Origin of the sequence: Pantoea sp. R13S299 (genome assembly GCF_048515925.1) — a bacterium.
In the GTDB taxonomy this organism is placed as follows: Bacteria; Pseudomonadota; Gammaproteobacteria; order Enterobacterales; family Enterobacteriaceae; genus Pantoea.
Genome location: NZ_JBLYEF010000001.1, coordinates 1,890,727 through 1,948,397 on the forward strand (window position 1 = coordinate 1,890,727; position 57,671 = coordinate 1,948,397).

At 57.1% G+C, this 57,671-nt stretch carries 28 protein-coding genes and 2 pseudogenes (1 of these 30 running past the window's edge); 8 read left to right on the plus strand and 22 right to left on the minus strand.

The window, feature by feature from the left end:
- Positions 1-258: 258 nt before the first annotated feature.
- The 5 genes and pseudogenes from ACN1CO_RS09110 to ACN1CO_RS09130 all read right to left on the minus strand — a co-directional run.
- Complete coding sequence (locus tag ACN1CO_RS09110; RefSeq protein ID WP_419138690.1) at positions 259-1,428, minus strand: HlyD family efflux transporter periplasmic adaptor subunit; 1,170 nt, start codon at positions 1,426-1,428, stop codon at positions 259-261.
- On the minus strand, positions 1,425-3,569 hold the full coding sequence (locus ACN1CO_RS09115) for a type I secretion system permease/ATPase (protein WP_419138691.1): 2,145 nt from the start codon (positions 3,567-3,569) through the stop codon (positions 1,425-1,427). Before ACN1CO_RS09115 ends, ACN1CO_RS09110 begins: the two co-directional genes overlap by 4 nt.
- 16 nt (positions 3,570-3,585) lie before the next feature.
- The gene (locus ACN1CO_RS09120) at positions 3,586-4,941 is read right to left on the minus strand and encodes a TolC family outer membrane protein (RefSeq protein ID WP_419138692.1); all 1,356 of its coding nucleotides are present in this window, start codon (positions 4,939-4,941) and stop codon (positions 3,586-3,588) included.
- 303 nt (positions 4,942-5,244) lie between these two features.
- Entirely contained in the window at positions 5,245-7,182 is a 1,938-nt protein-coding gene (locus tag ACN1CO_RS09125; protein WP_419138693.1) for an Ig-like domain-containing protein, read from the minus strand.
- Between the two features lie 345 nt (positions 7,183-7,527).
- Positions 7,528-23,589 (minus strand): annotated as a pseudogene (locus tag ACN1CO_RS09130) (beta strand repeat-containing protein); the annotation flags it as partial.
- On the opposite strand from ACN1CO_RS09130, the pseudogene ACN1CO_RS09135 reads away from it, so the two are divergent.
- Both ACN1CO_RS09135 and rcsB read left to right on the plus strand, forming a co-directional pair.
- A pseudogene (locus tag ACN1CO_RS09135) lies at positions 23,582-24,541 on the plus strand (Hpt domain-containing protein); the annotation flags it as partial. The pseudogenes ACN1CO_RS09130 and ACN1CO_RS09135 overlap by 8 nt on opposite strands.
- Position 24,542: 1 nt before the next feature.
- Positions 24,543-25,193: a response regulator transcription factor RcsB gene (gene rcsB, locus ACN1CO_RS09140; RefSeq protein ID WP_003854204.1), complete on the plus strand. Its 651-nt coding sequence runs from the start codon at positions 24,543-24,545 to the stop codon at positions 25,191-25,193.
- 52 nt (positions 25,194-25,245) lie between these two features.
- On the opposite strand, the gene rcsC is transcribed toward rcsB, so the two are convergent.
- Together rcsC and gyrA are read right to left on the minus strand one after the other, a co-directional pair.
- Positions 25,246-28,098: a two-component system sensor histidine kinase RcsC gene (rcsC, locus tag ACN1CO_RS09145; RefSeq protein ID WP_419138694.1), complete on the minus strand. Its 2,853-nt coding sequence runs from the start codon at positions 28,096-28,098 to the stop codon at positions 25,246-25,248.
- Between the two features lie 477 nt (positions 28,099-28,575).
- Positions 28,576-31,248 (minus strand): DNA topoisomerase (ATP-hydrolyzing) subunit A, encoded by a 2,673-nt coding sequence (gene gyrA / locus ACN1CO_RS09150; RefSeq protein WP_419138695.1) that lies wholly within the window; start codon positions 31,246-31,248, stop codon positions 28,576-28,578.
- 177 nt (positions 31,249-31,425) lie between these two features.
- Here gyrA and ubiG point away from each other — a divergent pair, with 177 nt between their 5' ends.
- The 5 genes from ubiG (at position 31,426) to yfaE (ending at position 38,302) form a co-directional block, all read left to right on the plus strand.
- On the plus strand, positions 31,426-32,151 hold the full coding sequence (gene ubiG, locus ACN1CO_RS09155) for a bifunctional 2-polyprenyl-6-hydroxyphenol methylase/3-demethylubiquinol 3-O-methyltransferase UbiG (protein WP_090959232.1): 726 nt from the start codon (positions 31,426-31,428) through the stop codon (positions 32,149-32,151).
- A gap of 530 nt (positions 32,152-32,681) precedes the next feature.
- Positions 32,682-34,013: a gluconate:H+ symporter gene (locus tag ACN1CO_RS09160; protein ID WP_419138696.1), complete on the plus strand. Its 1,332-nt coding sequence runs from the start codon at positions 32,682-32,684 to the stop codon at positions 34,011-34,013.
- Positions 34,014-34,550: 537 nt separating this feature from the next.
- Positions 34,551-36,836, plus strand: coding sequence for a class 1a ribonucleoside-diphosphate reductase subunit alpha (nrdA, locus tag ACN1CO_RS09165; protein ID WP_419138697.1), 2,286 nt, complete (start codon positions 34,551-34,553; stop codon positions 36,834-36,836).
- 72 nt (positions 36,837-36,908) lie between these two features.
- Positions 36,909-38,039: a class Ia ribonucleoside-diphosphate reductase subunit beta gene (gene nrdB, locus ACN1CO_RS09170; RefSeq protein WP_283547488.1), complete on the plus strand. Its 1,131-nt coding sequence runs from the start codon at positions 36,909-36,911 to the stop codon at positions 38,037-38,039.
- Positions 38,040-38,041: 2 nt separating this feature from the next.
- A complete protein-coding gene (yfaE, locus tag ACN1CO_RS09175) occupies positions 38,042-38,302 on the plus strand; it encodes a class I ribonucleotide reductase maintenance protein YfaE (RefSeq protein WP_090959225.1) in 261 nt (86 codons plus the stop codon).
- Between the two features lie 329 nt (positions 38,303-38,631).
- On the opposite strand, the gene ACN1CO_RS09180 is transcribed toward yfaE, so the two are convergent.
- Positions 38,632-39,828: a nicotinamide mononucleotide deamidase-related protein YfaY gene (locus ACN1CO_RS09180; protein ID WP_419138698.1), complete on the minus strand. Its 1,197-nt coding sequence runs from the start codon at positions 39,826-39,828 to the stop codon at positions 38,632-38,634.
- Positions 39,829-40,072: 244 nt separating this feature from the next.
- A complete protein-coding gene (elaB, locus tag ACN1CO_RS09185; RefSeq protein ID WP_003854223.1) occupies positions 40,073-40,384 on the minus strand; it encodes a stress response protein ElaB in 312 nt (103 codons plus the stop codon).
- Positions 40,385-40,719: 335 nt separating this feature from the next.
- Between elaB and ACN1CO_RS09190 the strand changes: the two genes are divergently transcribed.
- Positions 40,720-42,378 carry a glucan biosynthesis protein D gene (locus ACN1CO_RS09190; protein WP_283547486.1) on the plus strand — a complete coding sequence of 553 codons (1,659 nt, stop codon included), beginning with the start codon at positions 40,720-40,722 and terminating at the stop codon, positions 42,376-42,378.
- Positions 42,379-42,410: 32 nt separating this feature from the next.
- Here ACN1CO_RS09190 and ACN1CO_RS09195 read toward each other — a convergent pair whose 3' ends face one another.
- The 13 genes from ACN1CO_RS09195 to ACN1CO_RS09255 form a co-directional block, all read right to left on the minus strand.
- Positions 42,411-42,869 (minus strand): GNAT family N-acetyltransferase, encoded by a 459-nt coding sequence (locus tag ACN1CO_RS09195; RefSeq protein WP_419138699.1) that lies wholly within the window; start codon positions 42,867-42,869, stop codon positions 42,411-42,413.
- Positions 42,870-42,994: 125 nt separating this feature from the next.
- On the minus strand, positions 42,995-44,452 hold the full coding sequence (nuoN, locus tag ACN1CO_RS09200; protein ID WP_003854230.1) for an NADH-quinone oxidoreductase subunit NuoN: 1,458 nt from the start codon (positions 44,450-44,452) through the stop codon (positions 42,995-42,997).
- A gap of 6 nt (positions 44,453-44,458) precedes the next feature.
- Positions 44,459-45,979 (minus strand): NADH-quinone oxidoreductase subunit M, encoded by a 1,521-nt coding sequence (gene nuoM, locus ACN1CO_RS09205; protein ID WP_010258081.1) that lies wholly within the window; start codon positions 45,977-45,979, stop codon positions 44,459-44,461.
- Between the two features lie 210 nt (positions 45,980-46,189).
- The gene (nuoL, locus tag ACN1CO_RS09210) at positions 46,190-48,025 is read right to left on the minus strand and encodes an NADH-quinone oxidoreductase subunit L (protein WP_419138700.1); all 1,836 of its coding nucleotides are present in this window, start codon (positions 48,023-48,025) and stop codon (positions 46,190-46,192) included.
- Entirely contained in the window at positions 48,022-48,324 is a 303-nt protein-coding gene (nuoK, locus tag ACN1CO_RS09215; RefSeq protein WP_003854236.1) for an NADH-quinone oxidoreductase subunit NuoK, read from the minus strand. The genes nuoL and nuoK overlap by 4 nt, the downstream gene beginning before the upstream one ends.
- Complete coding sequence (nuoJ, locus tag ACN1CO_RS09220) at positions 48,321-48,872, minus strand: NADH-quinone oxidoreductase subunit J (protein WP_003854237.1); 552 nt, start codon at positions 48,870-48,872, stop codon at positions 48,321-48,323. Before nuoJ ends, nuoK begins: the two co-directional genes overlap by 4 nt.
- 10 nt (positions 48,873-48,882) lie before the next feature.
- The gene (gene nuoI / locus ACN1CO_RS09225) at positions 48,883-49,425 is read right to left on the minus strand and encodes an NADH-quinone oxidoreductase subunit NuoI (protein ID WP_003854239.1); all 543 of its coding nucleotides are present in this window, start codon (positions 49,423-49,425) and stop codon (positions 48,883-48,885) included.
- An 11-nt stretch (positions 49,426-49,436) separates the two neighbouring features.
- Entirely contained in the window at positions 49,437-50,414 is a 978-nt protein-coding gene (nuoH, locus tag ACN1CO_RS09230; RefSeq protein WP_003854240.1) for an NADH-quinone oxidoreductase subunit NuoH, read from the minus strand.
- Entirely contained in the window at positions 50,411-53,134 is a 2,724-nt protein-coding gene (gene nuoG, locus ACN1CO_RS09235) for an NADH-quinone oxidoreductase subunit NuoG (protein ID WP_022625073.1), read from the minus strand. Before nuoG ends, nuoH begins: the two co-directional genes overlap by 4 nt.
- Before the next feature lie 112 nt (positions 53,135-53,246).
- On the minus strand, positions 53,247-54,587 hold the full coding sequence (nuoF, locus tag ACN1CO_RS09240; protein WP_029519446.1) for an NADH-quinone oxidoreductase subunit NuoF: 1,341 nt from the start codon (positions 54,585-54,587) through the stop codon (positions 53,247-53,249).
- Positions 54,588-54,589: 2 nt separating this feature from the next.
- Positions 54,590-55,105: an NADH-quinone oxidoreductase subunit NuoE gene (gene nuoE, locus ACN1CO_RS09245; RefSeq protein WP_010258066.1), complete on the minus strand. Its 516-nt coding sequence runs from the start codon at positions 55,103-55,105 to the stop codon at positions 54,590-54,592.
- 2 nt (positions 55,106-55,107) lie between these two features.
- The gene (nuoC, locus tag ACN1CO_RS09250) at positions 55,108-56,907 is read right to left on the minus strand and encodes an NADH-quinone oxidoreductase subunit C/D (RefSeq protein WP_419138701.1); all 1,800 of its coding nucleotides are present in this window, start codon (positions 56,905-56,907) and stop codon (positions 55,108-55,110) included.
- A gap of 113 nt (positions 56,908-57,020) precedes the next feature.
- Positions 57,021-57,671, minus strand: partial view of a NuoB/complex I 20 kDa subunit family protein gene (locus ACN1CO_RS09255; RefSeq protein WP_003854245.1) — the 3' portion only. The gene runs 27 nt beyond the window's last position; only the last 651 of its 678 coding nucleotides appear in the window; its start codon lies off the right edge, out of view; the stop codon is at positions 57,021-57,023.

Consider the following 57,671-nt stretch of genomic DNA (forward strand, 5'->3'; position numbering starts at 1 on the left):
CATTATTACCTTCATTCTCCCCGAATGAGATGTACAACTTATTATTTCCCGCCGGACAAATTGTCCGGCATTTTTTTGCCTGCCGTTTGCCGCTCCGTTATATCTCTGTAAACTTTCTTAATCGGGTTAAATTATCTTCACCCTGCTTCCGCACAGATTGTTAAATTGCGCACGCTTTGCGCCATCATTGCCCAAATATCCGCCATGTTAATTTATCACCGTAATTAAGCAGACGGATAGTTGAGCTGGCACGGATAATCAGCGCTCGCGCAGCGATTCTTTGACTTTATTCAGCGGCTTAATCAGATAATCCATGACGGATTTCTGACCGGTTTTAATCTCCACGTTGGCCACCATACCAGGCACAATCGGGAATTTTCGGCCAGCGCGGTTGGTCAGCTCGGCTTTCTGGGTGCGAACGTAGACACGATAGTAATATTGATCGCGTTTTACCTCATCCTGCAGGGTATCTGGCGAGACCGTTTCCACTTCGCCGTGCAGATCGCCATAGATTGAAGAGTCATAGGCGGTGACTTTCACGGTGGCAGCCAGACCGGGCCGGATATAGGCGATATCGCGTGGATTGATACGCGTCTCAATCAGCAGCTGATCCTCCAGTGGCACGATTTCCATCAGTTTGCCGCCCGGCTCCAGTACGCCACCGACCGTAGTGACCTGAATATCTTTAACGATGCCGCGCACCGGCGAGTAGAGCGTGGCCCGCGTCAGCTGATCCTCTTTGCCTGCGGCAACCTGCAGCTGCGCATCCAGTTCAGCATTGTTTTTCACCTGCTCTTCATGAGCGCGCACCAGATAGTCATTGCGTGCCTCGTCGATTTTGCCGCGCAGATCGCTGACCTGACGACGCAGACGAATCACCTCAACCTGCCCTGCCGCGCCTTTCGCTACCAGCGGTTCGGTCAGCCGCAGCTCATCCTGCACCAGTTTCAGCGACTGCTGCAGGTTACTGATGGTTTCGGTGAGATTACGACGTCGCGACTCATAGAGCTGCCGTTCGCGTGTGACCAGGTTTGGCTCCTTCAGCGTTTCAGCACTGAACTTCAGCGGCGTGCCGGACAATTCCGCCTCCAGCCTTTCGGATGAGGCACGCAGCGTGCGCACTTTGGCCTGCGCTTCACCAAAGTTCGACTGGAAGCGCGTCGGATCGAGGGTCGCCAGTACCTGCCCTTTCTCGACGATATCGCCCTCATGCACGTTAAGCTGTTTGACGATGCCGCCATCCAGGCTGTCGATCACCTGTGCGCGGCTGGAAGGGGTGACTTTGCCGGTGCCGACTGTGACCTCATCCAGAATGGCGAAGTGCGCCCAGATCAGAAATATCGCCAGCGCGGCGGTGCAGAGCCAGATAATCGCCGATGTCCGGCGCTCATGACGGGCAAGATCTTTATCAATAATAACCAGACTCATGCGGCATCTCCTTTACCTGGCGTCGCGGGCGGGGTCGCGCGGCGCAGGATCTCGTCGCGCGGGCCATCGGCCACGATGCGGCCGTTATCCATTACCACGATACGATCGACCATCTTCAGCAGCGCAGGACGGTGCGTCACCAGCACCAGCGTCCGGCCGCTGATCCAGCCCTGCAGCTGACGGATGACATGCTCCTCCAGCTGTTCATCCATTGCCGCCGTGGGCTCATCGAGCAGCACCACCTGCGGCTGGCGCAGGATCAACCGGCTCAGCATCACCATCTGACGCTGCCCGCCCGAAAGCCCGCGCCCGCCTTCATTGATAATGCGGTCCAGGCTGGCGGCATCCTGCTGCACCAGCGACAGTGCGCCGCTGATGCGCAGCGCCTGCAGCATCTCCTGTTCGCTGGCATGGGGATTGCCCAGCATCAGGTTCTGCCGCAGCGTGCCAAAGAAGAGGCGGGAGTCATGCGACAGCCAGCCGAGCTGACGGCGTAAATCGGTGGGATCAATTCGCTCAATATCGACGCCATCGACAATCACCTTGCCCTGACTGGCCTGCGCCTGACCGGCGAGGATTTTCAGCAGCGTAGACTTCCCTGCCCCGACCTTGCCCAGAATGGCAATCTTCTCGCCGGGCTTAATCTGCAGCTGCTGGACGTTGAGCACATTCTTTTCATTCTCTTCGTCGTAGCTGTAATGCACATTGCGCAGATCATACTGGCCGGTGAGCGTCGGACAGTGTGCCAGCGTGGCGGCTTCGGGCTGATCGAGCGGTTTTTTCAGCAACTCATCCAGCCCTTTCATCGCCATTTTGGCGTGCTGCCAGCGCGAGAAAACCATAGTCAGCTGCATCAGTGGGGCGATGGTGCGTGACGAGAGCAGGCTACAGGCGACCAGCGTACCGGTAGTGATCTGCGAATCGAGCACCAGATAGACCCCAAACACCAGCATCCCGGCATAGGTGAGCTGCTGCACCGTCGATGCCCAGCCGGTAAGACGTGCGCCCCATAACCGCTGCTGATTACTGATGGCGGCGCTGACTTCGTGCGTCTGCTCCCACTGACGCTGGAAATAGGGTTCCGCCTGTAACGCCTTGATATCCTCAATGCCTTCGATGGTCTCCACCAGCACCGCATTGCGGAGCGCCCCCTCGCGCAGCCCCTCTTTCGCCAGCCGCGCCATCGGGATCTGTACCAGCATACCGGGAATGACAATCAGCGGAATCGCCGCCAGCGGAATCAGCACCAGCCAGCCGCCGACAAACGACATGATAAACAGGAACAGGATGACGAACGGCAGATCGGCCGCTGCGCCGACCGTGGTCGAGGTCAGCAACTCACGCACCTGGTCGATCTCACGCAGTTGCGAGATAAACGAGCCGGTCGATTTCGGCCGCGCCTCATTACGGATGCTCATCGCCCGGGCAAACAGCATGGCGGAAACTTTCAGGTCGATGCGTTTGCCCATTAAATCTGACACCTGGGTTCGCATCAGCCGGATCAGATACTCAATGGCCGCGGCGATCAGCACCCCGACAAATAAAACCCACAGTGTGGACTGTGACTGAGCAGGAATAACCCGATCGTAGACCTGCATTGAAAAGAGAATACCGGCCAGCGCCAGCACATTGCCGATCACTGAGGCCAGCGAGATCTCGGTGATACGGCGACCCATGCCGCGAAAGTTTTTCCAGAACCAGTGCGGCTCATAGGGTTGAATGAATTCGTCGATACGCGCATCACGGCCACGCGCCGCCACGCCAATCACCCCGACATCGCCCTGAGCGCGCGTCAGTAATTCCGATAAGGCGCTTTCACGCACCACATCGCCGCCTTCACTGAGCCAGTAGCGTGCGCTGCCGTCAGAATCGATGTTCTCCAGCACCGCCACGCTGGCATTCTCCAGCACCAGCACCACCGGCGTGATCTCCTGACGCCAGCGCAGTTTATTCTGCGGCACCATGGTCAGATGCAGTCCCAGCAGGCCGGAGAGCCGCTCCAGCTGCTGTGACACCGGCAGATGTTCAAACCAGCGCATCTGCTGACGCAGGGTTTTGCCATCGGCAGGTTTACCGAATCGCGCGGCGACGCGCAGCATGGCGGCAATCCAGTTATCGGTATTCAGGGTTGAAGTACTCATTATTTATGCCTTATCGCTATTGCAGCGAAGGAAGGAGATCGCCGCTGCTTTGCTGGCGATCGATACCCATGATATCGAGCAGATTGTCTACCGCGGCGGCATAACGCACGGTGGCGTCCCAGCCGTCATAGAGCGCGGTGATACGTGAGCTGTCAGCCTGAAACACATCCTGTTCCACGCTCAGCAGATCGTTCAGGCTGCGCTTGCTCAGGCGATATTCATCGGCGTAGACATTACGGGTATGGTCTGCGCTGGCCAGTTGCACTTCCCCGGCAGCCTGCCGTTGCTGCGCGCCAATCATGTCGGCATAGGCGGTTGAGGCGTTCTGATTGATGGCGAGTTTGGCCTGCTGCACCGCGGCCTGCGCTGCTTCACGATCGCCCTCCGCGGACTCGGTTTTGGCATTGACCATGCCGCCCTGGTAGAGCGGCGCTTCCACCTGCAGCTGTACTTCATCATCCCAGTAAGACGAACGATCGTTCTCATAGCGGGTCCGGCCCGCCTGCACTTTGATGGTTGGCCAGTGGCCGGACTGTGCCTGGCGCACCCGTTCACGGGCGGCCTCCTGTTTAGACTGCGCGCTTCGCACCGCCGCGCTGCTTTCATAGGCGATTTTGTCGAGAGTGATCTGCTGTTTCAGCAGCGCCTGAGGCAGTTCGGGCAGCGTCGCGGGCACCACGCCAGTCAGGACGGTCAGCTGCGCAGTGGCGGAACGCAGCTGGGCGCGATATTGCTCCAGCGTGGCCTGCATGGCGGCGATGCGGGTTTCCGCCTGCAGCACGTCTGACTGGGAGTTAAGTCCGGCATCAGCGCGCAATTTCGCGATATCCCGCACCCGCTGCAGCGAGGCGATATTGGTGTGCGCGATCTCTGCCAGCGCCTGATAGCGTTTGACTTCGAGGTAGGCCTGCAGCGTATCTTCCGCCACGGTGGTCATGGATTCGAACAGGCCGAAGCGATAGGCATCCGACAGGGCATGCTGTTCATCGATGGCGCTGCCCGTACGGCCAAAGTCGTAGAGCAACTGGCTGAGCGTGATGCCGCCGGAGCCATTGTTGTTCAGGCTGCCCGCAGAGTCGGTCTGATGAGATCGGCCCGCCGCACCCTGCAGCGAGATCTGCGGATACCAGGCGCTGCGGGCGGCATCAAGATCGCCCTGACCGACATGGATCTGTGCCGCGGCTTCCGAGATTTTCGGATTGCGGGCGAAGGCCCGGAGAATAGCGTCACGCAGCGTTAAGCTGGCAATCTGTTCTTCGGTGGGCGCGGCGCGCCAGTTAAACTCTGCTTTAGGTAAGGGTGCCGCAAAGACCGCATGCACTGCCACGCCACTCAGGGCGCACAACAAAAAAGTTAATCGCGCTTTGTTCATTATCCATACCAACAGGGGTTTTTATCATCATGGTGTTTTTCCTGGTGAACAAAGCGAGCAAAGGGAGTGCGACTCAGAGCCTGACAGAGTTATTGCGTTATTTTATTTATGGTTCGTAAGCGAGACGCTAAACGACCTCTAACATTATTAGATCATAACCCGTGCTTATTCCTGCTAAAAACAGATGAAATCGTTAATATTTCTCCTGACAGGATGAAAAACAACCAGCCAGCGATCTCACACCAATCCAGACAGGCTTAACAGACCTGTCCGGAAGGGTGTGAGTTCACTAATGTGTTGGCGTCAGACTATGGGCTGTGCCGCAGGATGCAGCAGCAGGTGATCGGCAAGGGTGTATGAAACATCAGAGTAGAGATGGCTCTCCTGCGGGACGGCAGCTGCAGTGGAGGCCTGCGCCACGTGCGCGGTTTCTGCCGGCTGGGTCAGACTGACCGTTTCCAGCAGTTGATCCACCGTCTGACCCTCCATCAGGCTGGCCGTTTCGGTATGCGATACCACCTGCACAGTCTGGCTGGCTGTGGCCACATTACCGGCGCTGTCTTTGGCGCTGACCGTCATCGGGTATTCACCATCATCCAGCGGAGCCAGTTGCCCGGCCAGAATGGTCAGCGCCCAGCCACCATCCGCTTTGACACTGGCGCTGTAGTGCTGATCGCCCAGGGTTAATTCCACCTGGCTGCCCGGTTGCAGATGGCTGGAGCTGCCCTGAATCAGATGCCAGCTGTTCACATCGGCAGCATCAATTTTGTTGTCACCAAAGGCGGTGTCGAGCGTCAGCGTTGGCCGCTGATGCACGGCGACGGTAAAGAGTGTGTCCCAGCTCTGGGTATCGCTGTTGCCAAAGTCATCCTGGCGATGGAAGGTGGCGGCGACCGGTCCATCCGGCAGCGCCATAAGCTCGCTGGAGGTCAGCGTGACCATGCCTTTCGCGTCGGGCTGGTAGGTTATCCCGTTGATCTCCAGGGTTCTGCAGCCCTCAATATAGAAGCTCAGATCGTGCTGCGCTTCCTGGTAGTTGAGGATCATGTCGCCGCCGATATCCATTTCGGTGTAGACCTGCTGTAATTCCGTATGGATATTCAGGTCATGCGTGACGTCGGTATAATTTTTTGCACCATCAATGGACCAGGCGTGGATCTCTCCGGCGCTGATAAATGCGTTCACATCCGCTGCCGGGATGACCACCTGCCAGTGTCCTTCCTGGCTTATCGTGGCGTTATAATCTTTTCCGTTGGCGCCACTGATCACCAGCTGATGACCCGGCATGACGGTGCTGAGCGTACCGCTAATCAGGAGATCCTGCTGGCTTTCGGCCTCGTTGATCACATCATCCGCAGTAATATTATCGAAGGTAATTTTTGGCAGGCTGCTTTGGTGAGTGATTAGCGTCAGATCGTGATATTCGGTTGCGGTTTTTCCGTTGGGATCGGTCGCCGTGACTTTGAGGCTGTAGACGCCATCCGACAGCGCCTGCATATCACTTTCATTAAATGTGCCATACCACTTGCCGTCGCTTTCCATGTGAGCAAGGGTGGTTTGCGTGCCCAGTGTGAGTTTCAGCACCGACCCCACCGGCAGGTGCGTTGCGCTGCCACTGACCTCAACACCATAAATGCTCTCGGCGATACTCACCGTATTGTCACCACTAACCGTGTCCACGGTCAGGGTCGGTTTGATGGTGCGATCGACATAGAGACCAAAATCGACGTCGGTCGTGGTGCTGTGGCCCGCTTTATTGGTGATGGTCAGCCCCAGGCTGTGATTACCATCCGGCACGCCCCTGAGCGCCTCAGCCGGCATTGAGGCATTCCAGTAGCCCCACTTATTCACCGTGCTGTGCCAGCTCTGATCGTTGAAGGTGAGCGTGACGGTAGAGCCCGCTTCGCCTTCAGCCCGGCCGCGCAGATGCACCGGCTTTTGCGCTTCCCAGCCCGCAATCACGCCATCACTGGCGATATGTTCGTACGGCCGCAGTGCTGCGGGTGACGAACTCTTCACCGTGGCCAATGTGTTGTAATTAAGTGGGCTGCTTTGCAGCGACTCCGTAGAGAACGCGCTGATCGGCAGGTTCAGGATCTGCGTAGCCACAGGAAGGCTCAGGCTTTGCAGGGGGAGTGGCGCAACGGCGGGCAGAGCGCTGTCGGCAACAGCAAAGTCGCTGACTGCCGTCTGGAAAATGGATTCAAGCCGGATATGACGAAGCGTATCGCGTGATGACATGGGTAACCTCAGTTCAGAACAGAAACGCAGAGCAAAACCTTCCGATAAACAGATTGTTAAGTCTTACGACGTGATAATGGGTCAGCCGATGCTGCCCGTTTCCGCTGGTCGGAACTGATTACCCGCAGGTAACAAGGATAAAGAAAGAGGACGCCAGTAAAAGCGACAAATGGAGCCAGAATAGTTGATTTACGGCGTGACGCCGTTTGCTGCGCCTACCCTAATCTTTCATTCCGCTAATGAATATTGGCGATTGTCTGGAAAATGGAATTATCACGTGACTAAATAAAAAAGCGGGTGCTTTCGCACCCGCTTCTCAGATCGGCCTGACAGACGTTGTCGTAACTACACGACGTGCACCTGAAGGTTCTGCTGCACCAGCACATCACCCAGAGTGTTTTCACTGGTCAGCGCCGAGTTGTGGTAGATCTCGAACACTCTGCCCTCCAATGTGCGCTCGCCGGTCACTTCCCAGAAGCCGCCGTTGCTGTTTGCCAGGGTTACCTGACTGCCATCCGCGCCTTTGATGATCAAATCGTCACTCTGTTTATCCGTAATATTGAGTGCTTCATTGAGATCCAGTTTCACGGAGTTGGTGCCGGTTTTACCCAAATCGAGCACTTCAATGTGTTCGACTTTCAGGCCCAGCGCGGTGAGATCCAGATTGAGATGCTCCCCGTTAAGCACCAGAGTATCGGTGCCTGCGCCGCCATCAATATGAGTAAAGTTAAGGTCACTGACTGTCACGGTATCCGCACCGCTGCTGCCGGTGACCGTGGCACCCTCTGCCGTGGTGCCATCGGCCAGCGTAATCACGACGCCGCCGATGGTGTAACCCACCTCCTCTGCCGGTGCTGCCGCCACTGCGGTGTCATTAGCCACCGCCGTTTCACTGCTGCTGACCGGCGTTACGGTATCTGCTTCGGTAATCAGCGTAGAGGCCACTGCTACATGGGCGCTGTTATCGTCGCTGCTGGTGCTGCTGTTGTGCTGCGTCTCCGTGCTGGCATTGGCAACCGTAGCGCTGTCATCCGCTACTGAGAACAGGGCAAGCGACTCGGTTGCGGCCAGCGTCACCGGCAGTAGTGAGCCGAGCAGCAGCGTGTTGGTAGTGGTATAGCTGTTACCGGCTGCGTCGGTGATGGAGACTTTTGCCAGCGTCCCCAGCGACAGCAGCAGCCCGCCTACCGACAGCAGTGATGGCGAGAAGTTAACGGCATAACGCCCCAGCGCATCGGTGGTGGTGTTCAGCGTCGGTCCGTTGTTGCCGTTGGCCAGCAGCAGCGTGACGCTGACTTTCGATCCCTGTGCGGCATTCAGCGATCCGCCCTGCACCACCAGACCGGCGAGCAGAGAACCGACGATGCTAAGCACCGGATCGACCCCCACCAGCGGCTGATTATGCGACAGCGCGGTAAAGCTGCTGGTGCTGGTTGCGGTGTTGCCACCAATGTCCGCTACCGTCACGGTTAGCGGATGGCTGCCATCAGAAATCCCTTTCAGCGTCGCTGACGGCACGCTGATGCTCCATGCGCCATTCGCACCGATGGTCGTAGTGAGAATATTGCCCGCCACGTTCACCGTTACCGTACCGCCCGCCGCGTTGGTGCTGGTTCCTCGGATGGTTTCAGGAGCATTCGCTTCTGAGATGTTGAGGTAACCATCGCCACCAAAGAAGCTGTTGACGCTGACTGTCGGCGTGGTGTGGCTCACCACACCCAGCGACGCCGAAGTGGAGCCGCTGGTGCCCGCGCCGTTGATGACGCTGGCGGTGACGGTCTGCAGTCCATCTGCAATCGCAGCGAGGTTAGCCGCTGGCACAGAGAGACTCCAGTTGCCGTTGCTGCTCACGGTGGTGCTGTAAGTCTGGCCGCCCAGCGTAACCCGCACCACCGATCCTTCGGCGTTGCTGGCGGTACCTGAAATAGTCTGCGCGGTTTTCACATCCACCGCACTCAGGGCGTTATCGCCAAACAGTGAGGTAATGGCGACGACAGGCGTCGACTGGCTGATAACGCTCAGCGTGCCGGTGCTGTTTACCGTGTTGCCGTAAGTATCCGTGCCGGTGACCGCCACGGTTTTCGTGCCGTCAGTGATTGCGGCAAGATCCGCTTTTGGCACGCTGATGCTCCAGTTGCCGCCACTCACTACTTTAGTGGTGTAGGTCAGACCATTCAGCGTGGCGCTGACGGTAGAACCCGCGGACAGGCTGGAGGTACCGCTCAGGGTCTGGTTAGAAGCCAGATCAACCGCGCTCAGTACGCCGTCGCCAAACACGGTATTCACTGTCAGGGTTGGCTGGATCAGTCCCAGTGAGACGCCCGCGCTGGTGCTGCTGACGTTGCCAACCGTATCGGTGACCGCCGCGCTGACGGTGAAGTTACCGTTCAGCAACGTCGAGAGCACCGCTGGTGTGACGGTGGTTGAGAAGGTGCCATCGGCGTTGACCTGCGCGGTGACGTTGGTACTGCCAATCGCCAGCCGGACGTTGCTGCCGGCAGCCACACCGGAGACGGTGCCGCTGATGGTCTGAGTGACCAGCGACTCCGCCAGGTTCAGCACGCCGTCACCAAACAGCGGATTGAGCGTAACCTTCGGCAGATTGTGAATACCCACCAGCGCCCCGGCAGTGGTGCTTGTGGTGTTACCGGCGCTGTCGGTGACGCTGACACCCACCGTCAGGTTGCCATCGGCAATCCCCTGCAGCAGCGTTGGCGTCAGCGAGACGTTGAAGTTGCCATTCGCATCGGTCGCCGTCACAAACTGCTGTGCGCCCACCGACACCACCACGCGCGATCCTGCTTCGGCACCGCCCACGACGCCGCCAATCACCTGCGTCACCAGCGCATCTGCCACGTTCAGCAGACCATCACCGAACAGCGGATTCACCGTGATGGTCGGCAGCAGCGTATCGACGCGAACACCGGCGCTGGTGCTGGCGGTATTGCCCGCCGCATCCGTGACCGAAGCACCCACCGTCACGTTACCCTGCGCCAGCGTGCCCAGAATATCCGGCGTCACCGTCGCGCTGAAGGCGCCGCCTGCACCCACGGTCGCGGTCACCTGGCTGCTGCCCACCTGGAGCGTGACCACACTGCCCTGTGCAATATTGTTAACCACGCCGCTGATTACCTGTCCGGTCGCGATATCGGCCAGATTCAGCACGCCATCGCCAAACAGGGAGGTCAGTGAAATCGATGGCGCCTGAGTAAAGATGCCAATCGTGGCGCTATTCGTGGCGACGTTACCCGCCGTATCCCGGACGCTGACGCCCAGCGTCAGATTGCCATCCAGCAGTGAGGTAAGATCGCTGCCCGGCAGGTTAACGCTCCATGCTCCGCCCGCCTGCACTGTGGTGCTGTAAGTCTTGCTGCCAAAGGTCACCGTCACCTGTGAACCTGCAGCCGCATTGCTGATTACGCCACCCACCAGCTGTCCGGCGGCGGCTTCTGCAATGTTCAGCAGGTTATCGCCGCCAAACAGCCCGGCGAGCGGGCCTACCACCGGCACCGCATCGACAATCGCCGTGACGGTTTCACCCACGGTGCGGGTGTTGCCTGCGGCATCCGTCAGAGTGACGTTAACGGCAAGGTTGCCGTCGGTGAGCAGATCCAGCACCGCAGGTGGCACTACGATGGCCCATTTACCATCCTGGCCCACTGAGGCAGAGAGCGTTGTACCGCCCAGCACCACCGATACCGTGGCACCCACACCTGCGGAGGCCGCGGTTCCGGAGATCGTCTGCGCGACGGTGGTATCCAGTGCGCTGAGCGTGCCGTCGCCGAACACGGAATCGACTACCAGCGTCAGGGCACTGTTGACCACTTTGTTGACCGTCAGCGTCGCATCGGTCTGGTTGCCTGCAAGGTCATTCACCCGCACGCCAAACACCAGCGCACCGTCAGTGAGGCTCGACAGCACGTTCGGCGCCAGATCGATGCTCCAGCGTCCGTCAGCCCCCACCGTCGCGGTGGCGATCGGCGAGGCATCACCCAGGTAGAGGCCGATAGTCTGGCCTTCTGCGCCCTGTGCGCTGCCGGTCAGCACCTGACTGACGGCCAGGTCAGCGGCATTGATCACGTTGTCGCCAAGGAATGCGTCAACCTGCACCAGTGGCGCGGCAGTATCTACCGTCACTGTCTGAGTTGCGGTCCCCACGTTACCGGCGACATCCGCCAGCTGCGCGGTGATCACCGACGTGCTGCCATCGGGTAGTGCCTGCATCGCGCTGGCAGGCACGGTGGTGGACCAGGTGCCGTTGCTCTGGACCACCGCGCTGTAGGTCTGGTTATTGAAAGTCACTACGACCGTACGGCCTGCTTCAGCGATATCGGCGGTGCCGGTAATCGCCTGGCTGGTGGTGCTTTCATTACCATTAACCTGGTTATCACCCGCAAAGGCGTTGATGGTCAGCGTAGGTGGCGTCAGGTCGATCAGGACGTTACCGCTGGTGGTCACCGGCGTCGTGCCATCAGTGGCCGTCACGGTGATGCCAACGCTGCCGTCCGCATTGCCAAAGGCGGTGATCGGCAGGGCCGCCGTTGACCAGTTGCCCGATGCATCCAGCGTGGTGGCATAGTTCTGACCGTTAATAGTGACCGTCACTGAACCACTCGTGCCGAGGTTAGCCGAGGTACCGCTTAACACCACGCCACCCGCCACATCCTGGGTGCTGATGATGTTGTCGCCCGATACCGTGCCCAGCGTCACCAGCGGCCCTGGAGGTGGTGTCAGATCCACCGTCAATGGAACATTGCTGGTTGCGGTGTTGCCTGCCAGATCGGTCACTGCCAGCGTCAGGGTGGTCGATGGCGTAAAGGTGACCATCTGCTCTGGCGTCAGCGTCACGCTCCAGTTGCCGTTACCGTCAACTACGGCGGTGCCGAGGGTTGTGGTATTCAGCGACACCGTGACGACGGCGCCCGTCTCAGCGCCTGTCGCGGTGCCGCTGAGGATCTGCGGCTGAATGCTCTCGGCGTAGTTCAGTGCGTTATCGCCAGCAAAAGCTGCAGCGTTAAGCACCGGTGGTGCGGTGTCGAGTACCAGCGAACTGTTAATGGTGGTGCTGTTGCCCGCCGCATCCGTTGCCGTCACGGTGACCGGATAGGTGGCATCCGGCAGCGCTGAAAGCTGCGCCTGTGTCAGTGGCACTGTCCAGTTGCCATTGGCATCCACTGTTGCAGGGTAAGTCGTGCCGCCCAGCGTGAGCTGCACCGTCTGATTCGCGCCCGTCTCGCCGGTGATGCCGCTCAGCGTAATGCCTGTGGCAACATCGCCGCTATTCACATAGCCGCCGAGGAATTCCGGATTGACCGCAGGCAGAGGCGCGGTGAGATCCGCAGTGAACGGCAGCTGTGCCGACGCGCTGTTGCCCGCTGCATCCACCACATTGACCGTCAGCGTCTGCGCACCACTCCCCAGTGAACTCAGGGCGTTAGCAGGAATGTTTACGGTCCAGTTACCGTTGCCATCCACTGTGCCGTTATAAAGGCTGCCGTTAACATCTACGGTAATGCTGACCGCCTGATTCGCCCCGACACTGCCGGTGGTGCCGGTCAGGGTGACCCCTGCTGCGGCTTCACTGATGTTCAGCAGGTTATCGCCGCCAAACGCGCCAGGGGTGAAGGTCGGCACCGGCACGGCCACTTCAGTTACCACACTCAGCGCCGTGTTGTCGCTGTTACCCGCGATATCGGTCGCGGTCACGGTTACGGTGTGGGTACCGCTGGTGAAGGTGGCTAACTGCGCAGGCGACAGGGCCAGCGACCAGCTGCCATCGGTCTGCACCGTGGCGGCCAGCGGCTGATCGTTGTTAAAGCCGGAGATCAGAACCGAGACCGTCTGACCGGCACCGGTAATGCCGGTGGTGCCAGTGAGGATCTGTTCTGTTCCCGCCTCGGTGGCGTTCAGCGCACCGTCACCAAATGGCAGATTGAGGGTGACATCCGGCAGCGTGTTGACCGCCACCAGCAGTGTGCCGGTGGTCGTGCCGGTGTTACCGTTCGCATCAGTGACGGTCACCGTCACCGGCAGGTTGCCATCCGGCAATGACTGCAATACCGCAGACGGCAGAGCCAGTGACCAGTTCGCTCCACCATCAGTGAGCGTCGCGGCATAGACGGTGCCATTGACAGTTACCGCAACCGAGGCCGCATTAGCGATGTTAACGGCACCGGTCAGACTACCGTCCACTGCCGCTTCCGCCACGTTAAGACGGCCATCCGTAAATGGCGTATCCAGCGTTGGCACAGCAATCGGGGTAATCGCTGAGGTAAAGGTCTGAGTCTCTGTGACGCTGTTACCGGCCCGATCCGTGGTGGTAAGGGTCAGGGTGTGTTCCCCAGTCCCTAAGTTGGCAATCACTTCAGGTGGCAGGCTGGCCGTCCAGTTGCCATTGGCATCGACCGTCACCGACAGCGGGATATTATCATCGCCCACAGTAACGCTCAGCGTCTGGCCCGCCACGACGATGGAGGTGCCGGTCACCAGCTGAACGGAACCCGCTTCGGTGATGTTAATGACGTTGTCGCCGAACTGCGTAACAGCGAAGTCAGCGGAAACCGGTTGAGTTTGCAGGATCTCAACGCCCGCTGTGGCCTGCGCCGGATTTCCGGCAGCATCTGCCGCGGTGACCACCACCTGTGTCAGTCCATCAGCCAGGGCCGTCAGCGCGCCTGGAGCCAGGTTAAGGGTCCAGTTGCCGCTGGCATCGGTCGTGGTGCTGAAAGTCAGATTGCCGACAGCGATGCTTACCACGCTGCCTTCCGGCAGATTGGTACTGTCACCACTCAGCGTTATCGCACCGTCTGTCTCTGCCAGATTGAGCAGCGAATCGCCAAACGGCGTATTCAGGGTCAGCGCTGGCAGCGTGTTAAACGCTACATCCAGTGAGGTGGTGGTATCCGTGGTGATATTGCCCGCCGCGTCGGTGACCGAAACGGTGATCGCGTTAGGCCCATCGGCCAGTTGCTGTACGTCGGCCGTCGGAATGGTGAGGGTCCAGTTCCCGTCAGCACCTGCCGTGGTGGTGTAGCTGACATTATTCAGCGTCACCGTCACCGGCAATGCGCCCGTCGTGGTGCCGCTGAGGGTGAGATCCTGCAGCGACTCCGCCAGGTTAAGGGTGTCACCCGCGCTGACCGTGATATCCGTCAGCACAGGCGGTGTCGTACTGAAACTGACCTCCTGAGTGTCCGTCGCCGGATTACCCGCGACATCCGTGGCGGTGACGGTGAAGGTTTGTGTACTGCCTGGCGCCACGTCGGCAAAGGCCGTGGATGGCACAGTCACCGTCCAGTTGCCGTTAGCGTCGAGGGTGGTCGTGGTGGTGTAATCCGTGCCGCTCAATGCCACCGTCACTACCGTGCCTGCAGCCAGTTGAGTGCTGCCGCCGCTGACGACAACATCCGCCGTGGCCTCGGTGGCATTGATCACATCATCGCCGGCGACGACATTCATAGTCAGCGTTGGCTGAACCTGATCGCTGGCCAGCACGACCAGACTGCCACTGGCGCTGGCCGGGTTGCCAGAGGCATCCGTTGCCACCACCTGCACCAGCTGATCGCCATCCGGCAGATTACCCAGTGCGGCGGCAGGAACGGTTACCGTCCAGCTGCCATTCGCAGCGACAGTGCCGCTGTACTGAACGCCATTCAGCGTCACCGTCACCAGCTGGCCTTCAGCCAGATTAGTACTGGTGCCGCCGATGCTCAGATCCTGCTGTGACTCGGCCTGGTTGAGGAAGTTATCGCCACTGAGTGTCCCGAGGGTCAGGGTCGGCAGGTTCAGACTGTCAGCATCGCGCGTCAGTGTGGTCTGAACCGCAACAGCCGGGTTGCCCGCCGCATCGGTCATTGAGACAACAACCGGATAGCTGCCGTCTGTCAGCCCCTGCACGACGCTGGCAGGCAGTGTGACCTGCCAGGTGCCGTCAGAGAGCACCAGTGTGGTGTAATCGACATTCTGGAAACTGACGGTCACCGTCTGTCCGGCATCTGCCACTGTCGCCGTGCCGCTGATGGCGACCGCTTCCAGCACCTCCACTGAGTTGATGATGTTGTCGCCGCCGATGGCATTGACCGTCAGTACCGGCAGCGTGGTATCGACCGTCACGGCGCTGGTCAGCGAACCGCTGTTACCGGCAGCATCGCTGGCATTGACGACCAGAGTATTGATCCCCTCGCCCAGCGTCTGCACCTGCGCCGGGGTTAAGTTCAGCGTCCAGTTGCCCTGCGCATCCACCGTGGCAGGGTAATCATTTCCGCCCAGCGTCACGGTGACCGTCTGGCCGTCGCCTGCCACACCGGTGCTGCCGGTCAGCGTCTGACCAACACCCTGTTCAGCCAGGTTCAGATAACCATCGCCAAACGGCGTGTCAATGCTGACGGCCAGCGCCGCCGTCGATACGGCAATTTCACGCGTTTCCGTGACCGGGTTGCCCGCCGCATCGCTGACCGTCACAGTGAGGATGTAGGCTCCGGCCGGAATACCCGCCAGCGAACCGGCGGGCAGCGTCAGGTTCCATTCGCCGTTCTGGTCAACCGTGGTGGTCCAGGTCTGATTGTTGAGGGTAAGGGTGACCCGCTGACCCGCCTCAGCATCGGTGCTGCCGCTGAGGACAATCGGAGCAAGGCTTTCGGCGATATTCACGCTGTCATCGCCCGCAACCGCGTTCAGGGTCAGAGTCGGTGGCGTCAGATCCACCGTCACGCTGCCCGGAATGCTGCCGGTGTTACCCGCCGCATCCCGCACCGTGACGGTATAGCTCAGGACATCTTCCGGCAGAGTAGCCAGTGCCGTGGCTGGCACACTGATCTGCCAGTTGCCGTTGCTGTCGACCGTGCCGTTGTAGGTGACGCCATTCAGCAGCACGCTGACGCTCTGACCGTCACCTGCCACACCCGTGGTGCCGCTCAGGGTTTGCGCTGTGGCGATCTCGCTGCTGTTGAGCAGACCATCACCAAACGCAGAGACGATCTGCGGCTCCGGCAGACTGGTTGCCAGCACGCTGAGCGTGGCCTCGCTGCTCAGGGTCGCTCCGCCGCTGTCCGTGGCGGTAACCGTTAGGGTGTAAGGTCCATCGGCGAGCGCCGTCAGTGCCTCAGCCGGAACGATGGCACTCCAGCGTCCAGTGGCCGAGACCTGCGCGGTGTAGCTGACATTGTTAAACAGCAGCGTAACCGTACCGCCCTCAGGCACATTGACTGAAGTGCCGGTGACGATCAGCGACTGACCCAGTTCCTGCGCATTCAGATAGTTGTCGCCACTGATGGCATCCATCGCCAGACCAGAGGCAGTGCTGTTAACGTCAAAGCTGAGGTTACTGGTGGTGGTGTTACCCGCCACGTCGCTGACCGCCACGGTATAACTGGCGCTGCCATCATTGATCGCCGCCAGCGCACCGGCTGGGACGGTCAGGCTCCATGCCCCGCTCGCCTGCACGGCGGCGCTGTAGACCGTACCATCAATGGTCACGGTGACCAGCTGGCCTGCCTCGACGTTGGTGGTGGTGCCGGAGAGACGCTGATCGGTGAGGCGTTCCGCGCCATCGACCACATTGTTACCGGCAAAGGCATCGAGCGTCAGGGTTGGCAGTGTGCCTGAATCCACCTTCAGCGCCAGATCGCGGCTGGTGGTGGTGGCATTGCCTGCCGCATCGCTGGCGGTGACGGTCAGCGGATAGCTGCCATTGCCCAGCCCGGTGTAAACCGTGGCGGGCAGTTCCAGCGTCCATGTACCGTTGGCGCCAGCGGTGGTACTCAGAGTGGTGCCGTTGAAGCTGGCAACAATCAGCGCGTTCGCTTCGCTGCTGCCGTTCAGCGTCAGCGGCTGCTGACTCTCGGCGGCGTTGATAATGCCATCGGATGGCGTGATGAAGTTCAGCACCGGTGGCACGGTATCCACCACAACGGTGCCATTCGCCTGGCTGGTGTTGCCCGCCACATCACTGACGACCACGGTGTAAGGTGCGTTGCCCTGTGGCAGCGCAGCCAGAACATCGGCTGGAACCGCGACCTGCCAGTTGCCCTGTGCATCGACCGTGCCGCTGTAGTTCGTGCCGCCCAGCGTCACGACGACGGTCTGGCCGTCACCGGTAACGCCAGTGCTGCCGGTGATCACGCCACCCGCAGCCGCCTCTTCGCCGTTAAGAATGCCATCATCAAAGGCCACACCGGGTGTCGCCACCGGGAGTGCGCTGGCGACAACGGTCAGCGTAGCGTCGCTGGTCGCAAGCTGCGTGCCGTTAACATCGCTGACGGTGGCGGTGATGGTCTGCGGGCCATCCGCAGCCGTGTTAAAGGTCTCTAACGGTAAGGTCAGGCTCCAGCTTCCATCTGCATTGACGGTAGTGCTGGCCGTGATGCCGTTGGCGACCACGGTGACAACGCTGCCGTCAGGCAGGCCGCTGGTGCTGCCGTTGACCACAACGGTGTCACCTCGCTCCAGCGCATTGAGGTAGTTGTCGCCGCTGATCGGTGCCATCGCGATCGACGGCAGGGTATTGTCCACGCTGAAGTTCAGCGGGCTGCTGGCGGTATTCCCGACGAGGTTGATCACGCTGACGTTGAGCGTCTGATTCCCCTCTCCCAGTTCAGCCAGGGCACCCGCAGGCAGAATAATGCTCCAGCTGCCGCTGGCCGCGACCACACCGCTGTATTCTGTGCCGTTCAGGGAGATGATCACCTGCTGGCCCGCTTCGACGTTGCTGCTGCTGCCGCGCACCGTAATCGGCTGCAGTTGCTCAGCCGCCGTAACGATTCCGTCACCGGCAAAGGTGCTGCTGTCGATAGTGAGTACAGGCAGATCGTCAGGCGAGGTTGCGACATTCAGATCCACCACCTGGCTGGTCTGATTGCCGTTCGCACTGTTTTCGGTGACGGTCACCAGATTACTGCCTGGAGGCAGTGCCGACAGCGCTTCCGGGGCGATCTCCAGTGTCCACTGACCATTCACGCCGACGGTAGTGCTGTAGAACTGGTCGTTAAGCCGGACAGTGACCACATCGCCATTCTGACCGCTGCCACTGACGACCAGCGGTTCCGCCAGTTCGCCAACGTTCAGCGCGTTATCCCCGCTGATTGGTGCGACCACCAGCGGAGGCGGCGTAGTGGCAACCGTCAGCGCACTGTTCTGGCTGCTGCTGTTACCGGCCTCGTCGGTGACGGTGACCACCACCGGATAAGTTGCGCCATTAGTCAGACCGGCCAGTGCTGCTGGCGGTACGGCCAGCGCCCAGTTGCCGTCACCATCAACGGTGCCGGTGTAGGTCACGCCATTCAGCGTCACACTGACACGATCACCTTCAGTGCCTGCGCCGCTGAAACTGAAGCCCGCAGTTTGTTCAGCAATGTTCAGCACGCCATCGCCAGCTGGCGGATCAATGCTGAAGTCGGGTGGCGTGGTATCTACGGTCACCCCGACTGGCGTGGTGACCACGTTGCCGCCCACGGACGTGACGGTGACGTTAAGATCGTAACGTCCATCAGGCAGCAGTTGCAGAGCGGCAGCAGGCACAGAGGCGGTCCAGCTGCCATCGGCGGCAACCACTGCGTTATAGGGCTGACCATTCAGCTCAAGGCTGACGCTGCTGCCCGGCGCAACAGTGCCGCTCAGTGTCAGAGCCGTGGCCGTTTCAGCCTCATTGATAATGTTATCGGTGGCAATCGGATTAACGTTCAGCGCCGGTACGCCGGTATCAACAGTCAGCGGTTCGCTGATGCTGGTACTGTTACCCGCTCCATCCCTCACCGTCACGGTAATCGGGTTACTGCCCTGCGTCAGCGCCTGGAGTGCAGACGGTGGCAGTGTAACGCTCCATTGACCATTGGCTTCGACCGTAGCCGGATAGCTGGTGCCGCCCAGGGTTACGCTGACAGCCTGACCTGGCAGGACAGTGCCGGTCAGCGTCTGCGCGACGCCCGCTTCGGCGGTGTTGAGTATGCCATCAGTGAACGGCGTATTGATTTCCGGGGCTAACAGCGGCGCGGTCGCCACCAGTAGCGTCTGGGTGTTCTGCACATCCCCGGAGGAGACGGTAACCGTGGTGTTGCCCTGTGCCAGATTCGCCAGGTCTGCGGCGGGTACAGTCAGGGTCCAGCTGCCGTTGATATCGGTTGTCGTGGTGTAAACAGTGCCGTTCGGTTCCAGCGTCACACTGATCAGGCTGTTAGCCGGCAGGTTTGCGGAACCGCCACTGATGGTGAGATCGCTCTGCGCTTCCTCCACATTCAGTGCATTATCGCCACTGATTGGGGCAATCGACAGCGACGGCTCGGGTGCGATAACCACGCTAAACTGCCCTTCCGCAGGCAGCGCCGGATTGCCCGCCTGATCGGTAATCGCCACGGTGAAGTTTTTTTCACCTAAGCCGCCCAGCGATCCGGCGGGCAGCGACACACTCCAGGACCCGTCAGGCAGCACCTCGCCGTCATAAGACTGCCCGTTAATCGTCAGTAATACCGGCGTACCGGCCGGTATGCCGGTGACATTACCGGTGACCAGAATGTCGGTAAGCTGTTCCGCGCTGTCGACCTGGTTGTCGCTGGTCACGGGATCAATGGTCAGCGCTGGCGACGTGGCTGCCAGCACGGTGACGCTGGTCACTTGAGTGGTGGTGTTGCCATACGCATCGCTGATCGCCACGTTGATCGGATAGATCTCGTCACCCAGCTGGCTGACGGTTGCGGCAGGCACCGTCACACTCCAGGCACCATTGGTATCCACGGTGGCGGTGTAGGTTTCATTATTGAATGTCACCGTGACGGTGTCGCCCGCCGCGCCGCCGCGCCCGTCGAGAGTGAGATCCTGAGTGTGCTCAGCGATATTGATGTAACCATCGCTGCCCGGCGTCGAGACTTCCAGCAGTGGCGGCGTGGTGGCGAAAATCAGTGAACTGCCGGTCTGTGTGGTGTTGCCATCGGCGTCCGTCGCCACCACCGATACCGCCTGGGTGCCATCAGGCACATTCGCCAGATCGGAGGCAGGAATATTGACGCTCCAGTTGCCATCCGGCCCCACCACGGCGGTGTAAGGCACGCCATTCAGCGTGATGCGAATGATGTCGCCGTCGTCACCGGTGCCGCTGACGATCAGCGGCTGCTGCGCGTCGCTGTTATTGATTGCGCCATCATCGCTGAGTTCATTCAGTGTCAGAGCCGGTAACGCTGTCGCAACCCGCAAAGACGTATCCTGCGTGCTGCTGTTACCGGCCGGATCGGTCACGGTGATCGTTACCGGATAAGTCTGATTGGTCAGCGAGCCCAGATCGGCAACCGGAACGGAGGCACTCCAGATTCCGTTCTCATCGACAATCGCGTTATAGGTCTTGCCGTTTAACTCCACCGCCACGGTGTCGCCCGTGGTGCCGGTGCCGCTGATCAGCAGCGGCTGGGTCAGTTCATTGTTGGTAAGAACGCCATCACCGCCCGGTGAGGTCACGGTCGCAACCGGCGGCTGCGTACTGACTACCAGCGTCTGCGTCTGGGTAGCGATGTTCCCGCTGGCGTCGGTCAGCGTGACGGTCAGCGGATAGCTGCTGCCATCTGACAGCCCCTGCAGCGTCTCTGGCGGCAGCGTTACTGTCCAGTTGCCCTGCCCATCCACGGTCGCGCTGTAAACGTCATTGTTCAGTGAGACGGAAACCACCTCACCCGGCAACGCACCTGAACCGCTGACGGGCACGCCCGCAGCCACTTCGGTACTGTTGAGAATGCCATCGCCGCCTGCGACGTCAGCCACAATCAGATTCGGTGGCAGCGTGTCGACGCTGAAGTTCACCGTCTGATCCACGCGGTTGCCCGCCTCATCAATGGCGGTGACGGTCAGGCTATTAGCGCCCTGCGTCAGTAAAGCGAGATCGCTGGCAGGAACCGGCAGGCTCCAGCTGCCGTCGGTATTGACCGTGGTGCTGTAGGTTTTGCCGTTCAGTTCGACTTCGACCAACTGGCCCGCGACGGCTTTGCCGGTGCTGCCGCTGAGCAGCAGATCGCCGCCCGCTTCCGCCTGGTTAAGAATGCCATCGGTGATCGCGCTCTCGTTCAGCGAGATTTGCGGCAACGTGGTCACAACCACATTCAGCGGGGCTGAGTCGGTCAGCAGCGCACCCGTGGTGTCGATGGTAGTCACTGAAATCTGTTTCACGCCGTCGGTGATACCGGTGAGATCGGCTGCCGGAACGGTGACGCTCCAGAAGCCATTATCGCCCACCACCGCACTGTAATTATTGCCGTTAAAGTTAAGCTGCACTGCCTGGCCGGGGTTAACGCCCACCGCAGAACCGTTGATGATCAGATCGCTGTTCAGCTCCTGCTGGTTAAGGAAACCATCCACGCTGACCGGTTCACTGATAGTGACGATGCCAGGTTCGCCTGCCGCCGGCTCGACGTTGATGTCACGGGTGTCAGTGGCCACGGTACCCGCCACCGTGCTGACGCTGACCGCGATGGAGGTGCTGCCCGCCGCCAGTGCGCTGAGCGCCGCAGACGGGATCTGAGTACTCCAGCTGCCATCAGGATTGACCGTGGCGCTGTAACTCTGACCGCCCAGCGTGATGGTGACCGTCTGGCCCGCCTCCACGTTGCTGGTGCTGCCGGAGAGCGTCTGATCGACAGCCTTCTCGGTGTTGTCCACCAAATCGTCACCGGCAAACAGGGCAATTGTGACAGTCGGTGTACCCGGTTCCGCTGGGGCATCCACCACAATCGGCCGATCTTCAATGGCGGTTACGTTCGCCTGATTGCTGACCGTGGCCTCGATGGTAGCGCTGCCCGCCGCCAGGGCCGCCAGCGCGCTGGCAGGGACGTTCAGGCTCCAGCTGCCATCCGCGCCGACCGTGGCGCTGTATGTCTGGTCGCCCAACGTGACGGTAACAATCTGACCGGCCTCGACATTGGTGGTGCTGCCGCTCAGCAGTTGTTCGCTGGTTTTCTCATCGTTGCTCAGTACGTCATCACCCGCGAACTGATTGATGGTGATGGTGGGCTGGCCCGGCTCAGTGACCGGTGGCTCCACGGTGATCGGCACTGTGTCGCTGACGGTGGTGCCTGCCGCATTGCTGACCGTCACCACCAGCGAGGCCGGGCCTGCGGCCAGGGCACTCAGAGCATCGGCCGGAATCGCGATATTCCAGCTGCCGTCAGGATTGACCGTGCCGCTGTAGCTCTCTCCGCCCAGCGTTACGGTGACAATCTGGCCCGCTTCGACGTTGGTGGTGCTACCGGAGACCGCCTGCGCCTCCAGCTTCTCGTCATTGCTCAGGATGTTGTCTTCAGCGAAGTCATTGACGCTTAACGTTGGGGCATTGGGTGAAGTGCCCGCTGACTGCACCAGGAAGTCACGGGTTTCAGTGACAGGCGCGCCGAGCGAATCGGGGACCGTCGCATTCAGGGTTGCGCTTCCGGCGGCCAGCGCCGCCAGCGAACTGGCTGGGATCGGGACGCTCCAGCTGCCATCTGTGCCAACCGTGGCGGTAAAGGTCTCCCCGTTCAGGGTGATAGTGACCTGCTGGCCCTCAGCGATATTGGTGGTGGTGCCGCTCAGCAGCTGATCGGTGGCTTTCTCGCTGTTGCTGAGGATGTCATCCCCGGCAAATGCGTTGATGGTGATGGTGGCTTCACCCGGCTGCGTCGCCGGGGCTTCAACGGTGATCGACTCCGAGGTCGTCGCAGTGTCCCCCGCCGCATTGCTGACCGAAGCGGTCAGGGTGGTCGTGCCTGCTGCCAGCGCGTTCAGCGCGGCGGATGGTACGTTGACGCTCCAGCTGCCGTCACCCTGCACGCTGGCACTGTAAGTCTGACCGCCCAGGGTCACGGTGACGATCTGTCCGGCTTCAACGTTAGTGGCCGTGCCGCTGACCAGTTGATCGGATGCTTTCTCGTCGTTGCTCAGGTCGTTATCGCCAGCAAAATCATTCAGAGTCAGGGCTGGTACGCCCGGCTCCGTCACCGGCGTCTCAACCGAGATGTCGCGGGTTTCGCTGGCGCTCACACCATCGACGTTGCTGACGGTGGCGCTGATGGCACTGGATCCCGCGGGCAGGTTGCCCAGCGCGGTGGCCGGAACAGTCACGGTCCAGTTACCGCTGCCATCCACGGTGCCAACGTAAGTCTGACCGCCAAAGGTGACAGTGACCGTCTGGCCCGCTTCGACGTTGGTCGTGGTGCCGGAGAGCGTCTGATCGGTGCCTTTTTCGTCGTTGCTGAGGATGTCATCCCCGGCAAACTGATTGATGGTGACAGTCGGTTCGCCCGGAATTGTCACCGGCGCTTCCACGCTAACAGGCTGACTGGCAGTTACGGTATCACCGGCCGCATTGCTGACCGAAACCGTCAGCGTTGTTTCACCTGACGCCAGGTCACTCAGGGCCGCCGATGGCAACGTCACGCTCCAGTTGCCTTGTGCGTCCACGCTGATGCACTACGCGCTGACCACCACCCGCTGGGGCAAAATTACCCTGGAAGTTAAGGCTGCCGAAAAGCAGGCCGATAGAGTGATCATCGAACTGGTGGATACCGGTGCCGGTTTGACGGTGGATGAACTGGCGAATGTGGACTTCCCGTTCCTGGGGGATACCAGTCAGGATCGCTACGGACAGGCTTCCGGTATGGCGTTCTTCCTGTGTAAGCAGCTCTGCAAGCAGATGGGTGGCAGTCTCGATATCGTGGCAAAAGCCGATATCGGCACGCGCTACAACATGCAGCTGCCGCTGGTGCTGGAAGAGAAGCGCGAAGAAGAAGAGGAAAAAATTCTGGATGGTGTGACCGCGCTGGTGGAGATCACCGTGGAAGACGTGCATAAAATCGTCTGCCGCCATCTGGAAAACTGGGGAGCGCGTTGTCTGACGCCTGATGAGCGCATCTCCGGTCAGGATCACGATGTTATGGTGACCGACGATCCATCGAAGCTTAGCGGCTGGGCACTGCTGCTGGCGGAAGATGAACTGGGTCATCATGCACTGAACGACCAGCAGTATCGGGTCAATTTCAATCTCAGTAATGCGATGCTCGATGCATTGCTGGCCCTGATTGAGAAACAACTGTCGCATGATGTGATGGATAACGACATGGAAGACGACGCGGCCACGCCATTGATGAGCGGCGGCTATTTCCAGCTGTTTACGGAGACAGTACCGGTTGATGTGAAGAGACTGTATACTGAGTCGGCGGAAAAGGACTACGCCTCGCTTGCTCAGACAGCGCATCGCCTTAAGGGCGTGTTTGCCATGCTCAATCTGACTCCCGGCAAACAGCTTTGTGAAGAGTTGGAACACCACATTAAAGCGTGTGACGATTCAAACATTACAAATACCACCAGTGATATTGACGCTTACGTCAATCAACTGCTGCAGCAAGGTAACCAATAAGATGAATAACTTAAACGTAATTATTGCCGATGACCATCCAATTGTCCTTTTCGGTATCCGAAAGTCTCTGGAACAAATTGAATGGGTCAACGTTGTAGGTGAGTTCGAAGACTCAACAGCACTGATCAACAATCTGTCCAAGCTTGACGCCAACGTCCTGATCACCGACCTCTCTATGCCAGGTGAAAAGTATGGCGATGGTATTACGCTGATTAAATATATTAAGCGCCACTATCCGGATCTCTCAATTATTGTTCTGACCATGAACAATAACCCGGCGATTCTGAGTTCTGTACTGGATCTCGATATCGAAGGGATTGTCCTGAAACAGGGCGCGCCTACCGATTTACCAAAAGCGCTGGCAGCACTGCAGAAAGGCAAGAAATATACGCCGGAAAGCGTTGCGAAGCTGCTGGAGAAAATCAGCGCGGGTGGTTATGGCGACAAACGCCTGTCACCGAAAGAGAGCGAAGTGCTGCGTCTGTTTGCAGAAGGTTTCCTGGTGACCGAAATCGCCAAGAAACTTAACCGCAGTATCAAAACCATCAGTAGCCAGAAGAAATCAGCGATGATGAAACTGGGCGTGGATAACGATATCGCGCTGCTGAACTACCTGTCCTCTGTCAGCCAGAGTCAGGTCGAAAGAGACTAAGTGACTCAAAGGCGGTGCAGACTGCACCGCCTCTCCTCTGCCCTATCCTGCTTTATCCTATCCGCGTTTTACGCACCCGATCAGCATAGATTGCCAGCGTCACTTTCAGCACATCCAGTGTCACCGGTTTCGACAGACAGTTATCCATGCCCGCATCCATACAACGCTGTTTTTCTTCAGCCAGCGCATTCGCTGTCACACCGACGACCGGGAAGAGATGACCCAGCTGACGTAAACGCTGCGTCAGGCGATAACCATCCATGTTCGGCATGTTCACATCGGTGAGCACGATATCGATCTCATTACGGCTCAGGACATTCAGCGCATCAACGCCATCCTGCGCGGTTTTCACCTGATAGCCCAGCGTGCCGAGCTGTTCAGACAGCAGCATGCGGTTAATCGGATGGTCATCCACAATCAGCACCATGATGTCGTCGTTATGCACTTTCTCTTCAACCGGTGCCGCGAGTAACAAGGCATCTGCCGCGTCATTACCCAGTGCGATACGATAGATGCGCGCCAGCAATGCCGGCACCTCGTGCAGCGTTGCAGTGGAGTGGGTCCAGCGTCCCGGCTGACGTTCACGCGGCATATCCACATGCGATCCATCAAACGTGACCAGCGCGCGCACTGGAGCATCTATCTCCAGATCGTAATCGGTCATCACCACATCATCGTGGCCCGGCTTACCGTTATACTCCGCAACCTGAATGCCCTGCTGCTGAATCTGGCGCGTAATAAACTCTGCAAGATACTCGTTGCGCATCGCCACCCAGATTTTCTTATCCTCTAAATCCTCCAGCAGCATCAGTGACGGCTTCTGTCCTTTGTAGATCGGAATACGGACAATGAACTGGCTGCCCATGCCTGGCTCTGAGTCGACCTCGATGTCACCGTCCATCATGTTGATCAGCTTTTCACAGATCGCCAGTCCCAGCCCCGTACCCTGGAAATTACGCTGCACGCCATTTCCCACCTGGAAGAAGGGGTCAAACAGGCGCGGCAGCTCTTTGGCCGGAATGCCCACGCCGGTATCCCGGACACGGAAGGCCAGATAGCCCTCAGCCACATAGGCGTGCAGGATGATACAGCCGGTATGCGTGAACTTAATCGCGTTGTTCAGCAGGTTCGAGATCACCTGCTGCAGACGCAGTGGATCGCCATCCAGCACCTGCGGCACATCATGTTCGATAAAGCAGTAGAGCGTCAGGCGCTTCTTCACCACCAGCGAAAGATAGTTGCCGACGATGTGAGTGACAATTTCGCGCGGGGCAAACGGACGCGGCTCAATTTTCAGCTGCTCAGACTCGATTTTCGAGAAGTCGAGAATATCGCTGATGATCTTCAGCAGCAGGCTGGAGGAGTTGTTCATTGCCGTCACCAGCGAGTCAATACCGCTGGGCAGCTCTTTGGTCTGCAGCAGATCGAGGTTCCCGATAATGCCATACAGCGGCGTGCGCAGTTCGTGACTGACGGTGGCAAGGAACATCGATTTTGACTGGCTCGCCTGCTCTGCCGCGTGAGCCATCTCCTGCAGAGACTGCTCCATCCGCACACGCGCCGAAACATCGACCAGCACGCAAATCGCCACGTTCTCATTACGATAGCGCGAATGCACAAAACTGATTTGCAGGTTGGTATTGCTGCCGGTCAGCACATCGACAAAGTTGACCTGCTGGCCGCCGATTATCTCATTCAGCCGCAGGCGATCTTCCTGCGTCAGCAACGTCAGATAATTGTGCGCCAGCTCGTTACTCAGGATATTGGTGCCGTCACTGGTGCGTAAAATACAGATTCCGACCGGCGCAGAGGCGACAATCTTACGGTTAAACTGCTCATGCTCTTCCAGCCGGTGCGCATTCTCTTCTGCGGGCAGGAACATCCGCCGCTCAAACACCCAGGCGAGGGTAAACAGGATCACGGCGCTGAAAATATTGAGCAGTAGCGCGTTAATGATCATCAGCTTGAGCTGATCCACCATCACATCGGTAGGAATCGACCAGACCACATTAAGATCGGAAGGCGGCAATGGCTTTTTCAGGACCAGCTGACGATAACCGTTCAGATAACCGAACCAGGTTTTATCATCCGGCAGATTGTCGAGCGAGAAGCCCAGCCCACCGCGCCGCGAGTTAAGCAGCGGGCGATAATTTTCATCGGTAATGGACGCGATAACCGGCAGGCTGCCCGGCTGAATAAACTCATCCATGCGGATATTCTGCTCAACACCCAGCAGCGCCTGCAATTTGTTGGCAACGTAAACCGGCACCACCATGTAGAAGGTGCCGACACCAGGCTGAGCACTGCTGTTGATCCAGTACATCGGATTACGGCGCTCTTCTTCGCTGCTATTGCGATAGCGCAGCACATTCTCACGCAGCGATTTCAGGCTGCGGTCCCGATCCGCATTGTTGCTGCCAATGGTGAAGTCGGCAAGACACTGACTCTCGCCACCGATAAAGAACACCCGATTCAGTTCATACGATGAGGCGAAATTACTTTTCCAGTAATTGATGTAGTAGCTGAGTGAATCGAGCGAGTTGCGCCAGGTGTTACTCATTGAGGTGCAGTCGCCATCCGAGAATAGCGGCGTAAACTGCGGCTGGGTGGCTTTGCCCGGCATCATACCGGTCAGCACATCCAGACCACTGCTGGCGTTGGTTAAGCGGTTCTCGGTGATATATTTCAGCTCACGCATCATGTCCGCCGAATGGCGCACATACCACTGAATGGTGCCGTAGTTACTGGCGAACTCCTGCCGGACCTGCGTCTCTTTGTTGTGCAGCACGCTGATGATGTAAAACGCCGTCAGAACGGCGCCCAGCGTCCAGATTAGTAGCGCCAGCGCGCGGAAAAGATAGCGCGAGATGCGAAGCGTAGTGCGGAAAGAGACAGGATATTTCAAAGGTAACTCGCAGTTGGCAAGGTTAGTCGCATCATCGATTTTTAATGCCCATACACTAGCTTTATCGGGCGAAAAAAGCCAGCCAGCCGCAGGCTTAGCGGAAGGTTTGGGAATCTTTTAGGATAGTGAAAGCCCTGCCTGTGACTCAATAAGTCAATCTCCTTGCTGACCCAAAGCCATTCTCACTCGCCCCAATAAAAAGCGAAACCGCTGCCTGAACAAGAAAGACCCGCTAAGCCCGAAAAGCAAAGCGTCCACGCCAGGGATGGCGTGGCCGATCCGCAGGGATGCGGGAATCCTTTGCGATCGGGCATAGCGGGCCTTTCGGCGGCTCCCTGCTAGCAGCCACCCTTTCCTGGCTCCCGACGCAAAACTACTTCTATCCAGCCCTTGTCCACAGGCACCAAAAAAAAACGGCAGGCCGGGTTTCCCCTGACCTGCCGTTTCTGCAACAAACCTCAGCTTACCTCAGACAAATTACTCTTCGTCTTCAGCCGCGTCGTCTTCGTCTTCTGCATCCGCTTCCGGTGCAATCTCTTCATCGTCGATCTCTGCTTCCGGCGCGATATCATCCTCGCCTTCCGCCACGCTACCGTCGATTGAATCCAGCTCTTCTTCTTCAACCGGCTCGGCAACACGTTGCAGAGCGACTACGTTCTCATCCTCTGCGGTACGAATCAGAATCACACCCTGGGTATTACGACCCACGACGCTCACTTCTGACACGCGGGTACGCACCAGCGTACCGGCATCGGTGATCATCATAATCTGATCGCCATCGACTACCTGAACTGCGCCAATCACCGGACCATTACGCTCGGTCACTTTGATTGAAATCACACCCTGCGTCGCACGCGACTTGGTCGGATATTCGCTGTTGGCAGTACGCTTGCCGTAACCATTCTGCGTTACGGTCATGATTGCACCCTCTTCACGCGGCACAATCAGAGAGACAACGCGATCGCCTTCAGCCAGCCTGATGCCGCGTACGCCAGAGGCGGTACGACCCATCGCACGGACTGCGGTTTCTGCAAAGCGCACCACTTTACCGGCCGCGGAGAACAGCATCGCTTCGTCATTACCGTTGGTCAGCGCCACACCGATCAGCTCATCGTCATCACGCAGATTCACGGCAATAATGCCGGCGCTGCGCGGACGGCTGAACTCTTTCAGCGCGGTCTTCTTCACGGTTCCCAGTGCGGTCGCCATAAAGATATTGAAGCCTTCGGTATACTCACGTACCGGCAGGATCGCCGTAATACGCTCGTTGGCTTCCAGCGGCAGCAGGTTAACGATTGGACGTCCACGCGCGCCACGGCTTGCTTCCGGCAGCTGATAAACCTTCATCCAGTAGAGACGGCCACGGCTTGAGAAGCAAAGAATCGTGTCATGGGTATTGGCCACCAGCAGACGATCAATGAAGTCCTCTTCTTTGATACGTGCGGCTGACTTGCCTTTACCACCACGACGCTGCGCTTCATAGTCGGTCAGCGGCTGATACTTCACATAGCCCTGATGCGACAGCGTTACAACAACATCTTCCTGATTGATCAGGTCTTCAATATTGATGTCTGCAGTGTTCGCCGTAATCTCTGTGCGACGCTCATCGCCGAACTGATCACGCATCAGCTCCAGTTCTTCACGGATTACTTCCATCAGACGATCGGCGTTAGACAGAATGCGCAACAGCTCCGCGATCTGCTCCAGCAGACCTTTATACTCATCCAGCAGCTTCTCGTGCTCAAGGCCGGTCAGTTTCTGCAGACGCAGATCCAGAATCGCCTGAGCCTGCTGCTCGGTCAGATAGTACTGACCTTCACGGATGCCGTACTGCGGATCCAGCCACTCCGGACGGGCGGCGTCATCGCCTGCACGTTCCAGCATCGCTGACACGTTACCGAGATCCCACGCCTGAGCAATCAGACCCGCTTTCGCTTCTGCCGGGTTCGGTGCACGACGAATCAGCTCGATAATCGGATCGATATTCGCCAGCGCAATCGCCAGACCTTCCAGGATGTGCGCACGGTCACGGGCTTTACGCAGTTCGAAAATGGTACGACGCGTAACGACTTCACGACGATGGCGAACGAAGGCGTCCAGAATCTCCTTCAGTGCCATAATCTTCGGCTGGCCCTGATGCAGAGCCACCATGTTGATACCAAACGAGGTCTGCAACTGGGTCAGTGAATAGAGATTATTCAGAACCACTTCGCCGACTGCATCGCGTTTGATTTCAATCACGATACGCATGCCGTCTTTATCAGACTCATCGCGCAGTGCGCTGATGCCTTCGACACGCTTCTCTTTCACCAGCTCCGCAATCTTCTCAATCAGGCGTGCTTTGTTAACCTGATACGGCAGCTCGTGAATAATGATGGTCTCGCGGCCCGTTTTAGCATCCGCTTCCACTTCGCCACGCGCACGAATATAAATCTTACCGCGTCCGGTGCGGTACGCTTCTTCAATACCACGGCGACCATTAATGATGGCGGCGGTCGGGAAATCTGGCCCCGGAATGTGCTCCATCAGCTCTTCGATACTGATGTCTTCATTTTCGATGTATGCCAGGCAGCCGTTAATCACTTCACGCAGGTTGTGCGGTGGAATGTTGGTTGCCATACCCACGGCGATACCGGAAGAACCGTTCACCAGCAGGTTAGGGATTTTGGTCGGCAGAACTTCAGGGATCTGCTCAGTGCCGTCGTAGTTCGGTACGAAATCGACGGTCTCTTTTTCCAGGTCAGCTAACAGGTCGTGGGCGATTTTCGACATGCGAATTTCGGTATAACGCATCGCCGCAGCGGAGTCGCCGTCGATGGAACCGAAGTTGCCTTGTCCGTCCACCAGCATGTAACGCAGGGAGAAAGGCTGGGCCATACGTACAATGGTGTCGTAAACGGCGGAATCACCATGCGGGTGATATTTACCGATAACGTCACCGACGACGCGGGCAGATTTTTTATAGGGTTTGTTCCAGTCGTTACCCAGTACGCTCATCGCAAAAAGAACGCGACGGTGAACCGGCTTCAGGCCATCACGCACATCGGGTAAAGCTCGGCCAACGATGACCGACATGGCGTAACCGAGGTAAGAATTCTTTAATTCTTCTTCGATATTGACCGGTGTAATTTCTCTCGCAAGGTCGCTCATGGAGCCGCTATCCCTCTACTTAATCCCGGATTTTAAAGGTGCGAAAGTATATCACACTGCAATGCTCTGGTGAACGTTAACCACCGATTTCCCCCGCTTTTCATTGCCCCTGAAAGGTGTGCCAACTGCGGTTAAGCGTTTATACTGTGGGCACATTTTGTCAGGAGTTACGATTCAATGAATGCACAACCGCAGAATCATCAGCACAACGTCGATGCGCAGGAAATTGCCAAGTTTGAGGCCGTTGCCTCGCGCTGGTGGGATCTGGAGGGTGAATTTAAACCGTTGCACCGTATCAACCCGCTGCGCCTGGGCTACATCGCACAGCACAGCAATGGCCTGTTCGGTAAAACCGTGCTCGACGTCGGATGCGGCGGTGGCATTTTATCCGAAAGCATGGCGCGTGAAGGCGCAGTCGTGACCGGTCTGGATATGGGTGCGGAACCGCTGGCCGTGGCGCGCCTGCATGCCCTGGAGAGCGGCGTGACGCTGGACTACGTGCAGCAGACCGTTGAAGAGCATGCGGAGCAGAACGCCGGAAAATATGATGTGGTGACCTGCATGGAAATGCTGGAGCACGTGCCGGATCCCCGCTCGGTGATTCACGCCTGTGCGAAGCTGGTTAAACCCGGCGGCGAAGTTTTTTTCTCGACGCTGAACCGCAATCCCAAAGCCTGGCTGCTGGCGATCTTTGGCGCAGAATATGTACTCCGCATGCTGCCGCGCGGCACCCATGACGTGAAGAAGTTTATCCGTCCTTCCGAACTGCTGGGCTGGGTCGATGAAACGACGCTGCGTGAACGTAACATCATCGGCCTGCACTATAATCCGTTGACTAATCGCTTCAAACTGGCCCCGGGTACTGACGTGAATTATATGGTGCATACCCACCGCGCCGTCTGAGTGAAAATGCCCGTCTGAATGCAGGCGGGTATTATTAAACCTGAGTAGCGTTAACGAAGTACTTAAAAGCATCCACTCATTGAGCGTAATAATTGCTGCTTTTGTTCACGCATCACGTCAAATATATGCAAGCGGTTCACATCACCTCCCTGGCTGATAACATTCATCAGCACATCAGGATAACACCCCTACCTGAAATAGAATAAACCCTAGCTTCCCCGCCTTAGATCAATTGAATGTAAACTTCATAATCCAATTTAATTAAATGAATAACATACAACCTGAAAATTTAAAAATAGCATTAATTTCAATAACAAAAAATAAAACAACGCGAGTGAGAAACTCATAATTAATTATTACCGAGACAAAACACCGTGAACGAAAAAATCTCACTGAGGACTGAAATAGGGGTTTAGTCACACTGTGACAGGCTTCAAAAAACCGCCTCTAAAATTTCAATATACTAGAATGGTAGAGTTATAAATCGTTTCACCTGGATAAGATCAACTTCATCAATGTTAAGGATAACCATGACGCCCTTTTTATCGCTCTTTTGGGTATTAGCCGGTATCGCGATATTAGTCTTACTCAATCTGAAGTATAAATTTCACAATGTCTTCTCTCTGCTGATTGCAGGCATGTTTGTCGCCATCATGGTTGGCATCCCGGCAGATAAAATCGTCGGCGTCGTCCAGCAGGGCATCGGCAGCATCATGGGTCACCTGGCGCTGATCATTATATTCGGCGCGATTATTGGCAAGTTCATGACCGAATCCGGTGCCAGTCAGCAGATAGCGGACACCGTCATCCGCCATTGCGGCACCCGCTTTCTCTCTACCGGACTGATGTTTATCGGTGTCATCTTCGGTATCGCGATGTTTTACGAGGTGGCCTTCCTGATTGCGATGCCGCTGGTAATGAACATCGCTAAAAAAGCAGATATCCCCTACATGAAGCTGGTCATCCCTACGGTGGTCGGCGCAACAATGGGACACAGCCTGTTTCCACCTCAGCCGGGACCGGTCGCTCTGATCAGCGCATTCAACGCGGATATCGTGCAGGTCTATCTTTACGGCGTTGTGGTGATTATCCCAGCGCTGTTCTGTGCGGGCGTTTTACTGCCCCGCTTCCTGCCGGGAATCAGCCGTATTCCGCTGAACTCCATGATCAAACCGATCAAAGAGCTGGCCCCTGAAGATCTCCCTTCTTTCAGAATCAGTATTCTGATCCCGCTGATCCCTGCGGTGCTGATGATCGTGGCGTCGGTCGTCAAACCGCTAGCCGGTGATGGCTCTGAGCTGACACGCGTCTTTAAACTGCTGGGCAGTGCGGAAGTCAGCATGCTGTTCGCCACGCTGGCTGCGATGTGGTTTCTGGGTGTTAAGCGGGGGATGACCTCCGAAGGCATCACGCATCACGTCACCCACTCGATTTCACAGATTTCCAACGTGCTGTTTGTTATCAGTGCCGGCGGTATCCTCAAACAGGTGATCATTGACTCTGATGTGGGCGACAGCATTGTCCAGCTCATGAGTCATGTGCCCTTCTCTCCCTTTATTATCGCCTGGTTAATCACAGCGGTGATCCGCATTCTGACCGGCCAGGGTGCAGTGGCCGCCATTACCTCGGCGGGCATTGTGGCTCCGATGATTGAGGCCTTTCATCTTAATCCGGCGCTGATGGTGCTGGCCGTCGCCTGCGGCAGTAACACCATCACACTGATGTATGACGGCGGCTTCTTACTGTTCAAAGAAACTTTTGGTATCTCCATGAAGGACACCTTCAAAACCTGGGGACTGCTGGAGTTGATCAACTCAGTTGTCGGTCTGGGTATGGTCATCCTGGTCAGCCAGTTCATCTAGTTCTTCCGCCTCTGCTGTAAAAGATTTATGGCAGAGGCGATTCTCATTCGCTGAGTGCCCCAGCAAAGAGACAACGCCGCAGGTGACTGCACCTGAACGCATTCTGTTATGTGCCAGAGAGTTACGCCGCTGTGTCAGTGAGCCGTCAGAAATGGCGACAGCGGCCTGGCTCGCCTGCCGTATTGCGCTAGCGGCTTTTACTCATTTTTCATCTGTTTTTTCGCTGAATCGTGAGGATTGAATAAGAAACACGCGCCCGATCATAATAAGAAAAAAAAGTGTGATCCGGTTGACATGTTGCCAGGCCTTACAAGGCGTGGGCTAAGAAATTTCGCAAGAATTACAACCCCTCCAGCCATCATTTTTTGCTCTTGTTAAGCGGCCGTAAAATACTAAAATATGCCCCATGTAGTTATGACTTTTCTCATCACCCCCTAGATGTAGTGTTTATCCACACATTATTCACAATGAATAGGCTGTGTATAAACCGGGATTTCTTTTAATTTTTGGATACTCACGCAAAGGTAAATACGCGACATGAACCAGAGTCTGCTCGTTACTAAACGCGATGGCCGCCAGGAGCGCATTGATCTCGACAAAATTCACCGTGTGCTGGACTGGGCAGCTGAAGGGCTGAACAACGTCTCAGTTTCACAGGTCGAACTGCGCTCCCACATTCAGTTCTATGATGGAATCAAAACTTCAGACATTCATGAAACCATCATCAAGGCCGCAGCAGACCTCATCTCTCGCGATGCCCCTGACTATCAGTACCTGGCTGCCCGCCTGGCGATCTTCCACCTGCGCAAAAAAGCGTACGGTCAGTTTGAGCCGCCGAAGCTTTATGACCAGGTTGTTAAGATGGTCGACATGGGCAAATATGATCGCCACCTGCTGGAAGATTACAGCCCGGAAGAGTTCGCGCAGATGGACGAGTTCCTCGACCACTGGCGTGACATGAACTTCTCCTATGCCGCTGTTAAGCAGCTGGAAGGCAAATATCTGGTCCAGAACCGCGTCTCAGGTGAAATCTACGAGAGCGCGCAGTTCCTCTACATTCTGGTCGCTGCCTGCCTGTTCTCTGGCTACCCGCGCGACACGCGTATGGATTACATCAAGCGTTTCTATGATGCGATCTCCACGTTTAAAATCTCACTGCCAACGCCAATCATGTCGGGCGTGCGTACCCCGACGCGTCAGTTCAGCTCCTGTGTGCTGATCGAGTGCGGCGACAGCCTGGACTCCATCAACGCCACCTCCAGCGCGATTGTGAAATATGTTTCTCAGCGTGCCGGTATCGGTATCAACGCCGGTCGTATCCGTGCGCTGGGTAGCCCGATTCGTGGCGGTGAAGCGTTCCACACCGGCTGTATCCCGTTCTACAAGCATTTCCAGACTGCGGTGAAGTCCTGTTCTCAGGGCGGCGTGCGCGGCGGTGCAGCAACGCTGTTCTACCCGATGTGGCATCTGGAAATCGAAAGCCTGCTGGTACTGAAAAACAACCGTGGTGTTGAAGGCAACCGCGTGCGTCACATGGACTACGGTGTACAGCTTAACAAGCTGATGTATCAGCGCCTGCTGAAAGGCGAAGATATCACCCTGTTCAGCCCGTCTGATGTGCCTGGCCTGTATGATGCGTTCTTCGCCGATCAGGATGAGTTCGAACGTCTTTACACCAAATATGAGCAGGATCAGAGCATTCGCAAGCAGCGTGTTAAAGCGGTCGATCTCTTCTCCCTGATGATGCAGGAACGTGCCTCTACTGGCCGTATCTACATTCAGAACGTCGATCACTGCAACACCCACAGCCCGTTTGACCCGCGCATCGCGCCAGTTCGCCAGTCTAACCTCTGCCTGGAAATCGCCCTGCCGACCAAACCGCTGGAAGATGTTAACGACGAAAACGGTGAGATTGCCCTGTGTACGCTCTCGGCGTTCAACCTCGGCGCCATCGAAAGCCTCGACGATCTGGAAGAGCTGGCTACCCTGGCGGTGCGTGCGCTTGATGCGCTGCTCGATTATCAGGATTATCCGATTCCGGCTGCCCAGCGTGGCGCAATGGGTCGTCGTACCCTGGGTATCGGCGTTATCAACTACGCCTACTATCTGGCGAAGCATGGTGTGCGTTATTCCGATGGCAGCGCCAATGGCCTGACCCACAAAACCTTTGAAGCCATTCAGTATTACCTGCTGAAAGCCTCAAACGAGCTGGCGAAAGAGCAAGGTGCCTGCCCGTGGTTCAATGAAACCACCTATGCGCAGGGCATCATGCCGATCGACACCTACAAGAAAGATCTGGACGCGATCAGCAATGAACCGCTGCATCTCGACTGGGACAGCCTGCGTGAAGAGATCAAAACGCACGGCCTGCGCAACTCGACCCTGTCTGCGCTGATGCCGTCTGAGACCTCGTCGCAGATCTCCAATGCCACCAACGGCATCGAGCCACCACGCGGCCACATCAGCATCAAAGCATCGAAAGATGGCATCCTGCGTCAGGTGGTGCCGGAGTATGAGCGTCTGAAAGACCAGTACGAACTGCTGTGGGAAATGCCGAACAACGACGGCTACCTGCAACTGGTGGGTCTGATGCAGAAGTTCATCGACCAGGCGATTTCGTCTAACACCAACTACGATCCGTCACGCTTTGCCAACGGTAAAGTGCCAATGAAACAGCTGCTGAAAGATCTGCTGACAGCGTACAAGTTCGGCGTTAAAACGCTCTACTATCAGAACACCCGTGACGGTGCGGAAGATGCGCAGGATGACCTGGCACCTTCTATCCAGGATGATGGCTGCGAGAGCGGCGCCTGTAAAATCTAATGGTCAGGCGGGAGATTCTCCCGCCTCATTCATTTCACGAGGCCTGGCTTCGTCTACTTTTGGACAACTTTTATGGCTTACTCCACTTTCTCACAGAACAAAAATGATCAGCTGAAAGAGCCGATGTTTTTCGGTCAGTCCGTAAACGTGGCGCGCTTCGACCAGCAAAAATATGACATCTTTGAAAAGCTGATCGAAAAGCAGCTCTCGTTCTTCTGGCGTCCGGAAGAGGTTGATGTCTCGCGCGACCGTATCGACTACCAGGCGCTGCCGGATCACGAAAAGCATATCTTCATCAGCAACCTGAAGTATCAGACGCTGCTGGATTCAATTCAGGGTCGTAGCCCGAACGTCGCCCTGCTGCCGCTGATCTCGATTCCTGAGCTGGAAACCTGGATTGAAACCTGGGCGTTCTCCGAGACGATTCACTCCCGTTCTTACACCCATATCATCCGTAATATCGTTAACGATCCTGCGGTGGTGTTTGACGATATCGTCACCAATGAGCAGATTCTGGCGCGTGCCCAGGATATCTCACGCTATTACGACGATCTGATTGAGATGACCAACTACTGGCATCAGCTGGGCGAAGGCACTCATAAGGTCAACGATAAAGAGGTTGTCGTCAGCCTGCGCGCCCTCAAGAAGCAGCTCTATATCTGTCTGATGAGCGTCAATGCGCTGGAAGCGATCCGCTTCTATGTCAGCTTCGCCTGTTCATTCGCATTCGCAGAGCGCGAGCTGATGGAAGGTAACGCTAAAATCATCAAGCTGATCGCCCGCGATGAAGCGCTGCACCTGACCGGCACTCAGCACATGCTGAACCTGCTGCGCAGCGGTGAAGACGATCCAGAGATGAAAGAGATTGCGGCAGAGTGCCGTGAAGAGTGCTTTGAGCTGTTTAAGAAGGCGGCGCTGCAGGAGAAAGAGTGGGCGGAATATCTGTTCAGCGGCGGTTCCATGATCGGCCTGAACAAAGACATTCTCTGCCAGTACATTGAGTACATCACCAATATCCGTATGCAGGCAGTGGGCCTTGATCTGCCCTTCCAGACGCGCTCTAACCCGATTCCATGGATCAACTCGTGGCTGGTGTCTGACAACGTGCAGGTTGCGCCACAGGAAGTGGAAGTGAGCTCCTATCTGGTGGGTCAGATCGATTCTGAAGTAGGCGCTAACGACTTCGACGACTTCCAGCTTTAATCATGAGCCGCGACGTTGTTATTCTGCGCAGTTCCGGCACCCGGCTGGAATGCGCAGAAGATCACCCTAATCTGCTGTCCCTGCTGGAAGCCAATAATCTTTGCGTAGAGTTTCAGTGCCGCGAAGGTTACTGCGGCTCCTGCCGGATGCGGCTGCTGAAAGGCGAAGTGCATTACCCACAGCGGCCGCTGGCCTTTGTGCAGCAGGATGAGATCCTGCCCTGCTGCTGCAAAGCTAAAGGCGAGATTGAGCTTGAGTTATAACTGAGGTGGAGCAAGTCTGGCTTGATTTGCTGTGGGATCGAGTCCGCTTAGGGAACACGGTCAGATCGGAAAGACGCAAAAAGCGTCATCCCTGACAGCTCGGCCCGCGCGATTACGCACCTAATCCCTGAGGTGCGCCCGTTGCCGGGCCAACGCGTTGCGTTGTTCAAAAACGCTCCCGGCGTTTTTGTCCCAGGCGCGGGACGCTTTCCTCCTCTGCCCGTGTTCCCCGCGCTTTGAGCTTATTTATTGTTGTGAGAGTGCCCTGGGGTAATTCGCAGTCACAAATAAAACGGGCGCCTCAGGCGCCGGTTTTGCTTTCACTGAAATTACTGTCTGACAGTTTCAACCACATCAATCCAGCCGTGACCGGTGCTCACTTCACTGCCATGTAACCAGCGGCGCAGCATGTTCATCGCCATCATCGCCACCACCTTCTGTCGCGTCTCCAGATTATGGCGGCCGGTGCTGAACTTCACGCGCTGACCAAAACTGGCATCCGGTGTATGCAGCGCTATCGAAATCTCTTCCTGTTCAAGGCTGCCAACAGAGAGCGCCAGCGCTACCTGCTGCTGCGCGGCCAGATCGCGGGTGCGGTTCACCTGCTGCTCCAGCGTCTCCTGCCGGGCTGGCAGGATGTCAGCACCACGCAACGGCACGCTGGCGGCGGCCAGTTGCCAGTAAAGCAGTCCGGCGGTGTATTGCTCGCTGACCGCCAGTTGCTCACCGCGCTGCTCCAGCTCACGTGCCAGCAACGCCGGTAAGCCTTCCGTACCTTCAAAGATGGTGCACTCCGCCAGCAGCAGACGCACCTGCTGCCACACCTGCTCCATCGCCACCCGCTGACTGGCCGGGCCGGTCAGTTTGATCTCGATAATCGGCATCGATGAGCGATACCCCATCACCACGCCTTCCGGCAACGCCAGCGGCTCCAGTTCCGCGGCAATATCACTTTCACCGCGACCAAAGGTGGTCAGTCGCAGACAAATCGGCGGCTCGGGCGGCGAGAATTTTGCTTTCAGGCGGGGAATGATCTGCTGCTCAACCATCACTTTAAATTCAGACGGCACGCCAGGCGTGAAGAACATCCAGCAGCGATTGAGTTGCAGGGCAAAGCCACAGGCGGTTCCGACCGGATTATCAATCAGCTCCGCATTAGCCGGGATTTCAGCCTGCTTGCGATTGCTGGCCGCCATCACCCGTCCTCGGCTGGCGAACCAGGCTTCCATCTGTTCCAGCCAGTCCTGCTGCATCTGCAATTCAACCCCACAGGCGCGGGCCGCCGCCAGCGCACTCAGATCGTCACTGGTTGGCCCCAGCCCGCCGTTGACGATCAGCACATCGGCTTCATGACTGCGTGCCTGCAGCGTGGCGATGAGCGACTCCAGTGAATCCCCTACTGTGGTGCGGCTGGTCATCGGTAAACCCTGCTGGAACAGTATGTCCGCCAGCCAGGCTGCGTTGGTATCGACGATTTGGCCATGCAGCACCTCATCCCCGGTCGACAGCATCTCTACTCTAATCACGTCGGATTCTCCTTTTCACGTTTGCTTAACTGTAGGAAGTCCACAGGCGAAACACAATCGGCATCTCCCGTGATCGTGACCATTGCGCCTGGGGCAGCACGTTGCGCATAAAGATAGCGGGGGCGAAGCAGGATTAGAGGGAAGTGGGTGTGTCATGCGCGTAAAAAAACCAATAAAAACGGCGGGATTTCCCCGCCGCTTTTTTACTGCTGATGTCTGCTAAAACTCAAACCGCGAGTCGTGATTAACGACGCGCCAGCAGCAGACCGAGTACCAGACCGGCGGTTGCACCGATACCGACACCCTGCCACGGTTTTTCGTGCACGTAATCATCTGCACGGTACGCCGCCTGTTTAGCGCGATAGTAGTAGCTATCGGACGCCTGGCTGACACGGGATTTCACATCGTTCAGCGCCTGTTCGGCTTTGCTTTTAAGCTCAATGTACTTCTGATCGGCCGGATCGCCTGATGCCTTAAGCACTTCTTCCAGGGTTTCGGTCAGTAACGCAATATCGTCATCGAGGCCCGATTCGAATTGATTTGTCTGATTTACCATCATTTCCTCCGTGTGAATTGCAAAGCAGTCCATTAACTATAGACATAATCTGACGCTCTGCTGATTTCCTGCTCCAGGAATCACCTGATTTTTCATCTGTTAATCTGACTCAGTGCAGGCGGTGCGCCGTTTCGCTGCGCAAAGAACGGTAAGACGCAGCGGCAACCGCCGAATTTCGCTTCGCTTCTTTGATTAATCTGATAAATTTTGTCGTGACTGAATTTTCCAGTAACCCTACTGTCGTACCCCTCTGTTGCCTGTGATTATCGGGCCATGAAAGTGCATTTTGCACAACAGTCACGACACCCTCGAACAGCTAAGGAATGATCTCTGGCATGAATCGAAGAATGTTTATGAAAGCGTCAATGGCCTTCTCTGCCGTCAGCGGCATGACCGGCCTGTCAACGCTGTTTGCGCAATCCGCATGGGCAGAAGATGGCATTGCTGACGGAACCGCCGTACGCTTCGATTTCGACGTATTGAAGAAAAACGCGGCTGCGCTGGCGAAGAAACCCTGGGGCGGTGCACCAGGCGCGCTGCCGGAGACGCTGGCCACACTGACCCCGCAGGCGTACAACGAAATTCAGTATGACGCCAACCACTCACTCTGGAACAACCTGCCCGATCGTCAACTGGACGTGCAGTTCTTCCATGTCGGTATGGGCTTCAAGCGGCGCATCCGCATGTTCTCTGTTGATGGTGAAAGCCGCCAGGCGCGCGAAATTCACTTCCGCCCTGAGCTGTTTAACTACAACAATGCGAAGGTTGATACGAAGCAGCTGGAAGGCAAAACTGACCTCGGCTTCGCCGGTTTCCGCGCCTTTAAAAAACCGGAACTGGCCCGTCGCGATATCGTCTCGTTCCTGGGCGCAAGCTACTTCCGTGCCGTTGACGACACTTACCAGTACGGCCTCTCGGCGCGTGGTGTTGCGATCAACACCTTCAGCAATGGTCAGGAAGAGTTCCCCGATTTCACCGCCTTCTGGTTCGAAACGCCAAAAGCGGAAGATACCACTTTTACCTGTTACGCCCTGCTGGATGGTGCCAGCGTCACCGGTGCCTATAAGTTCATCATCCACTGCGAAGAGAAACGCGTGGTGATGGAGGTGGAGAACCACCTGTTCGCACGTAAAGAGATCCGTCAGATTGGCATCTCGCCTATGACCAGCATGTTCAGCTGCGGCACCAACGAGCGCCGCATGTGTAACACCTACCATCCACAGATCCACGACTCCGATCGTCTGGCGATGTGGACCGGTAAAGGCGAATGGATTGCCCGTCCGCTGAATAATCCACAGCGGCTGCAGTTCAACGCCTATGAAGATGAGAATCCGCGTGGTTTTGGCCTGCTGCAGTTGAATCACGACTTCAAAGATTATCAGGATGTGATTGGCTGGTATGACAAACGTCCGAGCCTGTGGGTTGAGCCGGTCGGCAAGTGGGGCAAAGGCGCGATTAACCTGATGGAGATCCCGACCACCGGTGAAACGCTGGATAACGTGGTCTGCTTCTGGCAACCGGCTGAGCCGGTCAAAGCGGGCAGCGAGCTGAACTTCTCCTACAAGCTTTACTGGAGTGGTCTGCCGCCGGTACGAAGCGGTCTGGCGCGCGTGGATGCCACCCGTACCGGTATCGGTGGTTTCCCGGAAGGCTGGGCGCCTGGCGAACACTTCCCGGAAACCTGGTGCCGCCGCTTCGCCATCGATTTTATTGGTGGTGATCTGCAGGCCGCTGCGCCGAAAGGTATTGAACCGGTGATTACCGTTTCATCCGGTAGCGTGAAGCAGGTTGAGATTCTGTATGTCGATCCGCTCCAGGGATACCGCATCCTGTTTGACTGGTATCCGAACAGCGATTCCACCCAGCCGGTGGAGATGCGTCTGTTCCTGCGTAGCAAGGATGAGACGCTGAGTGAAACCTGGCTTTATCAGTATTTCCCGCCTGCGCCGGATCAGCGAAAATATGTCGATGACCGTCAGATGACGGTGGGTTAATGGAAAAAGGCGAGGCTCAGGCCTCGCCTTTTTTATGGCGCGTTCTTCAGCATATCGACGTGCGGGATACCATCTTCCAGGTAGTTCTCCCCCACCGCCACAAAGCCATGCTGCCCATAGAAGTTTTCCAGATGCGCCTGAGCGGAGAGAAACATGTCACGGCCTGGCCAGTGCTGCTGACAACTGCTGATCGCCTGCTCCATCAGACGATTGCCCAGACGCGCACCGCGAACCCGATCTGACACGATCACCCGTCCGATCTTCACCGGGCTGGTCTCATCCTCTGGCGTGATAAGTCGCGCATAAGCCACCAGTTGGTCATCCGCCATACCCAACAGATGCCGGTTTTCCGCCTGCAAATCTTTGCCATCCACATCAAGGTAAGCACACTGCTGTTCTACCACGAACACGGCGCTGCGCAACGCCAGCAACGCATAGAGTTCTGATGTGGTGAGTTCACTATGGTGTTTATCCTGCCAGTCAATGTTCATGGTCTCTCCTTGCTAAACAAAACACTCTACATCAGCGCGGTATCGCCAGCACCTGTTGCTGACCTCGTCTGACAGGCAAAAAAAATCAGGCCCGAAGGCCTGATTCATCAATTGCAGTCATCTGCTTACATCAGTGGCTGAGCCATCTGCACCAGTCTGATCAGCGGCTGCGGGTAGACACCTAACAGCAGCACCAGAATGGCAGAGATCAGGACGACCACACCACCGGCCGTAAATGCCCAGTTAGCCGGGGTATCACGGGTATGCAGTTCCGGCGGGCTGAGGTAAAGACTTACCGTCACGCGCAGATAGTAGTAGAGGCCAATCGCACTACCCGCGACCACAGCACCGGTCAGCCACCACAGGTGCGCACTCACACCTGAAGCGATCACGTAGAATTTACCGATAAAGCCCAGCGTCATCGGGATACCCGCCAGCGACAGCATCATCACCGTCATCACAGCTGACAGGATAGGACGATGCCAGAACAGACCACGATAAGAGTAGAGCGAATCAGCATCCGGGCCACGATACGGGCTGGACATCAGACTCACCACACCAAAGGCTCCCAGGCTGCTGAATAGATAACCGGCCAGGTAAACGCCTGAGGTTTCCAGCGACAGCTGATGATCTTTCACCGCAATCAGCGCCACCAGCAGATAACCGAGGTGGGCGATAGAGGAGTAACCCAGCAGACGCTTGATGTTGCTCTGAGAAATCGCCATCAGGTTACCGAACAGAATCGACACGAAGGCGATCATGGCCAGCACGGTGCGTACCGCTTCGCTGTCGGTCACCGGTGCGTACATAAACAGACGCATGATAACACCGAAGATCGCAATCTTGCTGGCAGTGGCCAGGAAGGTTGAAACCGGCGCAGGCGCACCCTGATACACATCGGGCGTCCAGAGGTGGAACGGAACCAGAGAGAGCTTGAAGCCCAGACCGATAATCATCATGCCCAGACCCACCAGCAGCAGTGGCTCGTGGATCATGCTATCAGTCAGGCTCTGGCCCAGCGCAACGAAGCTCAGGTTACCGGAGTCGGCGTAGATCAGCGCGATACCAAACAGCAGGAACGATGAGGCCGCCGCAGAAAGAATGGTGTATTTCAGCGCCGCTTCCAGCGAACGTTTCTGGCGGAAAGCGTAGCCAATCAGACCAAACAGCGGCAGCGACAGCAGCTCAATGCCGATGAACAGCGAGGCCAGATGATTAGCACTGGCCAGCACGATGCCACCGAGGGCCGCAATCAGCACCAGCAGATAGAACTCATCTTTGTTGTCCGGGTAACCCGCCAGCCATGGATAGGCAAAGGTACAGGTTGCCAGACTCGCCAGCATCACCAGCGCGGTATAGAACATCGAATAGCCATCGACGCGCAGCAGCGGCGTGACATCCATCGCCCCGACCTGACCGACAAAGTAGAGCGAGAGCAGCGCCAGGTTCAGGCCAACTACCGTTAGCGTGGCGTTAACGAAGTGGTTGCGTCGCCAGGCAATGGACAGCATCACAACCACCACCGTCAATCCGACGATTAACAGCGGTAGCAACGCAATCAATTGGTGAGGAGTTATTGTCATGGCGAATTACGGCCTTGTAGTTGAAATTGAAGCGGTAAACCACTGCTGAATATTGCTCATGGCAGCGTGCGAAGTATCCAGAATCGGCTGTGGATAGACGCCCAGCAGCACCAGCAGCACCACCAGAACACCGATGGTCATAAACTCACGCGGTGACATGCCTGGCAGCGGATCTTTCGATTTCGCTTCGCCATAGTAAGCGCGCTGCATCATCACCAGCGAGTAAATCGAGGCGAACACCAGACCAAAGGTCGCGATGATGATAATCATCGGCACCACCTGGAAGCTGCCGGTCAGAATCATAAATTCGCCGACGAAGTTACCGGTGCCTGGCATACCGAGGTTGGCGACAGCAAAGAACAGCGACAGACCTGGAATCCATTTGATGCGCGACCACAGGCCACCCATCTGACGCATATCACGGGTATGCAGACGCTCATATAGCTGACCACACAGAATGAAGAGTGCTGCAGCGGACAGACCGTGCGCAATCATCTGAATCACCGCACCCTGCAACGCCAGCTGGCTGCCGGTGTAGATGGCAATCAGCACAAAGCCCATGTGAGAAATCGAGGTGTAAGCAATCAGACGCTTGATATCGGTCTGCGAGAAGGCCATCCAGGCACCGTAGAAGATACCGATGATGCCTAACCACATCGCGATTGGCGCAAACTCGGCTGACGCGTTCGGGAACAGCGGCAGACTGAAACGCAGTAAGCCATAAGCCGCGGTTTTCAGCAGGATACCCGCCAGGTCAACAGAACCGGCCGTTGGCGCCTGACTGTGCGCATCCGGCAGCCAGCCGTGCAACGGTACTACCGGCATCTTCACTGCAAAGGCGATAAAGAAGCCCAGCATCAGCAGATATTCAACACCGCTCGACATGGGTGTCTGTAACAGCTGTTCGTAGTTGAATGTCCAGACGCCGGTCGCGTTGTAGTGGACAAACACCAGGCCCAGAATCGCAATCAGCATCACCAGACCCGAAGCCTGGGTATAGATGAAGAATTTGGTCGCAGCGGAAATACGGGTTTTACCGTCTGATGCTTTATGACCCCAGAGCGCGATGAGGAAGTACATCGGCACCAGCATCATTTCCCAGAAGAAGAAGAACAGGAACAGGTCGATGGAGAGGAACACACCGATTACGCCGCCCAGGATCCACATCAGGTTCAGATGGAAGAAGCCCTGATACTTAGAGATCTCATTCCATGAACAGAGCACCGCCATCAGACCGAGCAGACCGGTCAGCACCACCATCAGCAGCGAGAGGCCATCGATGGCTAAATGGAAGCTGATGCCGAAGCGTGGGATCCACGGAACGGAGAAACTTGACTGCCACTGCGGAATGCCCGCTGCCTGCGTCAGTGAATAGCCTCCCTGCAACCAGAGTTGCAGCGAAAGCGCCAACGTCAGCCCCATGGTGATCAGCGCGATCCAGCGTGGCACCTTCGCGCCAAGGCGCTCAGTGAGCCAGCAGATCAGACCGCCGACGAAGGGTATGATAATTAGCCAAGGTAATAACACGGCACACTTCCCTTTTCTTTGTCTTAGTTCGGGCTATCTTACTTGCCATTTTGATTCCCGGCAGTGCTCGCAATCCTCACATACCTCGGTATGCTCCGGTTGCTGTGCGCTGGCGGTAACCAAACTGGCCGCGACGATAACGCCCTTGCTCAGGACAATTTTTGACATTCTCAATGGGCAGATTAGCTAATCTGCCCCGCTCATCAATCTTTAAATCACCAGCAGCAGAGCCAGCACCAGTACGGCACCGAGGCTCATTGACGCCACGTACCAGCGCAGGTAGCCATTCTCACTGACCACCAGGCCTTTGTTGGCAATGCGTGACAGCAGCGCAGGCAGGTTCATCAGGCCATTCAGTGGGTCGCGCTTCAGCAGCCACGCAATACCCAGATAGGGTTTGACGAACACTTTATCGTAGAGCCAGTCGAAGCCCCAGGCCGCAAACCACCAGGTGCCGAAGAAGCGGCCTGGTGCGCTGTTTGCGATACGGGTAACCAGCTCACGTTTGCCCAGCCACAGCGCGGCAGCGATCAGAATGCCGACAATCGCTACGACGCCCGAGGTGATTTCCAGTCCCACTTTGCCCGCTTCACCAAACTCATTGGCTGGCAGTACACCCGCCAGCGGTGGCGTAATCAGCGCACCAATGAAGGTGGAAAGCAGCAGCAGCACAATCAGCGGCAGATGATGGGTAATGCCTTTACCGGCATGCGCATGAATTTTCTCTTCGCCGTGGAACACGATGAAGATCATGCGGAAGGTGTAGATGGAGGTCAGGAACGCCCCCACCAGACCCGCAACCATCAGATTGATGTGACCGTTAGCCAGTGCGCCAAACAGAATCTCATCTTTACTGTAGAAGCCCGCCGTAATCAGCGGCAGTGCCGCCAGCGCCGCGCCACCGACCAGGAAGCAGGTGTAGACCAGCGGAATGCTCTTACGCAGGCCACCCATTTTGAAGATGTTCTGTTCGTGATGGCAGGCCAGAATGACTGAACCTGATGAGAGGAACAGTAACGCTTTAAAGAAGGCGTGCGTCATCAGATGGAAAATCGCCGCATCCCACGCCTGAACACCCAGCGCCAGGAACATGTAGCCAATCTGGCTCATGGTGGAGTAAGCGAGAACACGTTTGATGTCGGTCTGTACCAGCGCGGCAAAGCCTGCCAGCACCAGGGTAATTGCCCCGATGATGCCGACCAGATGCAGCACTTCCGGCGTCAGCAGGAAGAGACCGTGGCTGCGGGCAATCAGGTAAACACCCGCCGTCACCATGGTCGCGGCGTGGATCAGTGCTGAAACAGGTGTCGGACCGGCCATCGCATCTGCCAGCCAGGTCTGTAACGGCAGCTGTGCCGATTTACCGACCGCGCCACCCAGCAGCATCAGCGTTGCCCACTGCAGCATATGGTTGTCTGCGGCAAAGTGCGCCGGTGCCAGTTCCATCATCTCGCGGAAGTTCAGCGTGCCCAGCTCGTTGTAGAGAATGAACAGGCCGAATGCCAGGAAGACGTCGCCCACGCGGGTAATGATGAAGGCTTTCATCGCCGCTTTGCCGTTTTCCGGATTGCTGTAGTAGAAACCGATCAGCAGATAAGAGCAAAGCCCTACCCCTTCCCAGCCCAGATACATCAGCATCAGGTTATCGGCCAGCACCAGAACGACCATGCTGGCGATAAACAGGTTGGTATAGGCGAAGAAGCGGGAGTAGCCCTCTTCTCCACGCATGTACCAGGAGGCGAACATATGAATGAAGAAGCCGACCCCTGTCACGACCGACAGCATGGTCAGCGACAGGCCATCCAGCGTCAGGTTCACCTTCATGTCGAAGTTGCCGACATGCATCCAGGTCCAGAGTGACTGGGTGTAAGCTTGCTGACCACTGGCGAAGAACTCGAAACCGATCATTGCCGTCGTCAGTGCTGCCAGACCCACCGATCCCATACCTACCGTGGCCGACAGGTTTTCAGACCAGCGACCGCGGGAAAACGCTAACAGCAAAAAGCCGATCAGCGGAAATAAGACAGTTAAATAGAGAAGATTCATCCGCGCATCTCGCTCACAGTATCAATGTTCAGCGTCTGACGACGACGATAGAGCTGAAGCAGCAGTGCCAGACCAATACTGGCTTCCGCTGCCGCCAGGCTGATCGCCAGGATATACATCACCTGTCCATCGGCCTGACCCCAATAGCTCCCGGCAACCACCAGGGCTAAGGCGGCGGCGTTGATCATGATTTCAAGGCCGATCAGCATAAACAGCAGATTGCGGCGTATCACCAGCGACGTCAGTCCGAGGACAAACAGCACGGCAGCAAGAATCAATCCATGTTGTAACGGGATCATGCGTTCTCCTTTTTCACCTGAGCGGCGTCAGCATTACGGTTACTCAGGACTTCGCCCTGGCGCTCTTCGCGACCGATATGGAACGCCACGACCAGACCCGCCAGCAGCAGCATAGAGGCCAGTTCAACCGCCAGTACATAAGGACCAAACAGGCTGATGCCGACCGCTTTGGCGTCGATGATGGTGCCATCAATGCCCTGGTCATTCGCCGTCAGGATGGCGTAGATCATCACGACCAGCAGCAGCAATGAAACGATTCCCGGACCAATCCACAGTGACGGGCTGAGCCATTCACGCTCCTGCTTCTCAGTCTGTTTGCCCAGGTTCAGCATCATGACCACGAAGACGAACAGCACCATGATGGCACCGGCATAAACGATAATCTCCAGCGCACCAGCAAAATAGGCACCCATCGAGAAGAAGACGCCCGCAATCGATAACAGCGAAACGATCAGGTACAGCAACGCATGTACCGGATTAGTGTGGGTAATGACGCGCAACGTCGTCAGCACCGCCACCAGTCCGCAAAGATAAAACGCAAATTCCATGCCTTGCTCCTTAAGGTAATAAGCCTTTGACGTCGATAGGCTTAGCTTCGTTTTCCGCTTCGCCCTTATCTTTACCGTCAATCGCCATACCTGCCATGCGGTAGAAGTTGTACTCCGGATATTTACCCGGTCCCGAAATCAGCAGATCGTCCTTTTCATACACCAGATCCTGACGCTTAAACTCACCCAGTTCGAAATCGGGGGTCAGCTGAATCGCCGTGGTCGGGCAGGCTTCTTCACACATGCCGCAGAAAATGCAGCGTGAGAAGTTGATACGGAAGAACTCCGGGTACCAGCGGCCATCTTTGGTTTCGGCTTTCTGCAGTGAAATACAGCCTACAGGACAGGCAACCGCACACAGGTTACAGGCGACGCAACGCTCCTGACCATCCGGATCGCGGGTTAACACGATACGGCCACGATAGCGTGGTGGCAGATAAACCGGCTCTTCCGGATACATCTGAGTTTCACGTTTGGCGAAGGCGTGCAGGCCGATCAGCCAGATACTGCGAACTGTCGTGCCAAAGCCTACGACAATATCTTTCAAAGTCATTTGTTAACCCCTTACGGCGCTGTGTAGAGAATCACTGCGGCAGTCGCCAGCAGGTTCAACAGCGTCAACGGCAGACACACTTTCCAGCCGAATGACAACACCTGGTCGTAGCGTGGACGCGGAAGCGCAGCACGAATCAGGATGAACATCATCATAAAGAACGCCGTTTTCAGAGCGAACCAGATGAACGGCGGCAGGAAAGGTCCATGCCAGCCACCAAAGAACAGCGTTACGATCAGCGCTGAAACGGTGGTAATCGCCACATACTCGCCGACAAAGAACAGGCCGAACTTCATACCGGCATATTCAATGTGATAACCGTCCGCCAGTTCCTGCTCCGCTTCTGGCTGGTCAAACGGATGACGGTGACACACCGCCACGCCAGCAATACAGAAGGTCACGAAACCGAAGAACTGGGGAATGATGTTCCACAGATGCGTCTGGCTGTTGACGATATCGTTCATGTTGAACGAGCCCGCCTGCGCCACCACACCCATCAGCGACAGACCCAGGAACACTTCGTAGCTCAGGGTCTGCGCCGAGGCGCGCATCGCGCCCAGCAGCGAGTATTTGTTATTACTCGACCAGCCGGCAAACAGCACCGCGTAGACCGCAAGGCCCGCCATCATCAGGAAGAACAGCAGACCGATATTCAGGTCTGTCACCATCCAGGTTGGCGAAACCGGCACGATAGCAAAGGCCAGCAGCAGTGAAACAAAGGCGATAACCGGCGCAAGGGTAAAGATAAAGCGGTCGGTAAACGGCGGAACCCAGTCCTCTTTAAAGAACATTTTGATCATGTCCGCTACCAGCTGGAGCGAGCCGCCCCAGCCTACGCGGTTTGGTCCGTAACGGTTCTGGAACAGGCCGAGCAGACGACGCTCGGCGAAGCTCATGAACGCGCCGCAGGCCACAACCACCAGCAGAATCACGATGGCTTTAACAATGGCCAGCAGAATGTCGATAACGTCCGGTGTTAACCAGCTCATTGCGCCGCCTCCTGCAGAGTGTCGATTTTACCGTTCGCCAGGAATGGCGGAACGCCCGGCATGCCCAGCGGCAGACCAATCTGTCCCGCCTGCAGTGACGCCGAGAAACGGACCGGCAGACGCACTGTCTCACCGGCACAGATGAACTCAACCGCCGCGCCATTGTTGACGCCCAGCTTCGCTGCATCTTCCGGGTTAATCACCAGTGCAGGCGGTGCCATACGCTGCTGGAAGACCGGTGAACGCTGTGACATCTCTTCGCTACCAAACAGCTGGTAGAGAGGGGCCACGCGCCACTGCGCTTCACTGACGAATGCCGCCGGAACGTTGCTGAACCAGGGCAGACTGGCTGCGCTGGCTTCAAACAGCCGTACACCCGGATCGCCATTACGCAGTTTGCCGCCCACTTCAACCTGGAACTTGTTCCACGCCTGCGGTGAGTTCCAGCCCGGTGCCCAGGCAAACGGAATCTGCGAACGCGGTGCGCCTGGCTGGTTGTTCCCTTCCATTGAGAAGGCGAACATCGTGTCCTGATCCTGCGGCTGACGCGGTTCGTGCACGCTGATATTGGCGCGCGCCGCGGTACGGCCACTGGCACGGTGCGGTGAACGCGACAGTTTCTGTCCACGAATACGGAAGCTGGCATCCGGTGCCGCATCCTTGATTCCGGCCAGCTGTGGCAGATGACTGACCACCGCATCGATCACGTGGTCCAGCTGCGTCCAGTCGACGTGACGGCTTTCCAGCGTGCTGTGCAGCGAATGCAGCCAGCGCCAGCTCTCCAGCATCACTACGTTGTTGTCATAGTAAGAAGGATCGTAAACCTGGAAGAAACGCTGTGCGCGGCCTTCATGGTTGATCGAGGTGCCATCACTTTCGGCGAAGCTGGCGGTTGATAACACCAGACCCGCTTTCTCAAGCGTCGCGGTGCGCTGATGATCAACCACAATCACGTTAGTGGTCTGGGCCAGCGCCGCATCAACCAGCGCTTTCGGTGCATGGCGATAGAGGTCATTTTCCAGTACCACCAGCGCATCGGCTTCACCGTTGCTCAGTTGCTCCAGCGCGCTTTCCAGAGGATTGCCGCCCATCAGGCCAAGACCCACGCTGTTGGCGTGTCCCGCCAGCAGCGTAATCCCGACGTCGGCACCGCGCGCTTTGAGCGCTTTGGCCACGTTGGCAGCCGCTTCGATCATCGCGCTGCTGCCGGAATGGGTCCCGGAAATAATTAACGGTTTTTTCGCGCCGGCCAGCGCCTGCACGATGACATCCATTTTGCCGTTCAGTTTGCTGTCGAAATCGGTCACCGCCGGAGCGGTTTCATCCAGCGCACTGGCGATAGCGAAACCGAGACGCGCCTGATCTTCAACCGGTGCGCGATAGCTCCATGCCGCGATATCATCCAGACGGGTTTCATCGACGTTGGTGATAAACAGCGGATGTTTCGCATTCTGACCGATGTTCAGGATCGCGGCGATCTGCCAGTCTGCCACTTTCTGAGCGGCAGCCATGTCGCGCGCTTTGCCTTTCACGGCCTGACGCACTGACAGCGCCACGCGTGCGCCCACCTGGGTCAGATCTTCGCCCAGCACCAGCACCGCATCGTAGCTTTCAATTTCACGCAGCGATGGCGTATAGATACCGCCCTCACGCAGGATTTTCAGCATCAGTTCAAGCCGGGCCTGCTCGCCCGCTGGCATGCCGGTAGAGAAGTTCTCTGCACCGACCAGTTCACGCAGCGCGAAGTTACTTTCAATGCTGGCGCGCGGCGAGCCGATACCGATCACTTTTTTCGCCTGACGCAGCAAATCTGCACCGGCATTGACCGCCTGCTCTGCGTTCAGCGTCACCCAGTCGTTGCCGCGTAGCAGCATCGGCTGGCGTGGGCGATCTTTGCGGTTCACGTAGCCATAGCCAAAGCGGCCACGGTCACACAGGAAATAGTGGTTTACGGTGCCGTTATAACGGTTTTCGATACGGCGTAACTCACCATAACGCTCACCCGGGCTGGTGTTACAGCCCACACTGCACTGCTGGCAGATGCTCGGCGCAAACTGCATATCCCATTTACGGTTATAGCGTTCGGAGTGCGTTTTATCGGTGAAGACGCCGGTCGGGCAGATTTCAACCAGGTTACCGGAGAATTCGCTCTCCAGCGTGCCATCTTCCGGACGACCGAAGTAGACGTTGTCGTGTGCGCCGTAGACACCCAGATCCTTGCCATCGGCATAATCTTTGTAGTAACGCACGCAGCGGTAACAGGCGATACAGCGGTTCATCTCATGGGAGATGAACGGGCCGAGATCCTGATTACGGTGGGTACGTTTGGTGAAGCGATAGCGGCGGAAGCTGTGGCCGGTCATTACTGTCATATCCTGCAGGTGACAGTTACCGCCCTCTTCACACACCGGACAGTCGTGCGGGTGGTTGGTCATCAGCCACTCCACCACGCTTTCGCGGAACTCTTTCGCTTCGCCATCATCGATGGAGATGAATGTGCCGTCAGAGGCCGGCGTCATGCAGGACATGACAAGACGGCCGCGGGTATCTTCGGCATTCTGGAATTGCTTTACCGCACACTGGCGGCAGGCCCCAACGCTTCCCAGCGCCGGATGCCAGCAAAAGTAAGGAATATCAAGGCCCAGAGAGAGACATGCCTGTAGCAGGTTGTCCGCTCCGTTCACATCATACTCTTTACCGTCTACATGAATTGTAGCCATAGTGACATGCTTCCGTAAGGCTCGTCAGAGACGAGCGTTAATCATATTCTTGCCCCGACGCACGACATTGTCGGGGCGGCGGCACCAGGCCTGTTCTGTGTTCTTCGGCGAATTACCAGCGCGCTTTCAGCAGGTTTGGCTGGATCCCGCCAATGGCGCGGGTATTGCCAAACACCTGCGGTGCCATGCCGGCTTCAAACTCTTCACGGAAATATTTAATCGCACTCTGCAGTGGCTCAACCGCACCCGGCGCATGCGCACAGAAGGTTTTACCCGGGCCAAGCTGACGGCAGAGTTGCAGCAGGGTTTCAATATCCCCTGGCTGTCCCTGCTTCTGCTCCAGCGCACGCAGAATTTTTACGCTCCATGGCAGGCCATCGCGACACGGTGTACACCAGCCGCACGACTCACGGGCAAAGAACTCTTCCAGGTTACGCACCAGCGAGACCATGTTGATCTCGTGATCGACCGCCATCGCCAGCGCCGTACCCAGACGGCTGCCCGCTTTGCCGATGCTGGCAAATTCCATGGGTAGATCCAGGTGCTGATCGGTCAGGAAGTCAGTCCCTGCCCCGCCGGGCTGCCAGGCTTTGAACTTCAGTCCGTCACGCATACCGCCCGCATAATCTTCAAGGATTTCACGTGCGGTGATACCAAATGGCAGCTCCCAGACGCCGGGATTTTTAACCCGTCCGGAGAAGCCCATCATTTTGGTACCGGCATCTTCGCTTTTAGAGATGTTTTTGTACCACTCCACGCCGTTGGCCAGAATCGCCGGAACGTTGGAGAGGGTTTCCACGTTGTTCACGCAGGTCGGTTTGCCCCACGCGCCCGCACTCGCCGGGAATGGCGGTTTCGAACGCGGATTGGCACGACGGCCTTCCAGTGAGTTAATCAGTGCCGTCTCTTCGCCGCAGATATAACGACCTGCGCCGGTGTGGACAATCAACTCAAAGTCGAAGCCGGTACCGAGAATATTTTTACCGATATAGCCCGCTTCCGTCGCTTCAGCAATCGCACGACGCAGATGCACCGCGGCTTCAATGTATTCGCCACGTAAGAAGATATAGCCACGGTAAGCCTTCAGCGCAAAGGCGCTGATCAGCATTCCTTCCACCAGCTGGTGAGGCATCTGCTCCATCAGCAGGCGGTCTTTATAGGTGCCCGGCTCCATCTCATCGGCGTTACACAGCAGGTAACGGATATTCATCGACTCATCTTTTGGCATCAGGCTCCACTTCAGCCCGGTGGAGAAGCCCGCACCGCCGCGCCCTTTCAGGCCTGAATCTTTGACTGCCGCAACGATTTCATCCTGCGACATGCTTTTCAGCGCTTTTTCCGCACCGGCATAGCCGTTTTTACTGCGATATTCGTCAAGCCAGACAGGTTGCTTGTCGTCACGCATCCGCCAGGTCAGCGGATGGGTTTCTGCAGTGCGAATGATCTGTTTAATTGTCATTGATACTGCTCCAGCAAACCAGGGATGCCTTCCGGCGTCAGATGCACATGCGTGTCTTCATCCACCATCATCGTTGGCCCCTTATCGCAGTTACCCAGACAGCAGGTTGGCAGCAGTGTAAAGCGGCCATCGGCAGTGGTCTGACCCGGTTTGATATTCAGTTGCTGTTCCAGTGCTGACTGGATGCCCTGATAACCGGTGATATGACAGACCACGCTGTCACAGTAACGGATCACATGACGGCCAACCGGCTGACGGAAGATCTGGCTGTAAAATGTCGCCACACCTTCAACATCACTCGCCGGGATACCCAGTACCTCGGCAATCGCATTGATGGCGCCGTCCGGCACCCATCCGCGCTGTTTCTGCACGATCTTCAGCGCTTCAATCGAGGCTGCACGCGCATCTTCATAGTGGTGTTTTTCGTGCTCAATGGCGTGATGCTCTTCCGCGCTCAGCACGAAGACCTCGTTAGGGTCGATCGTTTTAATGGCAATGTGTTGATCGTGCATAATTAGCGGTCCACGTCTGACATAACAAAATCGATACTACCCAGATATACGATCAGGTCGGATACCAGGCTGCCACGGATTACTGAAGGAATCTGCTGCAGATGCGGGAAGCTCGGCGTACGCACGCGGGTGCGGTAGCTCATGGTGCTGCCATCGCTGGTCAGGTAGTAGCTGTTGATCCCTTTCGTCGCTTCAATCATCTGGAACGACTCATTGGCTGGCATCACCGGCCCCCACGAAACCTGCAGGAAGTGCGTGATCAGCGTTTCAATGTGCTGCAGCGTGCGCTCTTTCGGTGGCGGCGTGGTCAGCGGATGATCCGCTTTAAACGGACCCTCTGGCATGTTGTTGAGACACTGCTCAAGAATACGCAGCGACTGCCACATCTCTTCCATCTTCAGCTGGACACGGCTGTAAGCATCGCTGATGCCGTCGCCGACCGGGATTTCGAAATCGAAGTTCTCGTAGCCTGAATAGGGGCGCCATTTACGCACGTCAAAGTCGAGACCCGTTGCACGCAGGCCGGCACCGGTGGTGCCCCACGCCAGCGCCTCTTCCATGTTATACGCAGCAACGCCTTTAGAACGACCAATCAGCACGGTGTTACGCAGTGCGGCTTTGTCATATTCTTTCAGGCGCTTCGGCATCCAGTCCAGGAAGTCACGCAGCAGACGTTCCCAGCCACGCGGCAGGTCATGCGCCACACCGCCGATGCGGAACCAGGCCGGATGCATACGGAAACCGGTAATGGCTTCAACCACGTCATAGATTTTCTGGCGATCGGTAAAGGCAAAGAACACCGGTGTCATGGCACCGACGTCCTGAATAAAGGTCGAGATATAGAGCAGATGGCTGTTAATGCGGAACAGCTCGGAGAGCATCACGCGGATCACGTTAACGCGATCGGGCACCACGATACCGGCCAGTTTTTCCACCGCCAGTACGTAAGGCATTTCGTTTACGCAGCCGCCGAGATACTCGATACGGTCAGTGTAAGGAATGTAGCTATGCCATGACTGACGCTCGCCCATCTTTTCGGCACCACGATGGTGATAACCGATGTCAGGCACGCAGTCGACAATCTCTTCACCATCCAGTTGCAGAATAATGCGAAACGCACCGTGCGCTGACGGGTGGTTAGGCCCGAGGTTCAGGAACATGAAGTCTTCGTTGGTGGTGCTGCGCTTCATGCCCCAGTCTTCAGGCTTAAAGGTCAGCGCCTCCATCTCTAAATCTTCTTTCTGCTTGGTCAGCGTGAAAGGATCGAATTCGGTGGCGCGCGCCGGGTAATCTTTACGCAGCGGATGGCCTTCCCAGGTCGACGGCATCATGATGCGCGTCAGGTGCGGGTGACCATCAAAAGTGATACCAAACATCTCCCACGTTTCACGCTCATACCAGTTGGCATTCGGGAAAAGACGGGTAATGGTAGGCAGATGCATATCGTTTTCAGAGAGTGCCACCTTGAGCATGATGTCGCGGTTGCGTTCAATCGACAGCAGGTGGTAGAAAACGGAAAAATCCGCCGCAGGCAGGCCTGCACGGTGGGTACGTAAACGCTCATCCACGCCATGCAGGTCATACAGCATGACGTAAGGCTTGGGTAATTTACGCAGGAACTCGGTAATTTCCAGTATCTGTTCACGCTTTACCCAGACCACCGGAATGCCGGTGCGGGTTGGCTGTACAGTGAAGGCATCCGGCCCAAAACGGTTACGCAACTCGCCGATCACCGGGTCATCAAGGTGATCACGGGTTTGCCATGAAGGCTGAGCGAGATCTTGCGTGGTCAAATCTGTCATACGTTACTCACCATTCCGGCCTGGTCTCAGGCACTCAAATGAAGGCGTCAGGATGGGGCCATGCATTAAATTGTGATGTTCTGCTGCAGGCGCTGTTTTCCATCCATACGGTTTTAAACTTCGTCCGGGCTGCGCAGGTTTGTGACTGCGATGCGCTCGCCGCGTTTTCTTTCACGCTCTGAAGGCATGTTGGCGCGGTAAACGCCCTGGTCGCCGACAACCCATGAAAGCGGACGGCGCTCTTTGCCGATCGACTCCTGCAACAGCAGCAGTGCCTGCATGTAGGCTTCAGGACGTGGCGGGCAGCCTGGAATATAGACGTCTACCGGCAGGAATTTATCAACGCCCTGCACTACCGAGTAAATGTCATACATGCCGCCCGAGTTGGCGCAGGCACCCATGGAGATCACCCATTTTGGTTCCAGCATCTGATCGTACAAACGCTGAATAACCGGGGCCATTTTGGTAAACGGCGTACCGGCGATAACCATAAAATCCGCCTGACGTGGCGAGGCGCGCATAACTTCAGCACCAAAACGTGCCACGTCGTGGACCGCAGTGAACGATGTTGTCATCTCAACGTAACAACAGGACAGGCCAAAGTTATACGGCCAGAGGGAGTTTTTACGTCCCCAGTTCACCATGTCATGCAGGGCATTTTCGAGTTTGCCCATGTAAACGCTGCGATGAACGTGCTGCTCCAGCGGATCGCTGACGATTTCCTGCTTTTGCAGAGGATAACGGTCGTTCTCACCACCGTTCGG

What these genes read in the sequence shown, in the direction of transcription:
- ACN1CO_RS09110 (WP_419138690.1), bottom strand. Translation starts at nt 1,428, where the DNA reads ATGAGTCTGGTTATTATTGATAAAGATCTTGCCCGTCATGAGCGCCGG.
- ACN1CO_RS09115 (WP_419138691.1), bottom strand. Translation starts at nt 3,569, where the DNA reads ATGAGTACTTCAACCCTGAATACCGATAACTGGATTGCCGCCATGCTG.
- ACN1CO_RS09120 (WP_419138692.1), bottom strand. Translation starts at nt 4,941, where the DNA reads ATGAACAAAGCGCGATTAACTTTTTTGTTGTGCGCCCTGAGTGGCGTG.
- ACN1CO_RS09125 (WP_419138693.1), bottom strand. Translation starts at nt 7,182, where the DNA reads ATGTCATCACGCGATACGCTTCGTCATATCCGGCTTGAATCCATTTTC.
- rcsB (WP_003854204.1), top strand. Translation starts at nt 24,543, where the DNA reads ATGAATAACTTAAACGTAATTATTGCCGATGACCATCCAATTGTCCTT.
- gyrA (WP_419138695.1), bottom strand. Translation starts at nt 31,248, where the DNA reads ATGAGCGACCTTGCGAGAGAAATTACACCGGTCAATATCGAAGAAGAA.
- ubiG (WP_090959232.1), top strand. Translation starts at nt 31,426, where the DNA reads ATGAATGCACAACCGCAGAATCATCAGCACAACGTCGATGCGCAGGAA.
- ACN1CO_RS09160 (WP_419138696.1), top strand. Translation starts at nt 32,682, where the DNA reads ATGACGCCCTTTTTATCGCTCTTTTGGGTATTAGCCGGTATCGCGATA.
- nrdA (WP_419138697.1), top strand. Translation starts at nt 34,551, where the DNA reads ATGAACCAGAGTCTGCTCGTTACTAAACGCGATGGCCGCCAGGAGCGC.
- nrdB (WP_283547488.1), top strand. Translation starts at nt 36,909, where the DNA reads ATGGCTTACTCCACTTTCTCACAGAACAAAAATGATCAGCTGAAAGAG.
- yfaE (WP_090959225.1), top strand. Translation starts at nt 38,042, where the DNA reads ATGAGCCGCGACGTTGTTATTCTGCGCAGTTCCGGCACCCGGCTGGAA.
- elaB (WP_003854223.1), bottom strand. Translation starts at nt 40,384, where the DNA reads ATGGTAAATCAGACAAATCAATTCGAATCGGGCCTCGATGACGATATT.
- ACN1CO_RS09190 (WP_283547486.1), top strand. Translation starts at nt 40,720, where the DNA reads ATGAATCGAAGAATGTTTATGAAAGCGTCAATGGCCTTCTCTGCCGTC.
- ACN1CO_RS09195 (WP_419138699.1), bottom strand. Translation starts at nt 42,869, where the DNA reads ATGAACATTGACTGGCAGGATAAACACCATAGTGAACTCACCACATCA.
- nuoN (WP_003854230.1), bottom strand. Translation starts at nt 44,452, where the DNA reads ATGACAATAACTCCTCACCAATTGATTGCGTTGCTACCGCTGTTAATC.
- nuoL (WP_419138700.1), bottom strand. Translation starts at nt 48,025, where the DNA reads ATGAATCTTCTCTATTTAACTGTCTTATTTCCGCTGATCGGCTTTTTG.
- nuoK (WP_003854236.1), bottom strand. Translation starts at nt 48,324, where the DNA reads ATGATCCCGTTACAACATGGATTGATTCTTGCTGCCGTGCTGTTTGTC.
- nuoJ (WP_003854237.1), bottom strand. Translation starts at nt 48,872, where the DNA reads ATGGAATTTGCGTTTTATCTTTGCGGACTGGTGGCGGTGCTGACGACG.
- nuoI (WP_003854239.1), bottom strand. Translation starts at nt 49,425, where the DNA reads ATGACTTTGAAAGATATTGTCGTAGGCTTTGGCACGACAGTTCGCAGT.
- nuoH (WP_003854240.1), bottom strand. Translation starts at nt 50,414, where the DNA reads ATGAGCTGGTTAACACCGGACGTTATCGACATTCTGCTGGCCATTGTT.
- nuoG (WP_022625073.1), bottom strand. Translation starts at nt 53,134, where the DNA reads ATGGCTACAATTCATGTAGACGGTAAAGAGTATGATGTGAACGGAGCG.
- nuoE (WP_010258066.1), bottom strand. Translation starts at nt 55,105, where the DNA reads ATGCACGATCAACACATTGCCATTAAAACGATCGACCCTAACGAGGTC.
- nuoC (WP_419138701.1), bottom strand. Translation starts at nt 56,907, where the DNA reads ATGACAGATTTGACCACGCAAGATCTCGCTCAGCCTTCATGGCAAACC.